Annotated in this window: 51 protein-coding genes (1 of these 51 only partly in view); 22 read left to right on the top strand and 29 right to left on the bottom strand. The window is 66.8% G+C overall.

The window, feature by feature from the left end; translation table 11 throughout:
* The 6 genes from mdcE to ACQG3P_RS03065 all read left to right on the top strand — a co-directional run.
* Positions 1-607 carry the 3' portion of a biotin-independent malonate decarboxylase subunit gamma gene (gene mdcE, locus ACQG3P_RS03090; RefSeq protein ID WP_426804169.1) on the top strand. Its footprint begins 104 nt before the window's first position, so 607 of the gene's 711 nt are visible here — the last part of the coding sequence; its start codon lies off the left edge, out of view; it ends in the stop codon at positions 605-607.
* Positions 600-1,271 (top strand): malonate decarboxylase holo-[acyl-carrier-protein] synthase, encoded by a 672-nt coding sequence (mdcG, locus tag ACQG3P_RS03085; protein WP_426804168.1) that lies wholly within the window; start codon positions 600-602, stop codon positions 1,269-1,271. Before mdcE ends, mdcG begins: the two co-directional genes overlap by 8 nt.
* The gene (mdcB, locus tag ACQG3P_RS03080) at positions 1,268-2,113 is read left to right on the top strand and encodes a triphosphoribosyl-dephospho-CoA synthase MdcB (protein WP_426804167.1); all 846 of its coding nucleotides are present in this window, start codon (positions 1,268-1,270) and stop codon (positions 2,111-2,113) included. Before mdcG ends, mdcB begins: the two co-directional genes overlap by 4 nt.
* Positions 2,110-3,030: a malonate decarboxylase subunit epsilon gene (mdcH, locus tag ACQG3P_RS03075; protein ID WP_426804166.1), complete on the top strand. Its 921-nt coding sequence runs from the start codon at positions 2,110-2,112 to the stop codon at positions 3,028-3,030. Before mdcB ends, mdcH begins: the two co-directional genes overlap by 4 nt.
* A gap of 88 nt (positions 3,031-3,118) precedes the next feature.
* Positions 3,119-4,474: an SLC13 family permease gene (locus ACQG3P_RS03070; RefSeq protein WP_306989482.1), complete on the top strand. Its 1,356-nt coding sequence runs from the start codon at positions 3,119-3,121 to the stop codon at positions 4,472-4,474.
* 204 nt (positions 4,475-4,678) lie between these two features.
* Positions 4,679-5,398 carry a GntR family transcriptional regulator gene (locus tag ACQG3P_RS03065; protein ID WP_217536911.1) on the top strand — a complete coding sequence of 240 codons (720 nt, stop codon included), beginning with the start codon at positions 4,679-4,681 and terminating at the stop codon, positions 5,396-5,398.
* A 42-nt stretch (positions 5,399-5,440) separates the two neighbouring features.
* Here ACQG3P_RS03065 and ACQG3P_RS03060 read toward each other — a convergent pair whose 3' ends face one another.
* The 9 genes from ACQG3P_RS03060 to ACQG3P_RS03020 form a co-directional block, all read right to left on the bottom strand.
* A complete protein-coding gene (locus ACQG3P_RS03060; RefSeq protein WP_426804165.1) occupies positions 5,441-6,703 on the bottom strand; it encodes an MFS transporter in 1,263 nt (420 codons plus the stop codon).
* A 65-nt stretch (positions 6,704-6,768) separates the two neighbouring features.
* Positions 6,769-7,425 carry a class I SAM-dependent methyltransferase gene (locus tag ACQG3P_RS03055; protein WP_426804164.1) on the bottom strand — a complete coding sequence of 219 codons (657 nt, stop codon included), beginning with the start codon at positions 7,423-7,425 and terminating at the stop codon, positions 6,769-6,771.
* A 151-nt stretch (positions 7,426-7,576) separates the two neighbouring features.
* The gene (locus ACQG3P_RS03050) at positions 7,577-8,305 is read right to left on the bottom strand and encodes a DNA-formamidopyrimidine glycosylase family protein (RefSeq protein ID WP_426804163.1); all 729 of its coding nucleotides are present in this window, start codon (positions 8,303-8,305) and stop codon (positions 7,577-7,579) included.
* On the bottom strand, positions 8,298-9,026 hold the full coding sequence (locus ACQG3P_RS03045; protein WP_426804162.1) for a DUF72 domain-containing protein: 729 nt from the start codon (positions 9,024-9,026) through the stop codon (positions 8,298-8,300). The genes ACQG3P_RS03050 and ACQG3P_RS03045 overlap by 8 nt, the downstream gene beginning before the upstream one ends.
* A 12-nt stretch (positions 9,027-9,038) precedes the next feature.
* Positions 9,039-9,473: a pyridoxamine 5'-phosphate oxidase family protein gene (locus tag ACQG3P_RS03040; protein ID WP_426804161.1), complete on the bottom strand. Its 435-nt coding sequence runs from the start codon at positions 9,471-9,473 to the stop codon at positions 9,039-9,041.
* Between the two features lie 82 nt (positions 9,474-9,555).
* Positions 9,556-10,935, bottom strand: coding sequence for a hypothetical protein (locus ACQG3P_RS03035; RefSeq protein ID WP_426804160.1), 1,380 nt, complete (start codon positions 10,933-10,935; stop codon positions 9,556-9,558).
* A 2-nt stretch (positions 10,936-10,937) separates the two neighbouring features.
* Entirely contained in the window at positions 10,938-13,997 is a 3,060-nt protein-coding gene (locus ACQG3P_RS03030; RefSeq protein ID WP_426804159.1) for a TonB-dependent receptor, read from the bottom strand.
* Positions 13,998-14,068: 71 nt separating this feature from the next.
* On the bottom strand, positions 14,069-15,130 hold the full coding sequence (locus ACQG3P_RS03025) for a FecR family protein (RefSeq protein WP_426804158.1): 1,062 nt from the start codon (positions 15,128-15,130) through the stop codon (positions 14,069-14,071).
* Entirely contained in the window at positions 15,127-15,618 is a 492-nt protein-coding gene (locus ACQG3P_RS03020; RefSeq protein WP_426804239.1) for an RNA polymerase sigma factor, read from the bottom strand. The genes ACQG3P_RS03025 and ACQG3P_RS03020 overlap by 4 nt, the downstream gene beginning before the upstream one ends.
* A 173-nt stretch (positions 15,619-15,791) precedes the next feature.
* Here ACQG3P_RS03020 and ACQG3P_RS03015 point away from each other — a divergent pair, with 173 nt between their 5' ends.
* Together ACQG3P_RS03015 and ACQG3P_RS03010 are read left to right on the top strand one after the other, a co-directional pair.
* The gene (locus ACQG3P_RS03015; protein WP_068850041.1) at positions 15,792-16,112 is read left to right on the top strand and encodes a metalloregulator ArsR/SmtB family transcription factor; all 321 of its coding nucleotides are present in this window, start codon (positions 15,792-15,794) and stop codon (positions 16,110-16,112) included.
* A gap of 22 nt (positions 16,113-16,134) precedes the next feature.
* The gene (locus tag ACQG3P_RS03010; protein ID WP_426804157.1) at positions 16,135-17,583 is read left to right on the top strand and encodes a DUF2867 domain-containing protein; all 1,449 of its coding nucleotides are present in this window, start codon (positions 16,135-16,137) and stop codon (positions 17,581-17,583) included.
* Here ACQG3P_RS03010 and ACQG3P_RS03005 read toward each other — a convergent pair.
* From ACQG3P_RS03005 to ACQG3P_RS02995, 3 genes are all read right to left on the bottom strand, one after another.
* Positions 17,555-18,679 carry a metallophosphoesterase gene (locus tag ACQG3P_RS03005; protein WP_426804156.1) on the bottom strand — a complete coding sequence of 375 codons (1,125 nt, stop codon included), beginning with the start codon at positions 18,677-18,679 and terminating at the stop codon, positions 17,555-17,557. The two genes, ACQG3P_RS03010 and ACQG3P_RS03005, sit on opposite strands and share 29 nt — an antisense overlap.
* Positions 18,680-18,798: 119 nt before the next feature.
* Positions 18,799-19,242, bottom strand: a complete 444-nt coding sequence (locus tag ACQG3P_RS03000; protein WP_426804155.1) for a DUF1801 domain-containing protein — start codon at positions 19,240-19,242, stop codon at positions 18,799-18,801.
* Between the two features lie 37 nt (positions 19,243-19,279).
* Positions 19,280-19,738, bottom strand: coding sequence for a DUF1801 domain-containing protein (locus ACQG3P_RS02995; RefSeq protein WP_217536748.1), 459 nt, complete (start codon positions 19,736-19,738; stop codon positions 19,280-19,282).
* 182 nt (positions 19,739-19,920) lie between these two features.
* On the opposite strand from ACQG3P_RS02995, the gene ACQG3P_RS02990 reads away from it, so the two are divergent.
* Together ACQG3P_RS02990 and ACQG3P_RS02985 are read left to right on the top strand one after the other, a co-directional pair.
* Entirely contained in the window at positions 19,921-20,490 is a 570-nt protein-coding gene (locus ACQG3P_RS02990; RefSeq protein ID WP_068850026.1) for a TetR/AcrR family transcriptional regulator, read from the top strand.
* A 58-nt stretch (positions 20,491-20,548) separates the two neighbouring features.
* Positions 20,549-21,664 (top strand): MBL fold metallo-hydrolase, encoded by a 1,116-nt coding sequence (locus ACQG3P_RS02985; RefSeq protein WP_426804154.1) that lies wholly within the window; start codon positions 20,549-20,551, stop codon positions 21,662-21,664.
* A 45-nt stretch (positions 21,665-21,709) separates the two neighbouring features.
* On the opposite strand, the gene ACQG3P_RS02980 is transcribed toward ACQG3P_RS02985, so the two are convergent.
* On the bottom strand, positions 21,710-22,315 hold the full coding sequence (locus ACQG3P_RS02980) for a hypothetical protein (RefSeq protein ID WP_426804153.1): 606 nt from the start codon (positions 22,313-22,315) through the stop codon (positions 21,710-21,712).
* A gap of 94 nt (positions 22,316-22,409) precedes the next feature.
* Between ACQG3P_RS02980 and ACQG3P_RS02975 the strand changes: the two genes are divergently transcribed.
* Positions 22,410-22,847, top strand: coding sequence for a hypothetical protein (locus ACQG3P_RS02975; RefSeq protein ID WP_426804152.1), 438 nt, complete (start codon positions 22,410-22,412; stop codon positions 22,845-22,847).
* Positions 22,848-23,119: 272 nt separating this feature from the next.
* Here the strand turns inward: ACQG3P_RS02975 and ACQG3P_RS02970 are convergent, their stop codons facing one another.
* The gene (locus tag ACQG3P_RS02970) at positions 23,120-24,121 is read right to left on the bottom strand and encodes a LacI family DNA-binding transcriptional regulator (RefSeq protein ID WP_426804151.1); all 1,002 of its coding nucleotides are present in this window, start codon (positions 24,119-24,121) and stop codon (positions 23,120-23,122) included.
* A gap of 96 nt (positions 24,122-24,217) precedes the next feature.
* Between ACQG3P_RS02970 and ACQG3P_RS02965 the strand changes: the two genes are divergently transcribed.
* From ACQG3P_RS02965 to ACQG3P_RS02945, 5 genes are read left to right on the top strand one after another with little or no spacing between them, the layout of a single operon-like run.
* Positions 24,218-25,270, top strand: a complete 1,053-nt coding sequence (locus ACQG3P_RS02965) for a sugar phosphate isomerase/epimerase family protein (protein ID WP_426804150.1) — start codon at positions 24,218-24,220, stop codon at positions 25,268-25,270.
* 26 nt (positions 25,271-25,296) lie between these two features.
* Entirely contained in the window at positions 25,297-26,514 is a 1,218-nt protein-coding gene (locus ACQG3P_RS02960; protein ID WP_426804149.1) for a nucleoside permease, read from the top strand.
* Positions 26,515-26,526: 12 nt separating this feature from the next.
* On the top strand, positions 26,527-27,651 hold the full coding sequence (locus tag ACQG3P_RS02955; RefSeq protein ID WP_426804148.1) for a Gfo/Idh/MocA family protein: 1,125 nt from the start codon (positions 26,527-26,529) through the stop codon (positions 27,649-27,651).
* Positions 27,652-27,670: 19 nt separating this feature from the next.
* Positions 27,671-28,537: a sugar phosphate isomerase/epimerase family protein gene (locus ACQG3P_RS02950; RefSeq protein WP_426804147.1), complete on the top strand. Its 867-nt coding sequence runs from the start codon at positions 27,671-27,673 to the stop codon at positions 28,535-28,537.
* An 18-nt stretch (positions 28,538-28,555) separates the two neighbouring features.
* Entirely contained in the window at positions 28,556-28,852 is a 297-nt protein-coding gene (locus ACQG3P_RS02945) for a c-type cytochrome (protein ID WP_426804146.1), read from the top strand.
* 7 nt (positions 28,853-28,859) lie between these two features.
* On the opposite strand, the gene ACQG3P_RS02940 is transcribed toward ACQG3P_RS02945, so the two are convergent.
* The 4 genes from ACQG3P_RS02940 to ACQG3P_RS02925 are packed head-to-tail and all read right to left on the bottom strand — an operon-like array spanning position 28,860 to position 32,800.
* Positions 28,860-29,600, bottom strand: coding sequence for a 3-keto-disaccharide hydrolase (locus ACQG3P_RS02940; protein ID WP_426804145.1), 741 nt, complete (start codon positions 29,598-29,600; stop codon positions 28,860-28,862).
* A gap of 11 nt (positions 29,601-29,611) precedes the next feature.
* Positions 29,612-30,187 carry a gluconate 2-dehydrogenase subunit 3 family protein gene (locus tag ACQG3P_RS02935; protein ID WP_307107304.1) on the bottom strand — a complete coding sequence of 192 codons (576 nt, stop codon included), beginning with the start codon at positions 30,185-30,187 and terminating at the stop codon, positions 29,612-29,614.
* Positions 30,187-31,872 (bottom strand): GMC oxidoreductase, encoded by a 1,686-nt coding sequence (locus tag ACQG3P_RS02930; RefSeq protein ID WP_210131721.1) that lies wholly within the window; start codon positions 31,870-31,872, stop codon positions 30,187-30,189. The genes ACQG3P_RS02935 and ACQG3P_RS02930 overlap by 1 nt, the downstream gene beginning before the upstream one ends.
* A gap of 31 nt (positions 31,873-31,903) precedes the next feature.
* Positions 31,904-32,800: a hydroxypyruvate isomerase family protein gene (locus ACQG3P_RS02925; RefSeq protein ID WP_426804144.1), complete on the bottom strand. Its 897-nt coding sequence runs from the start codon at positions 32,798-32,800 to the stop codon at positions 31,904-31,906.
* A gap of 375 nt (positions 32,801-33,175) precedes the next feature.
* Here ACQG3P_RS02925 and ACQG3P_RS02920 point away from each other — a divergent pair, with 375 nt between their 5' ends.
* Positions 33,176-33,691 (top strand): hypothetical protein, encoded by a 516-nt coding sequence (locus ACQG3P_RS02920; protein WP_426804143.1) that lies wholly within the window; start codon positions 33,176-33,178, stop codon positions 33,689-33,691.
* Positions 33,692-33,738: 47 nt separating this feature from the next.
* On the opposite strand, the gene ACQG3P_RS02915 is transcribed toward ACQG3P_RS02920, so the two are convergent.
* From ACQG3P_RS02915 to ACQG3P_RS02905, 3 genes are all read right to left on the bottom strand, one after another.
* A complete protein-coding gene (locus tag ACQG3P_RS02915) occupies positions 33,739-33,975 on the bottom strand; it encodes a helix-turn-helix domain-containing protein (protein ID WP_426804142.1) in 237 nt (78 codons plus the stop codon).
* Between the two features lie 230 nt (positions 33,976-34,205).
* The gene (locus ACQG3P_RS02910) at positions 34,206-34,772 is read right to left on the bottom strand and encodes a single-stranded DNA-binding protein (protein ID WP_426804141.1); all 567 of its coding nucleotides are present in this window, start codon (positions 34,770-34,772) and stop codon (positions 34,206-34,208) included.
* A gap of 259 nt (positions 34,773-35,031) precedes the next feature.
* On the bottom strand, positions 35,032-35,535 hold the full coding sequence (locus ACQG3P_RS02905) for a hypothetical protein (RefSeq protein WP_426804140.1): 504 nt from the start codon (positions 35,533-35,535) through the stop codon (positions 35,032-35,034).
* 129 nt (positions 35,536-35,664) lie between these two features.
* On the opposite strand from ACQG3P_RS02905, the gene ACQG3P_RS02900 reads away from it, so the two are divergent.
* Positions 35,665-36,153, top strand: coding sequence for a hypothetical protein (locus ACQG3P_RS02900; protein WP_426804139.1), 489 nt, complete (start codon positions 35,665-35,667; stop codon positions 36,151-36,153).
* 57 nt (positions 36,154-36,210) lie between these two features.
* Positions 36,211-37,245 (top strand): LacI family DNA-binding transcriptional regulator, encoded by a 1,035-nt coding sequence (locus tag ACQG3P_RS02895; protein ID WP_426804238.1) that lies wholly within the window; start codon positions 36,211-36,213, stop codon positions 37,243-37,245.
* Between the two features lie 5 nt (positions 37,246-37,250).
* Here ACQG3P_RS02895 and ACQG3P_RS02890 read toward each other — a convergent pair whose 3' ends face one another.
* From ACQG3P_RS02890 to ACQG3P_RS02860, 7 genes are all read right to left on the bottom strand, one after another.
* Entirely contained in the window at positions 37,251-38,303 is a 1,053-nt protein-coding gene (locus ACQG3P_RS02890; RefSeq protein ID WP_426804138.1) for a DUF5694 domain-containing protein, read from the bottom strand.
* Positions 38,304-38,395: 92 nt separating this feature from the next.
* Positions 38,396-40,126: an ATP-binding protein gene (locus ACQG3P_RS02885; RefSeq protein WP_210131737.1), complete on the bottom strand. Its 1,731-nt coding sequence runs from the start codon at positions 40,124-40,126 to the stop codon at positions 38,396-38,398.
* Complete coding sequence (locus tag ACQG3P_RS02880) at positions 40,116-41,615, bottom strand: ATPase domain-containing protein (protein WP_095364655.1); 1,500 nt, start codon at positions 41,613-41,615, stop codon at positions 40,116-40,118. The genes ACQG3P_RS02885 and ACQG3P_RS02880 overlap by 11 nt, the downstream gene beginning before the upstream one ends.
* A gap of 128 nt (positions 41,616-41,743) precedes the next feature.
* The gene (locus ACQG3P_RS02875; RefSeq protein ID WP_068849964.1) at positions 41,744-42,124 is read right to left on the bottom strand and encodes an SseB family protein; all 381 of its coding nucleotides are present in this window, start codon (positions 42,122-42,124) and stop codon (positions 41,744-41,746) included.
* 73 nt (positions 42,125-42,197) lie between these two features.
* Complete coding sequence (locus ACQG3P_RS02870; protein ID WP_426804137.1) at positions 42,198-43,919, bottom strand: alpha-amylase family glycosyl hydrolase; 1,722 nt, start codon at positions 43,917-43,919, stop codon at positions 42,198-42,200.
* Positions 43,919-45,406, bottom strand: coding sequence for an MFS transporter (locus ACQG3P_RS02865; protein WP_426804136.1), 1,488 nt, complete (start codon positions 45,404-45,406; stop codon positions 43,919-43,921). The genes ACQG3P_RS02870 and ACQG3P_RS02865 overlap by 1 nt, the downstream gene beginning before the upstream one ends.
* Positions 45,403-47,604, bottom strand: a complete 2,202-nt coding sequence (locus ACQG3P_RS02860) for a Six-hairpin glycosidase-like protein (RefSeq protein ID WP_426804135.1) — start codon at positions 47,602-47,604, stop codon at positions 45,403-45,405. Before ACQG3P_RS02860 ends, ACQG3P_RS02865 begins: the two co-directional genes overlap by 4 nt.
* 256 nt (positions 47,605-47,860) lie before the next feature.
* Here ACQG3P_RS02860 and ACQG3P_RS02855 point away from each other — a divergent pair, with 256 nt between their 5' ends.
* Both ACQG3P_RS02855 and ACQG3P_RS02850 read left to right on the top strand, forming a co-directional pair.
* Positions 47,861-49,927 (top strand): glycoside hydrolase family 97 protein, encoded by a 2,067-nt coding sequence (locus ACQG3P_RS02855; RefSeq protein ID WP_426804134.1) that lies wholly within the window; start codon positions 47,861-47,863, stop codon positions 49,925-49,927.
* A gap of 254 nt (positions 49,928-50,181) precedes the next feature.
* Entirely contained in the window at positions 50,182-52,932 is a 2,751-nt protein-coding gene (locus tag ACQG3P_RS02850; protein ID WP_217536616.1) for a TonB-dependent receptor, read from the top strand.
* A gap of 165 nt (positions 52,933-53,097) precedes the next feature.
* On the opposite strand, the gene ACQG3P_RS02845 is transcribed toward ACQG3P_RS02850, so the two are convergent.
* The gene (locus tag ACQG3P_RS02845; protein WP_426804133.1) at positions 53,098-54,711 is read right to left on the bottom strand and encodes an alpha-glucosidase family protein; all 1,614 of its coding nucleotides are present in this window, start codon (positions 54,709-54,711) and stop codon (positions 53,098-53,100) included.
* A 194-nt stretch (positions 54,712-54,905) separates the two neighbouring features.
* Between ACQG3P_RS02845 and ACQG3P_RS02840 the strand changes: the two genes are divergently transcribed.
* Positions 54,906-55,841 (top strand): polyprenyl synthetase family protein (locus tag ACQG3P_RS02840; protein WP_426804132.1); only part of this gene is annotated, 936 nt, incomplete at its 3' end.

The raw sequence follows: 55,841 nt of genomic DNA, 5'->3' as shown, positions 1-55,841 counted from the left end.
CAGGGTGACCGTGATCGGCACCACCGACAAGATCGAAGTGGGCGTGGATCACGCGCTGGTGCTGGCCGAAACGGTATTGGCGAGCACCGCCGCGTTCCCGCAGCGCCCGATCGTGATGCTGGTCGATACCGCCGGCCAACGACTGGCGCGCCGCGATGAACTGCTGGGCATCAATGGCTACTTCGCGCACCTGGCGCAGACGTTGGACCTGGCCCGTCGCCGCGGCGCGCGCCTGGTCACCCTGGTGTACGGCGAATCGGTCAGCGGTGGCTTCCTGTCGTTCGGGCTGATGGCTGACCACATCCACGCCCTGGCCGATGCGCAGGTGCGGGTGATGGACCTGCGCGCGATGGCACGGGTGACCAAGCAGCCGCTGGAGAAACTGCAGGCGCTGAGCCAGAGCTCGCCGGTGTTCGCGCCGGGCGTTGAGAACTACGTTGCGATGGGCGCGGTGGAGTCGGTATGGCACGGCGATCTGGCGCAGGCTTTGCTGGACGCGCTGCGCACGCCGGCAGAAGGTGACCGCCGCGCGCAACGCGGTGCCGAGCGTGGTGGCCGTACCCTGGCCGCGCGCGTGGCTGCACAGGTGGCCGCTGGCGATGCCTGACCGGCCTGCCCGCCACACCCTGGTCTGGCTGTCGGCGCACGCCGATTGGCGGGCTGACGTGGCCGCGCATGACGCGCGCCTGGCGGCGTGGTTTGCCCAGGGCTGGCCCGCCGTGGCGGCGCGCCGCGCTGCCGATGATCCCGATCCCCGCGTGCGCCTCGGCATTCCCCTCCCCCCCGCCGAGGGCAAGCAGCGATTGGGTCTGCGGGTGCCGCTGGGCGACATCGTGCGCCAGCAGGCGCCGCTGGAACTGGCCGGGGTGCGGGTGCACGCGCGCACGCCGGAGGACTGGCGCGGACCGCTGCAGGCGTTGGATCGGCTGGCGCCGGCCCGGGTGTTCGGGGCGTTTGCCTGGCAGGCGTTGACCGGGTTGGAGTACGTGCATGCGCGGTCGGATATCGACCTGCTGTGGGACGTCGAAACCGCGCAGGATGCTGACGCGCTGGTCGCTGCCCTGCAGGCATGGGAGCTGCGCTTTGGCCGGCGCGTGGATGGTGAGCTGTGCCTGCCCGATGGTGGGGCGGTGAACTGGCGCGAGTTTGGTGGTGGGTCGCGGCAGGTGTTGGTGAAGCGGGTGGATGGGGCCGGGTTGGAGTTGCGGTCGAACCTGTTCGGGTGTGTGGGGTTGCCACGCAGGGCGTGGCACTACGGGGTCGCCCGATGAACGCCGTTGCCAACGTTCTGCGGCCTTGCGTCGATTCGGCGCGGTTGGGACGGCTGGCGGTGGGCGCGCTGCATGCGGAGCTGGCATTGGCGCCGAAGCCGGGGCTGGTGACGCCGTTCGATCCGGGCAGCCATGACGACATGGATGCCGGCACCTTCCTGCGCAGCCTGTTTGCGTTGCGGCATTACTTCCGCGAAATCGCGCTGGCCGGCGCGGAGGATGCACCGTTCTCCGCGCTGCGCACGCTGGGTATTCAAGCCGAAGCGGCGATGTTGCGCGCCACCGGCGGAATCAATACGCACCGGGGTGCGGTCTTCAGTATCGGACTGCTGGTGGCGGCCGCTGCGCGTTGCCGCAGCATGCGGCAGCCGGTGTCGGGCGAGCAGGTCTGCCTCGGCGTCCAGCACTGGTCGCCTGGGCTGCTGGCCGCGCCGCTGGATCCTGACAGCCCGGGACAGCGTGTGCGCGCCCGGCATTGCATTACCGGTGTGCGCGAACAGGCAGCCGCGGGGTATCCCATGCTGCGCACGTTGGCGCTGCCGATCCTGCGCGATGCGCTGGCGGCAGGTCTTCCGCGCGAGGCCGCGCTGTGCCACACGCTGATGGCACTGGTAGCCGAACTGGACGACATCAACCTGCTGCACCGGGGCGGCGCCGAGGGCCTGCACTGGGCCCGCGCCCAGGCGGCCGCGTTCATGGCCGAGGGCGGTGCCTTCGCCGCCGGTTGGCGCGCGCGCCTACAGCAGCTGGGCGAGGCGTTCGTGGCGCGCCGGCTAAGCCCGGGGGGCAGTGCCGACCTGCTGGCCTGCAGCGTTTTCCTGCTGCAGCAGGAGGCGGTATGAGCCTTGCACTGCTCTGCCCCGGCCAAGGCGCGCAGCACCCGGCGATGTTCGACCGGGTGCGCGACAACGCGGCGGCGCGTGATGTGCTTGACGGGGTGGGTGCGGTGCTGGGCCAGGACGTGTTCGCTGCGGCAGGCGCGGAGGCGCGCTTCGAGAACGCGCTGGCGCAGCCGCTGCTGTGCGCGGCCAGCCTGGCGCACTGGCAGGCGCTTCGCACTGAACTGCCGGTGCCGGGCATGGTGGCGGGTTATAGCATCGGTGAGCTGGCGGCACATGCCGTTGCCGGCACTTTCGATACACCGTCCTGCCTGGCCTTGGCGGCGCAGCGTGCGCGGTACATGGATGCCGCCAGCCCCACCGGCGCGGGCATGCAGGCGTTGCTGGGACTGGATCGCACGCGGGTGCAGTCGCTGTGCGCGGTGCATGGCGCCTATATCGCCATCGTCAATGGCCATGACCATTTCATCGTGGGCGGTGGATTGGCGGGCCTGGAAGCGCTGGCCGGGGACGCGCGTGCGGCCGGTGCGGATATCCGTCCGTTGCCGGTGCACGTGCCTTCGCACACGCCGCTGCTGCAGGCGGCAGTTCCCCGCTTTGCCGCTGCGCTGGAGTCGGTCGCGTGGCAGCAACCGGGCCTGCCGGTGCTGGCCGGCATCGATGCGCGCGTGGTGCGCGACCACGCCGGCAAGGTGCACACGTTGTCGGCGCAGCTGGCGCAGACGATCGAATGGGCGCAGGTGATGCGCCAGCTGTTCGAGCGCGGTGCGCGGGTGTTCCTGCAACTGGGCCCGGGCACCGCGCTGGCGCGCATGGTGGCCAGCGCTTATCCGTGCTGCGAGGTCCGCGCGGTCGAAGAATTCCAGCACCTGGATGGTGCGGTGGACTGGGTGCAACGCGCACTCGTTCGCCTGCAATGAGCGGTTGGCTCCACCTGTAGCACGCCACACCCCGTGGATGGCGGGTTTCCATCCGTGCGGTACGCGAATCACGTGTCTGGGAGGGCGCATGAGTCCACAAATTGCAACGATCATCGGTCTGGTGATCATGTTCATCATCGCCACTGCCCTGCCGATCAACATGGGTGCGGTGGCCTTCGCGCTGGCCTTCATCATCGGCGGCATCTTCGTGGGGATGGAGGGCAAGGAGGTGCTGGGCGGCTTCCCGGGCGATCTGTTCCTGACCCTGGTCGGGATCACGTATCTGTTTGCGATCGCGCAGAAGAACGGCACGATCGATCTGCTGGTGCACTGGGCGGTTCGGGCGGTTCGCGGGCGGATCGTGGCCATTCCGTGGGTGATGTTCGTGGTCACGGCGGTACTGACTGCATTCGGAGCGCTGGGTCCGGCGGCGGTGGCGATCATCGGGCCGGTGGCGCTGCGCTTTGCGAAGCAGTACAAGATCAACCCGCTGATGATGGGCCTGCTGGTGATCCATGGCGCGCAGGCAGGTGGGTTCTCGCCGATCAGTGTGTACGGCAGCATCACCAACGGGGTGGTGCAGAAGGCGGGTCTGGAAGTGACGGAGATGGCGGTGTTCCTGACCAGCCTGGGCTTCAACTTCATGATGGCGACGATCTGTTTCTTCGCGTTCGGCGGGGTGGCGTTGATGCGGCGCGGTGCGGTGGCGATGGGCGGCGGTGAGCTGGCGCTGGCCGGTGGGCCGCAGGCGTCATCGCGGCAGTTCGCGATCGAGGGTCACGGGGCGCTGGTGTCGGCGGGCGGCGGTACGTTGTCGAACGATCCTGACGCGCTGGAAGCGGTGGGCATCACGCGCGAGCGGCTGTTCACGCTGGTGGGATTGATCGGGTTGGGCGTGGCGGCGTTGATCTACAACCTCAACGTGGGACTGGTGTCGATCACGGTGGCGGTGGTGCTGGCGCTGTTGTCGCCGGCCAGCCAGAAGGGTGCGGTGGATGGGATCAGCTGGTCGACGGTGCTGCTGATCTGCGGCGTGGTGACGTATGTGGGGGTGCTGGAGAAGGCCGGTTCGGTGGACTTCATCGGCAACGGGGTGTCGAACATCGGCATTCCGCTGCTGGGGGCGCTTCTGGTCTGTTATGTGGGCGGGATCGTGTCGGCGTTTGCGTCGTCGGCGGCGGTATTGGGCGCGACGATTCCGTTGGCGGTGCCGTTCCTGCTGCAGGGGCATCTGGGCGCGGCAGGCGTGATCTGCGCGCTGGCGGTGTCGTCGACGATCGTGGATGTGAGTCCGTTCTCGACCAACGGTGCGCTGGTGGTGGCATCGGCGGCCAAGGAAGAGCGCGAGTCGCTGTTCCGCCGGTTCCTGGTGTACAGCGGGCTGGTGGTGGTGTTCGGGCCGCTGTTGGCTTGGCTGCTGTTTGTTGTTCCGGGTTGGATGTAAGCCTGCAAGCAACATCAAGAGCAACAGCCCATTGCCAGAGCCTCCGCGGCTTGGCGGGACGGTGCGGGGTTGCGGGGGACGCCGCAAGTACGTCCCTGTAGGCTTGGTCGCCGCATCCATGCGGCTCACACCCCCGCAACCCCGCCCCGACCCACCTTTGACGGTGTGTCGGTGGCCATGGGAAAGAAGGAATACAATTCGTTCATGGCTATTGCCCCTGCCCCGCGTTCCTCTAAAAAGCGCGCGCCTCTTTATGAAGAGGTGGCCGAGCATGTGCGTGAGCGCATCTATGACTACCGCTTGCCGCCTGGGGAGTGGATTGATGAGCCGGGGCTTTGCGAGGAGCTTGGCATCAGCCGTACGCCGTTGCGCGAGGCGCTGAAGCTGCTGGCGGCCGAGGGGCTGGTGCAGATTGATGCGGGACGTGGGGCGCGGGTGACGCGGCTGACGCTGGAGGATCTCAACCAGCTGTTTCCGGTGATGGCGATGCTGGAGGGGCGGTGTGCGCATGAGGCGGTGAAGCACATCGACGATGCGGGGGTAGAGCAGTTGGAAGCGCTGCATGCGGCCATGGAGGCGGCGGCGGCGGAGGGCAATATTGCCGACTACTACCGCAACAACTATCTGATCCATGAGACGGTGCAGCACTACGCCGGTAATCCGTGGTTGATCCGGATCACGCATGATCTGCATCGCATTCTGAAAATGCATCGTGGCCGGCAGCTGTTGACGCCGGGGCGTACGGCGCAGTCGCTGGCGGAACATCGCGAGTTGATGGAGTGTTTCCGCCGGCGCGATGCGGAGGCAGCCGAGCGCACGATGGAACGGCACCTGCTGAGCCAGGGCCAGGCGTTGGCGGCGTATGTGGCAGCCGGTGGATTGTTGAACGTTCCAGCGCCACTACCCACCGAAGGCGGCACGTAACCCCGCGCGCCGTGTAGAGCCACGCCCTGCGTGGCTGCGCAATCAGGTCGGGCGCGTTTCCCTCAGGCCCCACAGAACGGGCAATACCAGCAGCGCGACGGCGGCGATCATCGCCCCGGGCGCTGCCGCCCAGCCGGTGTGGCGCACCAGCAGTTCGGCCAACAACGGGGTGGCGCCGCCGAAGAAGGCGGTGGCCATGGTCACGCCCAGCGCCAGGCCGCTGAGCCGGCCTTCGCCGGGGAACTGTTCGGCGGTGGCCGGCGCGGCGACGGCGCTGACGCCGCCGGCCAGGCAGGCCAGCACCACGGCGGCCAGTGCGATCTGCACCGCGCTGCCGGTGGCCATCACGCCAAACATCGTCAACGGCAGCAGCGCTGACAACAGTGCCAACCCGATCAACACCGGGCGTCGCCCCACCTTGTCGGACAACGCGCCCACCAGCGGGGTCACGCCGATCACGGCGACGGCGGCGATGGTGGACAGCCACAGTGCCTGGGATTCGCCGACGTCACTGGCCGAGCCGAGAAACGCTGGCACGTAGGTGATGCCCACGTAGTAGGTGATCGAACCGAGCGCCGAGATGGCGAAGGTGCGCGCGACCGCGCCGCGATGGTAGCGCCAGGTATCGCGGATCGGCGAGGTCGGTACCGTGCCGGCGGCCACCTGGCGTTCGAATTCGGGCGATTCGTGCATGGTCGAGCGCGCGAGGAGGATCGCGCCGGCCAGGGCCGCACCGATGAAGAAGGGAATGCGCCAGCCCCAGCCATCGAGCTGGGCGCTGCTGAGCAGCGCCACGGTCAGTGCCGAGAGTGCCACGGCGAGCAGGGCACCCACTTCGCTTGCGGCGGAGGCGAGAGAGGTCACCAGCCCGCGCCGGCGGATGGGGGCGCTTTCCAGCAGGTACGCCACGACGCCGGTGTATTCGCCGCCTACCGAGAACGCCATGACGCAGCGGAGCAGCAGCAACAGCACGCCGGCGGTGGCGCCGATGCTGTCGAAGGTCGGCAGCAGCGCGGTGGCCAGCATCGCCAGCGTCATCAGGGCCATGGAGGCCAGCAGCATGTAGCGGCGGCCGAAGCGGTCACCGAAGTGGCCGAAGCAGAGCGCGCCGAGGGGACGCATGAGGTAGCTCACCGCGAAGCCGGCCAGGGTGGTCAGCAGGGCGTTGTCGCCCCCGCCGAAGAACACCCGCGACAGCACCGTGGCCAGGTAGAGGTACAGGGTGAAGTCGTACCACTCCACCACGGTGGACAGACCAGCGACGATCATGGAGCGGGTGGGTGTGGCGGGCGGTGGGTTGGTCATGGGTTCGGAGCCTACGACAAACGATCTGCAGACCATGTCGTCGTAGCGCCACGCCCTGCGTTGCCCTACGCGGTACGGGCGTAACGCAGAAGGCGTCCGCGCCCTGGCGAACTGCTTTCATCCTCGCCGAAGCCCCCCTCTTCGCTCGCTTCATACCCCTGCAGGGCCATGGCGCGCGAGAAGCCGCCGAGGTTGCCGCGGCCGGGATCGGTCAGCAGCAGTTCGGCCGTGGGCTTGGCGTGGCGCTCCATCACCGCGGCGATCTGCACGCCGTGGCCCCGCTCGTACAGCACATCGCTGCCGATGATCAGATCGAACCGACCCAGTGACGTATCTGGCATCTCCCAGGGCAGGTCGCGGTAATGCACGGCCGGCAGGTCGTTGAGCCCGGCGTTGTAGGCCAGGAACGATTCGGCCAGCGGATGGTGGTCACTGGCCACCACGTTGGCGCCACGATGCGCCAGCACCAGGCTGGACAGGCCCAGCCCGCAACCCAGTTCCAGGATGCGTTTGCCGGCCACGTCGTACTGGCTCATGGTCTCGGCCAGCACCCGGCCGGCGGGCCAGACCTGGCCGAACAGGCTCCACAGCGAGGAATGGATACCGACGCGTTCGGCGCGGCCGGTGGGATCGGCGAACTGCTGCAGGTCGCTCAGGGCACGAATACGGAACTCGTGGCCATTGACGGCAACCGTGAGAATGCGGGTGGTATAGCCCGGCATGTGCGCTCCATGAAACACGGAGAGCCGGCCCACCCCGGTGGCGGACGGCTCGAAAGGGGAGCGAAGCGGGCGACCGCAAGTGGCCGCGCAGGACGCGCGAAACGGCGTGGGACGCACCCATCCTACAGGACGGGCGGTTTCCGTCCTTCACTCAGTATCGGATCTGGCAATTGGGGCAGAAGAAAGTGCGCCGACGGCTTTTGCCGGGGTAGGTCTTGGAAACCGGGCCGCCGCAGGTCGGGCAGGTCCGCTTGGTATGGATCTGCCAATGCTTTTTCAGCTCGAAGGCGCGCTTCCATTCCAGGAACAGGAAGCTGTAGGCGCGGGCGTCGGCAATGACCCGGCCGAGTACCCGCGGCGGCAACGCTCCCACCGTGCTTTCCGGGTGCACCCGCTGGCGGAAAAGCACTTCGTTCTTGATGATGTTGCCGACGCCGGCAAACAGCTCCTGGTCCAGCAGTGCATCGCAGACCAGGGTGTCCGGCTGCTGCTTCAGCCGGCGCCGGGCCAGGCGCGGGTCCCACGCATCGTTCATCACGTCGGTGCGCCAATCGTAGGTTTCGTCCAGCTTGCCCTCGATGTACTTCAGCGATGAGGCGTAGATGTTCAGCTCGCCGTTGTCGAACTGCAGCGAAACACGCGGGGGCGATGGCTTGCGTTCGTCGATGCGGTAGCTGCCGAACATCAGCATGTGCACGCGCAGGCTGAAGCCGCTGAACTCGATCAGGAAGTGTTTGCCCCAGCTGCGCAGCGCGATCACGCGCCGCCCCTCCATGCGGGTGAGATCCAGGGAGCTGTTGCCCAGCGCCCGGCGCACGGTCTTGCCACGGAACTTCGCCGCCGCCTCGCGCAGGATGACGATGGAAGGACCTTCAGGCATGCAACCGCTCCTGCAGGCGCGCCGCGTTGGCAACGGCAAAGCCGTGCGCGGTGTTGTCGAAGATGACCCAGCGGGGTCCACGTGCATGGCGCACCTGCGCGGCCAGCGCGTCCAATGCCGCGTCGTCGTAGTCGCTGTAGTACATCCGCGGTGCGCCGTGCCAGCGCCAGTAGCGCCACGTCGGTGCACCGCCCGGTTGGGCCGCCGCCGGCACACGCGCTGGATCGGCCCCCAGCCGCGAGACGCCGTAGCGCAGCAACAACGCGTCGGCTGTGTCGGTGAACCAGCTGGCATGGCGCGGCTCGCACACCAGCGGCACCCCGCTGCGCCGGCGCAGCGCGCGGAAGAAGCTCGAGGCGCGGCGGGTATCCAACCCCAATGAGGGCGGCAACTGTAGCAGCAGGCCACCCAGCTTGGTGCCCAGCGCGCTGGAGTCATCGAGGAAGCGGTCAAGCAACGGCCCCACGCCGACCAACGCCGAATCGTGGGAGATCGTGCGCGGGATCTTGACCGAGAAGCGGAAGCCGGGCGGCACACTGGCCGCCCAACGCTCGTAGGTGCCGGGCTTGTGCGGCCGGTAGAACGAGGAGTTGATCTCCACTACCGGAAACCGGGTGGCGTAGCGCGCGAGCATGCTCTCCCCGGGGCCGAACAGGTCAGCGTAGCGGCCCGGAAGGGACCAGCCTGCGCAGCCGACCCGCGGCCCGGAGGAGGCAGGCATGTCCGACGTTCCTCAGACCTGGATCTCGCCCTGGTCTTCACCGTCCCAGTAATGGATGCGGTGCGCGTGGACGTGGATCAGGACCAGGCCGGGGGTGTCCACCCCCTGTTCGAACCAGCGCTCCAGGCTCTTCTGCCAGTGTTCGCGCATCACTTCCTTGTCGCGGATGATCCGGCCCTTGCCCTGCACGAACACGAACAACGGCGGTTTGCCGAGCAGACCCTTGCTGCCGACGAAGCTCAGCGCGGCCTTGGGCTCGGCCTGCAGCTCGCGCACCATGTCGGTGCTGTCCAGCGAGAAGAACCAGCTGTCACCGTCATAATCGACATCACCGTTGTTGCTCATCGGGCGGCCGGCGATCTCGCCGTTGTCGGCGTAGGTCTGCAGCATGGTGAAGTCAATGCCGGCCATCTTCTTGGCCAGGTCGTGCAGGGTGAGCGTGGTCATGGCGGTATCCGTGCGGGAATCGGGTACTGCCAGACTCGGCGGGGGGCCGTGACCGGATCGTGCAGGTGCCCTGTCGCGGCGTTCACGGCGGTGGGATGTTGCCGATGAACACCGGGTTGGAATGGAACCACAGGTCCTGCCAGGGATCTTCGCCTTTGATGTCGGCCATTGGCGTGGGCTCATCCGTGTTGCTGCCGCGTGCACGTACGAATCCGCCGCTGGGCGGCGCCGGCAGTTCCCACGTCACCTCATACCACGGACCTTCCTGCTTCCACTCCTTGGCGGTAAAGCGCCGGGTCTGCATCCTGGGCGCCTGGCCGGTGCCACTGCCGACGATCAGCTGCAGCTGGCGCAGCGCCGGATGTCGCCCGATCGCATTGGCGCTGTCCGGCGTTCGCACCCGCAACTGCACGCGCATCGGCATACCCGCTGCGACGGTCACGCCCTCGCCCATGCGCCCCACCCTACCGCTGCCATCGGCCGCCTGCACGGTCAGCTCCAATGCGTCGATCAGGTCGCCGGTCACCGCGAACATGCGCCCGGCGCGCACGCCGCCGAGGATGTCATCGGCCTCCGGGCGTGCCCAGACATAGGTCTTGCTGTACTCACCCGGATCGAAGTCGCTGCCCCCGTCGCGCTGGTTCACGTGCGAATCGGAACTGGCGGTGATCCAGAAGCGGCTACCGTCGGCCAGCATCTGGTCCCAGACGCCGCCGACCTGCGTGGTCATCTGGTCGAAGCCGCCGAAGGTCGGCGCTTCCGCATTCCGGTACAGGCCGCGCTCGGAGCGGGTAGCCTGGTGCCCGGGCGCGCCTTCCATGCCGACCAGCACCTGCGGCGCAGCGGCATGCCACGCCTTCAGCTCAGCGGGCTCCACTTCGCCCCACTGCCCCACCCCGGTGGCGGTTCGCGAGGGGTGGTTGATCAGCATCAGCGGCAGCGGACGCAGCCCCCGCATGTGAACCAACGCATCCAGCATGTGCTGGTGGGTATCGCGGCTGCCCTCTTGCAGCGGTTCACCGCGACTGTAGTGGCGTTCGATCGTCACCAGCTGTTCGGCTTCGCCCGTGCCTGGAGCGATGACCAGCGAGGCGTGTTCGCCGGCCGGCACATCGAACTCCATGCCGTTGAACTGGATGACCTCGGGCACGTCCTGCCGGGCCTGCAGCAGCGCAGGATAGGCGTGATCGCGGGTCACCGCCGAGTGGCCGGGGCCGCCGTGGTCGGTATGCACCATCCAGCGCAGCCCGAAGTGCCGCGCGCGTTCGGCGTTGTGGCTGCGGGTGTAGGACGAGTCGCCGCCACGGATCGGCGTGGGCGGCGTGGTGCTGCGGTCCCAGTCCACGCTCCATTCGCTGTGCACGTGGTGGTCACCAGGCTGCCAGTCGCGACCGGCATCAGGATCGGCAGGCGACGCCGTGGTCGGCGCCGCAAGCAGCGCCAGTAGAAGAAGTGTCTGCATGATCAGAAGTCGGCGCGCAGGCCCAGGCTGATGCGGCGGCCCGAGGCTTCGTACATGGTCGGGAAGGACGGATCCATGGTGTAGCCGCTGGTGATCTCGTTGGTCAGGTTGATGCCCTTGAGGCTGACCTTGATGTTGTCGGTGATCCGGTAGCCGATCGACACATCCATCTGGCCATAGGCATCGCGCCAGATCGGGTACATGTCATAGCCGATCGATTCCACGTATTCGTCCTTGTGGTTGTAGGACACGCGCGCGTCGAACCGGTCATTTTCGTAGTACGCAGTAAGGTTCCAGGTCTTCTCGGCCAGGCCCGGCATCGGCGTGCGGATGCCCAGGTCGGACTCACCGGCCAGCGAGCTGTCCAGCACGGTGTAGTTGGCATTCACGCCGAAGCCTTCCAGCATGGGGTGGAACATGCCCAGTGGCAGCTGCGCCACCAGCTCCACGCCGTCCACCTGGTAGGAACCCTTGGCGTTCACCGGCTGGTACACGTCGAAATCGAAGATGCCGTTGAGGGTGCCGTTGGCGTTGTACACGGCCACATCCTCGACCACGCCGGTCAGCGAGTTGATCACCACGCCGTCGATGTTCTTGCGGAAGTAGGAAGCGGCAAACAGCGCGCCGTTGTCCAGGTACTTCTCCAGGCCCACTTCCCACTGCTTGGCGTAGGTGGGCTTCAGTTCCGGGTTGCCATCGGTGAAGCGGTACGAGCTCCAGCTGGCGGTGCGCTTGTAGGCGATGTCGGTCAGCGCCGGGCGCATCATGGTCTTGGACGCGGCCGCACGCAGCAGCAGGCCCTGGGCCAGTTCGGCGGTCATGTTGAAGCTGGGCAGCAGGTCGTCGTAGCTGCCGTCCTTGGACACCGGGGTATCGGTGTAGCCGGTGCTGCCATCGGGCCGCTGGATCGGGTGGTAGCCGAACGAGGTGACGCTGGTATCGACATAGCGCGCGCCGGCGTTGATGTTGACCGGCACCTGGCCGATATCGAAGGCGAAATCCGCCATCGCGTACACGCTCGCCACCTTCTCATCGACCTGGTAGAACTGGCCGGCGTCGAAGGGGGTGTAGAAGCCGTCGTAGCGGAAGGCGCGGCGTGCGTAGTCGTTGGACACCTGCTGCCAGTCCAGGTCCTTGATGGTGTAGTCGCCGCCGGGAACGATGTCGCCGATCCACTGCAGCGGGCTGTCGGCCAGGGTGCGGGTGTTGACCCAGGCGCTGCTGCCGGCGGTCGGCCCGGTGATCTTGAGCTCGCCATACTCGCGCTGCTTGGAGCGGTCGGTGTAGCGCGCCCCGAACTTCAGGTCACGCAAGGCCGGCAGGAAGGCCAGGTCCAGCATGCGGGTCACGTTGACCTGGGCGGCGTACTTGTCGTCGTCCACCTTCTCCAACGTGGTTTCGTAGGCTTCGAACAGGTACTTGTCCGAGGCGTTGTACATGTCGAAGCCGCCCGGCGTGCTGGGGATGGTTTCGCCGCTGCGGCCGGTCCAGCGGGTGCGCGAAGGCGCGTAGGCGACGTGCTTGAGGTTGGAGAAGTCCGAGGTCTTCTCCGCGCCGGAATAGCCGGCCATGGCATCGATGTACCAGTCCTGGCCCTTCCAGTCGAGCGCAACGCTGTACTGGCTGTAATCGGTCTTGTTGATCCGCTCCTTGCTCAGCATCTCGTGCTGGGTGGCGGTGTAGGACACATCGCGCAGCACCACCATGCCGTACTCGGACAGGGTGCTGGCGTCGTATTCGTGGATGGTGTCGAGGGTGCTGCGGCTGGACGCCGAATAGGCCGCCGCGTCGTACTCGTCCTCGGTCGAATCGTAGCCGCCCAGCATCGCGTCGAACGTCAGGCTGAAGCTGCTGCTGGGCTTGTACTGCAGCGACGCGGTGGCGCCCCACTTGTCCTGCTCGTTGAGGTAGACGCGGTCGCCGACCTTGTCCTGGAAGACCACCCGATTGGTTTCATCGGTGTCGGTGCGGTTGGCGATGTTCACCCCGGCGTCGCGGGCCAGCACGGCCTGGGCCTGGGTACCGCGCGTGCCGGACGCCCCCAGGAAACGCGACATCGGGCGGAAGTTGATGCCCGAGGTGGAGTCGGTACGGTTGGTGCGCTTGGACTGCGAGTACGACACCAGGCCGCCCCAGTCGCCCCAGGTATCGGCGGCCAGGAAGGCGAAGCGCGGGTCGACTTCTTCGGAAATGCTGTTGTGTGCGCCTTCGGCCGACAGCACCAGCTTGCGCTCGTTGTAATCGAACGGTCGCGCGGTGGTGATCTTCACCGAGCCGGCGATGCCGCCCTCTTCGTCGGCGGCGGTGGGCGACTTCTGCACCGTGACCTGCTGGATGATCTCCGAGGCGAACATGTCGAATTCCACGTCACGCCCACCACTGCCCGAAGCTGTGGCCAGGTCGTTGATCGATACGTACGTGTATTCCGACGGCAGGCCGCGCACGTTGACCTTGGTGCCCAGGCCCTTGCTGCGCTCGATGGTCACGCCGGGAACGCGCTGCAGCGCTTCGGCCAGGTTCTGTTCCGGAAAGTCGGCCACGTCGGTGGCGACGATGGAATCGGAAAAGCCGATGTTGTTGCGCTTCAGGTCGACCGCCTGTTCCAGGCTGCGGCTGTAGCTTCCGGTCACCTGGATGGTTTCCAGGTTCTGCGCGCCGGGCGCGGCGCCTGCGCCCGCAGAAGCCTGCAGCGGGGCAGCCCCGGCCTCGGCTGCCGCCATCGGCGCGACCACGCCGGAGGTGGGCTCGCTGCCCGCCGTCGCGGCTTCAATGGTAACCGTACCGGCATTGAGGTAGCGGTAGCGCAGCCCGGTGCCGGCCAGCAGGCGGTCAAGCGCCGCCTCCGCGCTCAGGCCCGCCGGCACCGCCGGGGTGCGCGGGTTCCCCGCCACCTGCGCGTTGTAGACGAACTGCAGGCCGGTCTGGCGCGACAGCGCGTTGAGTGCCATGTCCAGCGGCTGCGAGGCGATGGCATCGGCGGCAAGCCGGGTCGGTTCTGCAGCGGTAGCCGTCGCGGTGACCTGCAGGGCAAGGGCGATCGAAAGGAACAGAGTGCAGCGCATCGTGGGATCCAGTGAGGGAATGGCGGTGGCGTTCCCCAACTACGACGCGGCAAGGCGTGGATCGGGCACCGCTAATTCGATGAATTTTTTTTGACAACGCTTTCGGCCACGTCGCGCATGCGTACGTGGATGCCATCGGCACGTTGCTGGATGACCAGCGCCGGCTGCTGGTCCAGGAACGCACGCAGCGAACCCAGGTCATCGGCGCGCAGGTTGCCGGTCAGGCGAAGTGCGCCGGCGTCATCGCTCACGCGCAGGCGCAGGGTGTTGCTGCGGTTGAAGCGGTCGGCCACTTCGCGCAGGGGCTCGTCGCGGAACACGATGCGGCCCTGCCACCACGCGATCATGCTGGCCGCGTCCTCATCGCGCAGCTGCACGCGCTGGTCGCGATAGTCCACCTGGGCCACCTTGCCCGCCGACAGATCGGCCAGCAGGCGTCCGCGGCCGCCATCACCGTGCACCTGTACGCGGCCCTCGCTGACCGCGATCCTCGCCTGCTCGCGCAGCAGCGAGACATCAAAGGTGGTGCCGATGTCGGTCACCTGCAGGCCGCCAGCATGCACGGCGAACGGCCGGCGGTCCGGCGCGACCACGAAGCTGGCCTGGCCTCGCTCCAGTTCAACGCGTCGACCGAGCAGGCTCATCCGCACCGAGACTTCGCTCTCGGCATTGAGATGAAGCACGCTGTGGTCGGACAACTCGATCTGGCGCGGCGTGCCATGGGCGGCCACATAGCGGGTGGTATGCGGCCACGCCAGCGGCGTGCCGACGCCCACCGCCAGCAGCAGTGCGGCTGTGGCAGCGATGCCAGGAAGCCACCGGCGTCGGGCCGGCGCGGGCGCGGCCGCACGCGGCGCGCGAGCCGGCAGCTGCACGACGTTATCGCCCGTACCCTGCGCTGCCGGCGCCGCCAGCAGCGCGTCCAGGTCGATCGGCATCGCGCGCAGCGCCTCCCCCAGCGCGCCCGCGGTTTCGCTGATCACCAGGTACTCGCGCAGGTGCTCGGGCGAGACCAGCAGCCAGTCCATGAAGGCGCGCTGCTGCGCGGGCGTCACATCGCCCTGGCGTTGCAGCGCATGCCAGTGGGCGGCGGTCTGGGTCAACGCGGAGGGGTGCAGCGACGGTGCGCTCATCGCAGCACCTCGCGCTCGGCCATCGCGCGCCGGCACACGGCAAGCCCGCGCACGACGTGCTTCTTCACCATGTGCGGGGAAACACCCAGGCGCTCGGCGATCTGTTTGTAGCTCAGCCCGTCGCGGTACTGCATCACCAGCACGGCGCGGGTGTGCTCGGGCAGCGTGGCCAGCAGCGCCTGCAGGCGCTGGCTGCGTTGTTCGCGTTCGGCGGCATCTTCCACGCATTCCCCGCTGGCCAGGCCCTGGCCCAGCTGTTCGATGTCCTCGATCGGCAGGGTCGACCAGCGCCTGCGGCTGGCCTGCTCACGCGCCAGGTTCAGCGCTACGGTGAACAGATACGCCTCGGGATTGGCGATGGACTCGCCCGGCCCCGCATGCGCACGCAGCAGACGCAGGTACGTCTCCTGCACCAGGTCTTCGGCGTCCTGTCGCGCCCCCCGGCGCACGAAGAACCCCCGAAGCACCGGCGCGTGTTCCACGAACATCCGCGCCAGCCGCCCTCTTGCCTGCTCGGCCACTGTGCCGCCCCAACCCCTGAAGTGCGGCGCAAGGTAAGCGCTGCGTATTACGCGGTGGTGACGGTGCGATGCGGCACCCGGCACTTGACAGACCCAGGGCCACGACGCACGATTAGTTAACGAATTAATTAACTACCGGAATGGACCGCATCTTCGAGGCCTTGGCCTCCACCGCCCGCCGCCAGATCCTGGCCTACCTCAACGGTGGCGAGCTCACTGCGGGCGAATTGGGCGAACGCTTTGATTTCAGCAAGCCGGCGCTGTCCAGCCACCTGCGCATCCTGGAAGATGCCGGCCTGATCGAACGCGAGAAGCGCGGCCAGTTCGTGTATTTCCGCCAGGTGCCCGACCGCCTGACCAACACCCTGTTCGCCTGGGCCGCCGAAGTCTGCCCGGTTGGCGGCCCCTTGCAGCGCGAGAGCCGCGCACGCGCCAAGCGCAAACCCACCCCTTCGACCTGAGCCCTGCCACCAGGAGACCGGCATGCTGGACACCCACCGCGTGAGTCGTTCGTTCCCCAGCATCAGCCTGCCTTCGTACGGGGATGGCAGCCCGGTGGAAGTGGCCTTGATCACCCAGCTCGGGATCGGTGCCGGCGACCAGCTGCTGCGTGATGCCGGGCTTCGCCAGGCCGCGCATCCGGCCTTCGTGGATGCGCTGGACGAGCCCTCCGCACGGCTCGGCGGCATGCACCTGGCCCACGACGATGCGTCGTCGCTGTACTCGTTCTCGGTCGGGCGCCAGGGGCATCCGTTCCACCGCCATGCCGGGCCCCGCATGTTCACCGCCATCGCCGGCAGCGGCGGTGCGCAGCTGCGTTTTTCCACCGCGTCCGATGCCCAGCTGCAGCGTGACCCGGCTGCGTTCCTGCATGCGCTGCGCTGCGTGGACATCCCGCCTGACTGCCTGTTCACGGTGCGCTTCGGCAGCGGCACCTGGCACCAGTTCGTGTCGCGCCACCCACGCCACCCGGCGCTGTTCGCGCTCTCGTGCCATGCCAACGAACGCAGCGGGGCGTTGACCGAGGCGCAGCGCGCGCAGATCGATGCGGACAGCGCCGACATTCCGTCCCTGACCGATACACTGCCGCAGACGCTGCAGTTGTTGCTGGACCAGGCCGACCTGTCGCGCGTTCCGGTGGTGAGCCTGTCGCTGCAGTCGCCGGCCCGTTCGGCGTTGGCCGGCCTGTGCGCGCGCACACGCGACCTGGTCGGCCCACTGCGCGCGTGGCTGGCGCGGCTGCGCCCGGCGCAGGGTTACATCGGCCGCAGCGCTGCGCGGCATCCGGTGCAGGCGCTGCCCGCCCCGCCGGCGGATTCGCTGCTGCACGGGGCGCTCGCCGACCGCGTCGACCACCAGGACTACAACACGCTGGTGCTGCCCGCGCACAGCGTGGCAAGCCGTTCGGCCAGCGTGGTGCTGGAAGCGCTGCTGGAAGGCTTCGTGCTCAATCCACCGCCCAGCGTGGGCCGTTTGATGGCACTGCGAAATGCACTGGTGGCGCCGCTTCATCTGCGCACTTCAGCCTTGGGTTGCCCGGTCTCCTCGCTGCTTTCGACCGACCGCAGCACGCTCTTTGCCGGTCGTTTCCCGGTCCATGCACAGCGCGTGGACGCAACCGACCGCAGCGCCGAAGTGCTGCTGGGTGCGGACGACCGCCACCTTCGCTTCCGTTCCTGCGTTCGGGTGCAGCTGCATGCGGACGGCGCGGCAGTGATTGCACTGGGTACTCGGGTGCGCACCCACAACCGCTTCGGTCGCCTCTACATGGCGGCCATCGACCACGTGCATCGCCGCCACATCAGCCCCGCCATGCTGCGCATGGCCGTAGCCCACGCGCTGGCCCCCGAACTGGCGCAGGCCACCACGCACGCCAGCTGCCGACCGGTGGTCGGCACGCTGTCTACCGCGCCCGCAACGTCACCAGGGTGATCTCCGACGGCACGCCGATGCGCGCGGCGAAGCCCGGCCACAGGCCGGCGCCGTTGCTGACGTACAGGGTCATGCCGTCCACGTCGTAGCGTCCGGAGACGTACCCGCCGTTGGCCCGCTTCACCAGCTGGTCCATGCCGACGATGTGGCCACCGTGGGTGTGCCCGGACAGCTGCAGCTGCACGCCCTGCGCCGCGTTGGCGCGCGCTTCCCCCGGGCGATGGTCGAGCAGGATCACCGGCGCCTCGGAATCGGCGCCCGCCAGTGCTGCCTTCAGGTTCGGCATCGGCAGGCCGTAGCGGGCCGCGACCGGGTCGGTGACGCCGGCAATGGTCAGCACCGCGCCATCACGCTTGACCCGGGTGTGGCTGTTCTCCAGCACCTGCATGCCCAGCGCGCGGAATGCCGGCATCCACTGCGCATACTGGCCGTAATACTCGTGGTTGCCGGTGATCGCGATCACCCCGTCCGGGGCGTGGAGCTGGCCCAGCGCGCGTACATCGTTGGCGCGGGCGGCGACGCTGCCGTCCACCAGGTCGCCGGTGATCACCACCAGGTCCGGCTTCAGCGCGTTGCTTTCTGCCACCACCTTGGCCACCCAGTCGCCGGTGAGCAGGCGGCTGGCGTGGATGTCGGTGAGCTGCAGCACGCGATAGCCATCGAACGCTTGCGGCAGGCCGGCAATGGTCACCTCGATCTGGCGGGTCTGCGGCACGGCAATGCCCTGCTGCACGCCCCAGATGCCCAGCACCAGGGCCAGCCCGCCCGCCGCTGGCCGCAGCCAGCTGCGACGCAGGGCATCGGCAGCGCGCGGCAGCTTCAGCAGGCGCGCGCCCAGCAGCAGGGCGTCCAGCACCAGCAGGAACACCGCCACCAGCAGCAGGGCGGTGAAACCGCTGCCCAGCACCACCAGGGCCGCCTTGGGAATCTCCGGCGAGGCCATCGTGCCGGCAAACCGCGCCACGATCCGGTGGTGCAGCGCCAGCGCCAGCACCAGCAGGCCAAGCGGGCCACGTACCGAGACCGGCACGCGCAGCGGCCAGATCAAGCGCCACACCACATACAACGCAAGCACTACTCCAACAACACTCAGCACAGGCAATTCCAGGTTCCGGGGGGATGCGCGCGCGCCAGCGGCGATCGTGCAGCGCACCATCTTTGCCGATGTTGACGACAGGTGCCACCGCGAGGTGATGGAATTCTGGGTTGCGCGGTTCAGCGAGAGGGGGATTTTTTCGCTTTTGCCTTGGCCGTATTGAAGGCCACCGCCGCCCGGATCAAGGCCTTCAACGCCGCCTCGTTGATCTTCTCGCCTTCATGCACGTCGATGGCTCGGCGGGTGTTGCCCTCCAGGCTGGAATTGAAAAGTCCCTTCGGATCGTCCAGTTTGGCCCCATGGGCGAAGGTCATCTTCACCGCGGCTTTGTAGGTTTCGCCGGTACAGAGGATGCCATCGTGCTCCCAGACCGGCACCCCGCGCCACTTCACGGTCTCCACCACGTCGGGATCGGCCTTGTGGATGATGCTGCGCAGCTGCGCCAGCGTTTTGCCGCGCCAGTCGTCCAGCGCGGCGATCTTTGCATCGATCTGCTGCGCGGCGTCATCCGGTGCCGCGGTGGAGGTGGAAATCGGCTTGCTGCGGGAGCTGGCACGTGGCATGACCGGGTCCTGATCAACGTTGAAAGAAGGGGATTGGTTACATCCTTTCGCCGGGAAGCCGGCTGGCCTGCTTCACCCAGCGGGTGAACTGTTTCGCATCCAGTGGAACGTCCTCGACAACGTGCAGGTAGCGCGTGTCCTGGCTTTTGGATGCCTCCGGCGGCACCGGGTCCAGCGCCTTGCCACGAAAGAACGCCACTTTGATGTAGCGCGCGTAGCAATGCATGCTCAGGAACCAGCCGTCATCGCCGGCGGCATACAGCGGCGAGTTCCATTTCACCGCCTTGCGCACGCCCGGCACCGCTGCCACGACCAGCGCATCGAGCTGCCGGGCCGCTTCGCGCTTCCAGTCGGGTATAGCCGCTATCCACGCCTGCACGGGGGCATCGCCCTCGCCCTTCGGAATCTGCGGATTGCCACCGGCCAGCAGGCGCGGCGTGCCGGTGGATGGGTCGGGAACTGCTTTGCGTCGGGTGGTCGCCACGTCGATGCCCATGCAGGTGCCTGACCGCCTTATAGACCGCCCTCCCATCAATTTCAACGCGCGCGTGCCGAGTCAGCAGCGTGCCGAGCACGGCGATGGGGCGAGCTGAACGGCCGCCCCATCCTGACCGGCAGCCCCTTGCATCCTTGCGTCCCGCGCCCTATAAATGAGTGATCACTCACTTATAGCCCGTCATGGCCCGCCCCCTCAGCGAAGCGAAACGAGATGCGATCCTGGCTGCTGCCGCCCAACTGGTGGCGGCACAGGGCGTGGGTGCGTCCACCGCGCAGATCGCCAAGGCAGCCAAGGTCGCCGAGGGCACGGTGTTCACTTACTTCGAGACCAAGGACGCGCTGCTCAATGCGCTGTTCGTGCGCCTGGAAGAGCGCTTGGCGCTGGCGGTTGGTGGGACCTTCCCGGCGAATGCCGAGGTCCGCGAACAGTTGCACCATGTATGGAACGCGCTGCTGGTCTGGGGTGCGGCGCATCCGATCGACCGCATGGCACTGCGCCAGTTGAAGGTGTCCGAACGCATCACCGACTGCACCCGCACCCACTGCGCGGGGCTGTTCGGCACCACGCTGCAGACCCTGGAAGCCAGCCTTGCCCGCCATATCGACCCGGAGCGCATTCCGTTCTACCTGGGCCGGGTGCTGATCAGCCTGCTGGAAACCACGCTGGAGGCCATGGCCGCCCAGCCCGAGCAACGCGACACCCTGCAGCAGGCCGGTTTTGACCTGTTCTGGAAGGGCATTCAACGTTGATTTTTTCGCCACCAATGAATGAGTGCCTGCGCACTCATCCACAAGACCAAGGAGACGCATGCGCATCCTGCCTGTACTCGCTGTCGCCTTCGCCCTCACCGTTCTGATCGGGATGACCTTTACCGTGCCTATCGCCTCTTACGACACTTCGCCGCAACGCGCCGATGACCAGTTCACCAACGTGGCCGCCAAACCGAAGGAGTCCTTCGGCGCCACGCTCAAGCTGTTCTGGGAGTTCATGTTCAACCGCCCGCCGGGCACCACCCCGCCCAAGGCGCCGCCGGTGCGCGCGCTTACCGCGCAGGCGCTGGCCGAAGCGCCGGACCGCAGCATGTACCGGCTGGGCCACTCCACCCTGCTGATCAAACTGCGCGGTGGCTGGTGGCTGACCGACCCGGTGTTCTCCGAGCGCGCCTCGCCCGTGCAGTGGATGGGCCCGAAGCGTTTCCACGCCCCGCCGATCGCGCTGCAGGACCTGCCGCCCATCCGTGGCGTGCTGCTCTCGCATGACCATTACGACCACCTGGACCGCGCGACCATCAAGTACCTCGCAACGCGTGCACAGGTGTTCCTGGCTCCGCTGGGCGTGGGCGACCGCCTGATCGACTGGGGCGTGCCGCAGGACCGCGTGGTGCAGTTGGACTGGTGGGAAGAAACCCAGGTCGATGGCGTGCGTTTCGCCGCCACCCCGGCCCAGCATTTTTCCGGCCGCGGGCTGCGCGATGGCAACCGCACGCTGTGGGCCTCGTGGGTGATCCTGGACGATGAGCTGCGCGTGTTCTTCAGTGGCGATACCGGCTATTTCAACGGCTTCAAGCGCATCGGCGAACGTTACGGGCCGTTCGATGTCGCCTTCGTTGAAACCGGTGCGTATGACGCCAAGTGGCCGTTCGTGCACATGCAGCCGGAACAGACCGTGCAGGCACACCAGGACCTGCGCGGCAAGTGGCTGGTGCCCATCCACAACGGCACCTTCGACCTGGCGATGCACCGCTGGGAAGAACCGTTCGAGCGGGTCAGCGCGCTGGCCGCGCAGCGGGGCATCGCGCTGTCCACGCCGGAAATGGGCGAACGCCTGGATCTTTCCGCGCCGCATGCCGGCACGCCGTGGTGGCGTGCACTGGCCGCGACGGAAAGCGAAGGCAGCGGCGTGGCGGCAGGCAGCACGCGCTGAGTGGAGCCTGCCCATCAACGGGCAGGCTGGCGATGACCCGGGGCATTACCGATCAACAGCGTCGGCGCGCTCCAGGGTCAGCTCGGTATGCTCGGCCGAGGTCTTTGCCAGCCAGCTGGCCCAGCCCAGCTCACGGGCCTTTGCCAGCTGCGGAAGGGCCCTCGCCGGCATCGGCGGCTCGCTGCCCAATGCCTCCACGCGCCGGCTCTGCCGGACCCAGTTGATGAAATCCGGGTTGTCCATGCTGTAGTCGCTGTCCCCATCACGCCGGATCGGCCGAAGCTGGTAGCCATTGCCATACACGGGACGGACCAGTACGTAGTAGCGCCGGCCGGCCTCCAGGTCGGCGTCCATGAAATGCACGCGCATGCCGTCGTTGGAGACGAACATCTTCCTGCCGGGGGCCGTGGAATACACCACCTTGTCTTTTCCACCGATGGCCGAGATGAAACGGTCACCCTCGGGGGTTACTTCACTCAACATGGTGTACATGCCGCCGAACAGCGAGGACGGGCGCAGGAAGATCAGCTGCGCCTTGTCGGGCTCCGGGAGAGCGACCGACTGCGTGGCACTCTTCTTGACGAAATCCCGGGCCCCGACGGGGGCAACGAACGCAAACAGCGAAAGCACGCACAAGACGAATCGCATCATGGTGGATTCCAGAGGTTGGCAGGAGGAACTGCGAACGAGGTACCCCAGCACAGGGGCGCGGTATCATCGCGCGTTCCCGCCATGGAGTCACCGCATGCCCAACCTTTCGACCCGCTGGACCGGCCGCGCGGCGGCGGTACTCCTGCTGCTGGCGCTGGGCCCGGTGGTGGCTGCCGCCGATGACACGACCGCCGCGCCCAGCGCCCGCGACCGCGCGGTGGCCGATGCGGACCAGATTGCCCGGCAGCTGCTCCAGGTGCGCGATGGCGAGAACGAACTGAACTGCGCCAAGGCCGTCAAGAACGCGCGGTACGGCGTGGAAACCATGCTGGAAGTGGGCGAAAAAAACGTCCGCGGCGGTTACCTCGAGCCGGAGCAGTTCAATGCCTCCGCGGCCCCATTGCGTGCGTTGCTGCCGCAGCTCACCACGGCCGACTGCGAAGCGGCCGACGGCAACAAGCGCGCCTTCTACCAATGCATGTCCAGCGACTACAACCACGTGCTGGCCTGCGGGAAAGCGCATCCTTACTGAGCCGCGTTGCGGATTGGAAGCCGCAGGTCAACCGCGCCAGCACCTAGCCTACGTACTACCCCGGCAGGCTGGCACTGCCCGACGCGGCATGCCTGCCGATGCTCAAATCGAGGAAGTGAGCGTGGAAGTGTTTCCGAAGAAACCGGCGTAGCCAAGGCGGCACGCACCGACCGTCGCAACGCGCGCCTGCCGAATCTCTCGGCGCCCCGTAGAGCCACGCCCTGCGTGGCTGCTCTCCGATCAGGCACCACGAAGCCACGCTGGGCGTGGCTCTACATCGGTGCTGCGGTCGAACCCCGCACCATCAAGCGGAACTCAAGCGTCTGCTGCAGCGGTACATCCACGCCTTCGATGATGGCGAGCAGCAGGTTGACCGCGCGCTCGCCGATCTCCCGCATGGGCTGGCGGACAGTAGTCAATGCAGGCGTGAGGTAGCTGGACGATGCCAGATCGTCGAACCCGACGATGGACAGCGCATCGGGCACGCGGATGCCCAGGTCTCGGCACGCCGCCAGCACACCCAGCGCCATCTGGTCGCTGAAGCAGAAGATCGCGCTCGGCACGGTCGCGCCCGCCAGCAGCGCCATGGCTGCCGCATGGCCGGATTCCACGGAGAAATCCCCCGGCACCACGCTCAGGTGGCGCAGGCGACCGCGTGCCTTGCTGGCGGCCCGCACCCCTTCGAGACGCTGCTGGTGCAGGGGATTGTCGGGCGGCCCGCCCACTACGGCGATCCGCTCGTGGCCCAGACCGTACAGGTGGTCCATCACCGCCCGCGCGGCGGCGGCGTTATCGATGTGCACGCTGGGGATGCCCAGTGCGGGATCGAACTCGCAGCCATTGACCACCGGCGCGTTGGTGCCCTGCTGCTGCACGATCGCGCGTGCGGTCGGCGGCAGGCGATGGCCCAGCACGATCATGCCGTCGGCTTCGTTGCGGCGGAGCATCTGCGCGTAGCGTTCTTCGCGCTCGGGTCGATGCTGGGTATCGCCGAGCAGCACGGCATACCCGACCGCCTGCGCCGCTTCCTCCGCGCCCTGCAGGATCTGGGCGAAGAAGGGATTGGCGATGTCCGGCACGGTCACCAGGATCTTGCCGCTGCGCTGGGTCTTGAGCGTCCGGGCCACCGTGTTGGGCACATAGCCCAGCGCGGCGGCGGCCTGCTCGATGCGCGTGCGCGTGGCCGGCAGGACTTTGTCCGGCCGCGAAAGCGCCCGCGACACCGTGCCTGCGGAAACGCCGACGTGCTTTGCGATGTCGTAGATGGTTGCCATGGATGTTGGGTTCTTCGTGTCGCTGTGCAGTGCACAACAGGTTTTGCGGAACGTCCTGCTAGGGTAATGCAATCGATTGCATCGGGGTGAATCACGTTGAAGACGCTCAAGGGTCCGGCGCTGTTCCTGGCACAGTTCATCGGCGACACACCGCCCTTCAACCGGCTGGACACGCTGGCCGGGTGGGCGGCCGGCCTGGGCTATTCTGGCGTACAGGTCCCCACCAGCGCGCCGCACCTGTTTGATCTGGCCGAGGCTGCACGCAGCCAAGCCTACTGCGACGATATCGCCGGCATGCTGGCCGGGCATGGCGTGCAGATCACCGAGCTGTCCACTCACCTGCAGGGGCAGCTGGTAGCCGTCCACCCCGCCTACGACAGCCTGTTCGACGGCTTCGCGCCAGCGGACAAGCGCGGCAATCCGGCCGCCCGCCAGGCCTGGGCCGTGGAGCAGCTGCTGATGGCCGCCAAGGCCAGCGAGCGACTGGGGCTGACCGCTCATGCCACCTTCTCCGGCGCGCTTGCCTGGCCTTATTTCTACCCTTGGCCGCAGCGCCCGCCGGGTCTGGTGGAAGAGGCCTTCGCCGAACTTGGCCGGCGCTGGCGCCCGATCCTCGATGCCTTCGACGCCTGCGGCGTGGACCTGTGCTTTGAGATCCACCCGGGCGAGGACCTGCACGACGGCGCGACCTTCGAGCGCTTCCTCGACGTGGTGGACCACCATCCCCGCGCGAAGATGCTGTACGACCCGAGCCACCTGCTGCTGCAGCACATCGACTACCTGGGCTTCATCGACCGCTACCATCCGCGCATCGGCATCTTCCACGTCAAGGACGCGGAGTTCCGCGCCAGTGCGAGCAGTGGCGTGTATGGCGGCTACCAGGACTGGATCGATCGTCCGGGGCGGTTCCGTTCGCTCGGGGACGGCCAGATCGACGTCAAGGCGATCTTTTCCAAGTTCGCGCAGTACGATTTCCCGGGCTGGGCGGTGCTGGAGTGGGAGTGCTGCCTGAAGCACCCGGAAGACGGCGCACGTGAGGGCGCCGCCATCATCCGCGACCACATCATCCGCGTGACCGAGCGTTCCTTCGACGACTTTGCCGACAGCGGTGCGGATCCTGCATCGCTGCGCCGCATGCTGGGTATCTGAGCCATAACCGCCTGGGAGGGCAAGCCATGAGGCACGCCATGTCGCGCTTGGGCGCGATGATGTTTCTGCAGTTCTTTATCTGGGGCGCATGGTTCGTGACCCTGGGCACGTACCTGGTGCAGGGCCCGCTCCAGGCCAGCGCCAGCCAGGTGGCCACGGCCTTCCTCAGCCAGTCCATCAGCGCCATCGTGGCGCCGTTCCTGGTCGGGCTGATCGCGGACCGCTACTTCGCGGCGCAGCGCATTCTCGGGGTCCTGCACCTGGCCGGTGCGGTGCTGATGTGGCTGGCGTCCACGGCGACGGACTTCAACACGTTCTTCGGCTTCGTGATGGGCTACATGCTGCTGTTCATGCCGACGCTGGCGCTGGCCAACAGCGTGGCGATGCGGCACATGCAGTCGCCGGAGAAGCAGTTCCCGCCCGTGCGCGTGGCCGGCAGCGTCGGCTGGATCGTGGCCGGCGTGCTGATCGGCTGGCTGGGCTGGGAACAGGCGCATACGCTTGAACTGACCTTCCGGATGGCGGCGATGGCATCGCTGGCGTTGGGCCTGTATGCGTTCACCCTGCCGCACACGCCGCCGCTGGCGCAGCAGCGCGACGCTGGGCTGGGCCAGGTGCTGGGGCTGGATTCGCTGCGGCTGCTGAAGTCGCGCTCCTACCTGGTGTTCTTCCTGGCCTCCATCGCCATCTGCATTCCGCTGGCGTTCTACTACAACTTCACCAACCCCTATCTCAACGACCTGGGCGTGCGCGGCGCGGCCGGGCTGCAATCGCTGGGCCAGGTGTCCGAAGTGTTGCTGATGCTGGCCATGCCGTTCCTGTTCGTGCGGCTGGGGGTCAAGACCATGCTGGCGGTGGGCATGGCGGCGTGGGTGGTGCGCTACGTGATGTTCGCCTTCGGCGATGCGGGCGGCGGCTTCTCCCTGCTGGTGATCGGCATCGTGCTGCACGGCATCTGTTACGACTTCTTCTTCGTTACCGGCCAGATCTACACCGATGCGCATGCCGGCCCCGCCGCGCGCAGCAGCGCGCAGGGCTTCATCACCCTGGCCACCTACGGCGTGGGCATGTTGATCGGCACGTTCCTGTCCGGCGCGGTGGTGGAACACTACACCACGGCGGCGGGCCCGGACTGGCAGCGGATCTGGCTGTTCCCGACCGGCGTGGCGCTGGTGGTGCTGGTCGCCTTCCTGTTGTTGTTCCGCGACCGGCCGGCGCTTGCCGCCGCGCCCAGCACGCACTGAGGAGCCGACACGATGCGCAAGCTTGGAATCGCCATTGTGGGCACCGGCATGATCGCCGCCGTGCATCGTCGCGCGGCGCTGCTGGCCGGTGCCGAGGTCCGCGGCGTGGTCGCCTCATCGCCGCAGCGCGCAGAGGAAGTGGCGCGCTCATGGAATGTTCCGCGCGGCTATCGTGACATCGAAGAGGTGGTCGCCGATCCGCAGGTACAGGTGGTGCACGTGTGCACGCCCAACCACCTGCACCGCGCCATGGCGCAGGCGGCACTGGAAGCCGGCAAGCACGTGATCTGCGAGAAACCGCTGGCCACCACGCTGGAAGACGCCCAGGCCCTGGCGGCATTGGCTGCCTCGACCGGGCTGGTCGCCACGGTGCCGTTCGTCTACCGCTACCACCCGGTGGTGCGCGAGGCACGCGCGCGCATCGCGCAGGGCGAGCTGGGGCCGCTGCACCTGATCCACGGCAGCTACCTGCAGGATTGGCTGCTGGACCCGGCCAGCAACAACTGGCGCGTGGACCCGGCGCTGGGCGGCGCCTCACGCGTGTTCGCCGACATCGGCTCGCACTGGTGCGACCTGGTGGAATGGGTCAGCGGCGAGCGCTTCGTTGATGTCAGCGCCGCGTTCGCCACCGTGGTGGCCGAGCGGGGTGCGGTGGGCGGGCAGAGCTTCACCACGCCAGCGGCGGGCGGCGCGATGCAGGCGGTAACCAGTGAGGACGTGGCGGCGGCGATGTTCAAGACCGGCGCAGGCACGCTCGCCTCGTTGACGGTCAGCCAGGTCTCGGCGGGCCGCCACAACCGCCTCTGGTTCGAGATCGACGGCGCCACGGCCAGCGTGGCGTTCAACCAGGAAGACCCGGAGCGGCTGTGGATCGGCCGGCCCGACCAGCGCGAAGAAACCTTCGTGCGCGGCCCTGGCGCCGGCAGTGCCGAACAACGCCGGCTGGCGGTGCTGCCACCCGGCCACGCGCAGGGCTATGCCCAGTGCTTCGAGGCGTTCGTCGCCGACACCTATCACGCCATCGACGGCGAGCGGCCGCAGGGCCTGCCTACCTTCGAGGACGGCCTGCGTTCGGCGCTGATCGTCGACCGCGTCATTGCGTCGGCCAGGTCGCGCGCCTGGACCGCCATCGGTTGAACTCCACGAGGATTTCTTGATGAAGACTGCTGCACGCCGGACCACCACCCTCGCATTGCTGCTGCTCGCCGCCCTGCCCGCCTTCGCCGGGGACGCGGCCGGTCCACAGCAGCCCATCGCGGTGCAGATGTACACGCTGCGCAACGCCGGCACGCTCGACCAGCAGTTGAAGATCGTGCACGACGCGGGCGTGGGCGCGGTGGAAACGGTCGGCACCCAGAACGTCAGTGCCGCCGAACTCAAGCAGCTGCTGGACCGCTATTCGATCAGGGCGATTTCCTCCCACGTGCAGCTGGCCGATCTGCGCAAGGACCTGGTTGGCGTGGTGGCCTTCAACCGCGCGATCGGCAACACCACGCTGGTGGTGCCGTACCTGGACAAGAAGGATCGGCCGACCGATGCCGCCGGCTGGACCGCCCTGGGCCAGGAGCTGGGCCGGATCGCGGCGCAGGTGAAAGCCCAGGGCATGCACCTGGCCTACCACAACCATGACTTCGAGCTGGTCGACTTCGGCGGCAAGACCGGCCTGGAACTGCTGTTCGCCGCAGCCGGCCCCGACCTGCAGACCGAGCTGGACCTGGCCTGGGTGGCGCGTGCCGGCCATGACCCGGTGGTGATGCTGGGCAAGTTCCGCGGCCACGTGTTCGCGGTGCACGCCAAGGACAATGCCCCCAAGGGCCAGGCCGAAGACGAGGGCGGCTTTGCCGCCGTCGGCCAGGGCGTGCTGGACTGGAACGCGATCCTGCCTGCCGCCGCCGCTGCCGGGGTGCAGTGGTACATCGTCGAACACGACCAGCCGCGCGATCCGGCCACCGTCATCAAGACCGGCGCAGACTACCTGCGCCGCCACCTCACCGCCCGCCTGCCCGCCAGCGCACAGCGCTAGCCAGCCAAGGAGCCCTGCTTGAAAACGATCCTGACAATGGCCGTGGTTCTGTGTGGAGCCACGTTTGCAACTGCCGCGTGGTCCAAGGACGATCCCGCCGCCGGCGCGCAGCTCTACGCGACGCACTGCATTGCCTGCCACGGTGCGAACCGGGCCGGCGTTCCGCCGACATTCCCCGCGCTCACCGATGTCGCCAAGCGGCTGGACGCGGCTCAGATCAAGGACAAGATCAAGAAGGGCGGCGGCTTGATGCCGCCCTTCTCCCAACTCTCCGAACAGGACATCGGCAACCTCGCCAGCTACCTGGCGAAGTAGCTTCCCACTACAGCTTCCGCACCCAGATGTTGCGGTAGCTGACCTTGGAATCGTGCTCCTGCAGGTACAGCGGCGCGCATCCATGCGGTGCATACGAGGGCGCGCCGATGTACTCGGTCTTGCCCGACAGCACGGTGTCGTCCTGTACCAGCACGCCGTTGTGCAGCACGGTGATGCGCGCCGGTGACGTGAGTCCACCGCCCGGCGAGAAGCGCGGCGCCTTCCAGATGATGTCGTAGGCCTGCCATTCGCCCGGCTTGCGCGAGGCGTTCACCAGCGGCATGGCCTGCTTGTAGAGCGAGCCGGCCTGGCCGTTTGCATAGGTGGGGTTGTTGTAACTGTCGAGCACCTGCAGCTCATACAGTTCCTGCAGAAAGACGCCGCTGTTGCCGCGATGCTGGCCGTCGAAGCCTTTGGTCGCAGTGGGCGCGCGCCACTCGACGTGCAGCTGGATGTCGCAGAAATCCTGTCTGGTGCGAATGCCCTTGCTGCCCGGCACCACGGTCAGCGCGCCGTTGGCAACGCTCCAGGGCACGGGTCCGCCCGTCTCCGACTCCCACGCGGAGACATCCTTGCCGTTGAACAGCACGATCGCATCGGACGGCGCGGCGTTCATGGGGGTGGCCACGGTCGCGGGCACCGGCTTCCACACCTCGGTCCTGGTCGGATCGCGCGCGGGGTCATCGGCCTGCGCGAATGCAGGCGTTGCAGCCAGCACGCAGACGGCCATCAGCAGGGGCTTGCTCATCGGGTTCCTCATCAGCTGGTGCCCCACGCGGGGGTACCGGGGACATAGGCCAGGTCGCCGTCGTAGCGACCCGGCACGGCGACGTACTGCAGCGTTTCGGTTGCCCCCACCTTCGAGGTGAAGAAACCGAAGATGGCCAGCTGCTTAATCATCGTGAAGTAGTGCGGCGTCGCTTCACCGCCTTCGGCGGTACCGGTCTCGCTCACCTCGGTGGCGCGTTTCCGGGCCTGCGCATCCAGCGTGCGCAGCAACTCGGTGCGGGCCTGCGGTGCGAGCGCCACGAAGCGTCCACCTGCACGTTTGTCGATGTCGGCCAGGCCGGCATGGAATGCCGCCTGCTGCTGGGCGGTGTAGCAGTCGGTGACGAACCGCGCCATGAACGCACCCGCGCCGGCGTCCTTGGCCCCCGGCGTCTTCGTGCGCGGCAGGATGGTTTCTGCGATCTCGTCCAGCGTGGCGATATCGGCGGCGGAGAAGGCGGTCTTCGCCCCCGCCACCGGCGCCTGGCCACTGGCGAGCGCGGGCAGGCCGACCAGGGCTGCGCCCGTGGCGGCGACGATCATCTTCAACAGGTCGCGACGTTCCATTACAGGTTCCCCGCTTTCAGCTCACGCACCGCATGGTCGGCCGCGCGTGCGGTCAGGGCCATGTAGGTCAGCGAGGGATTCACGCAGGCGCTGGAGGTCATGCAGGCACCGTCGGTCACGTACACGTTGGGCGCATCCCAGACCTGGTTGTGCTGGTTCAGCACGGAGTTCTTCCGGTCACGGCCCATGCGTGCGGTGCCCATTTCGTGGATGCCCTTGCCCGGCGCGTAGTCGTTGTCGTGCATCTCCACGTCCTTGACCCCGGCGGCCTCCAGCATCTCGGCGGCATCGGCGGCCATGTCCTTGCGCATGGCCTTCTCGTTCGCGCGCATGGAAACGTCCATCGCCAACACCGGCAGCCCCCACTTGTCCTTGCGGTCAGGGTCGAGGCGGATCGTGTTGTCGTGGTGCGGCAGCATTTCGCCGAAGCCGGTCATGCCGATGCGCCAGTCGCCCGGCACGGTCAGCGCCTCCTTCAGGTCGGCGCCGATGTTGAGTTCGGCGATCTCGCGCGACCAGCCGTTGCGGCTGGCGCCGCCCTGGTAGCCGAACCCGCGCGTGTAGCCGCGCCTGTCGCCGCCCACGTTGCGGAAACGCGGAATGTAGAAGCCACAGGGGCGCCGGCCGAAGTAGTACTTGTCATCGTACCCTTCGACCCGGCCGGAGGCACCGGCGCCGAAATGATGGTCCATCACGTTGTGGCCCAGCTCGCCGGACGACGAGCCCAGCCCGCCTTCCCACACGTCGGTGGCCGAGTTCATCAGCAGCCAGGTCGAGTTGAAGGAGGAGGCGTTGAGGAAGATCACCTTGGCTGTGTACGTGTAGGTCTGCCCGGTCTCGGCATCGATCACCTCCACGCCGCGTGCGCGCTTGCGGTCCTTGTCGTAGAGCACTTCCTTGACGATCGAGAACGGTCGCAGGGTGAGGTTGCCGGTCTTCATGGCCGCAGGCAGCGTTGCCGACTGGGTCGAGAAGTAGGCGCCGAACGGACAGCCCAGGATGCACTTGTTGCGGTACTGGCAGTTGACGCGGCCCTGCTCGGGCTTGGGCTGGGTGATGTTGGCGGTGCGCGAATGGATCATGTGCCGGGTGCCACCGAAGGCCTGCTTGATTCGCGCGGCCACGTCCTTCTCGACGATGTTCAGCGGGACCGGCGGCAGGAATTCGCCGTCCGGCAATACGTCCAGCCCTTCGCGCGTACCGGCGATGCCGGCGAACTTCTCCACGTGGTCGTACCAGGGCGCGATGTCGGCGTAACGGATCGGCCAATCGGTGGCGATGCCATCCTTCAGGTTTGCCTGGAAATCCAGGTCCGACAAACGATAGCTCTGCCGCCCCCACATCAACGAGCGTCCGCCGACGTGATACCCACGGAACCAGTCGAAGCGCTTGGTCTCGATGTAGGGCGAGTCCTGTTCGTCGGCCCACATTCCTTCAAGGTTCTCGGCCAGCGCGTAGTCGCGCATCAGTACCGGAAACGCAGCCTTCATCGCCTGGGTTGGCCGGTTGCGGTGCGGGAAGTCCCACGGTTCCTTCATCGCATTAACGTAGTCCTTCACGTGCTCGATGTTGCGCCCGCGTTCCAGCATGAGGACCTTGAGGCCTTTCTCGGTCAGTTCCTTCGCCGCCCAACCGCCACTGATGCCGGAGCCGACGACGATTGCGTCGTAATGATTGTCTGCCATGGGTTCTACTTCACCTGGGTGGATATCAATTTCAGACGTCGCAGAGGCGGATCGCCTCGCGCAGCGAACCGATGGGATCGGGTGCCGCAGGCATGAACTCCTGCGCCAGATACCCATCGAAACCGGTGTCGCGGATCGCGCGACAGATGGCGGGATACTGGAGCTCCTGCTGGTCTCCGATCTCGTGCCGGCCCGGCACGCCCGCGGTGTGGTAATGCTTGAAATGCGCGTGATGCCGGCCGATGGTGGCGATGATGTCGCCCTCCATGATCTGCATGTGGTAGATGTCGTACAGCAGGCCGAAGTGATCCGAGCCGAGCCGTTGGCACAGTTCGACGCCCCATGCGGAGTGATCGCACAGGTAGTCCGGGTGATCGACCCGGGAGTTCAGCAGCTCCATCACCAGCACCACGCCGCGCTTCTCGGCATGCCCGAGGATGCGCTTGAGTCCGGCTTCGGCATTGGCCATTCCCTCCTGCGGGTCCATGCCGTTGCGGTTGCCGGAAAAACAGATGAGATTGCGATAGCCGGCATCGGCGACCAGGTCGATGTGCCGGGTGTAGCGTTCCACCAATTGGTCGTGGAACTCGCGGCCGGCAAAGCCCTTGGTCAGGCCCAGCTCCGCGCCGTTGCACATCGAGCTGTACACCCCATGGGACTTCAGCGTGGGCCAGTCCTCCGGCCCCACCAGGTCGATGGCGGCGAACCCGATGCCCTTTACCGTCTGGCAGAGCTGGGCCACCGACAACTGGGGGAAGGTCCAGCGGGCGACCGAATGCTTCAGGTTGCCCTTGAGCGGCGCGGTGGCGGCCATCGCGGGCGTCACGGTTACGGTTGCCAGGCCAACGCTTCCGGCGACCGCAATGCGCAGCGCATCGCGCCGAGTAAGGCGCGCGCCTTGGATCGATCCAATCGAATGGTCGGGCATCCGCTTTCCGGCCTCCCAACCGGTATCAAACGCAACTATTCACCGCAATGCAATCGATTGCACCATAGAGGAGTAGTTCGTTTTTTTGCAAGACGCACTGCACGAAAATTAATGCTGCACGGCACAACGTCAAATACCGCACGTTGCTCATTTACCCTTCCGCTGAGATGGGGGTTTGGAGCCGGTCGAGTCCTACCGGGATGAGGACCGTGCAAAAAAATCAGGCGATACAGCAGACACGGCGGGAATGATGGGTTCAGCGCTGTGCGCCTGAAGCTGGCTGATCGCCGGCAAGTTTTCCAAGGTCATCCTCGCCATCTGTTACCAGAAGAAAGCGGACCCGCCCACGTCGATCACCTACGGGAAAGTAAGCGCATGACCATCAGAACCTACACACTGGCGCTGGCTCTTCTGACAATGTTCGTTTGTGCTGACGCTTCGGAAGCTGGGGATACGAGCTCACCGGTAAGTGCCGCCTACAAGTGCGGGAGCGAAGGGGGCATGACCGTCATCGCAGCGACAGTCGATTTCTCCACGTCCGCACCGGGACCGGACAAAGACGGCTATCAGCGCGCGCGAACAGGCGGGCAGACCTTCCGATGCGAGGGTGGGCCAAGCGTTTCGGTCGTGGTGTTGCCACCGCAGGCAACCGGAGAATGCGGCGCTGATGGACGGGTGGTCATCACCGACATCACACCTCCCGGTGGGCGCAAGGGCACCGAGCTGATCGAGTTCAACAGACGGTGTTTCTTCAATGATTACATTACGACAATACGCATTTTCAAGCAGGATTCGCACTACTCGATAGAGCGTTGTTCGGAGACGAACAGTTTCAACAAACAGGCATTCGTCGGTTGCACGACCGCGCCCATCGCTCCTGAAAGAACGTAATCACTTCCGGCCCGAAATGCACGAAGCCCCAGTGATAACTCATGCATTCAGTGACCGATCAAAACATCCAGCCCTTCCCGAGCCATGCGGAACTTGATGGCCTCAATCGGATCGGGGGCCTCGAGGCGGAAATGGGTGCTTTCGTAGTTGGCGACCAGTATCAGCAGGACTTCAAACAGATCACCTTGCTCGGTACCCGGCTCAGGCAGGGCATCGAACCAGGCGGCAAGCTTCTGCTTGGCCTCGTGATAGTCGTGCTCGGAATGGAGAGGTCGAATGTTCATCAGGATTGGTCCACCTTGGCGGCGTCGATCTTGTCGTACTCTGCGTGAGTACCTACTCCTAGTCCCATCTTGGAACCTTGTCAATCATGCTGCCCGCCGCTGGTGTCGGCTGGCGGATGCATGACATTTAGGGGACGCATGACACGCGTGGCGTGTCACTACGTAGTGGCAGGGAAAGCAAAAGGCCCGCTATCGGCGGGCCTTTTGGTCGTGCAGGAAACAACCTGCGCTTAGAACGGAATGTCGTCGTCCGCGAAGTCGTCCATCGGCGGAGCCGACTGCTGCGGCTGCTGCTGCGGGCGCTGCTGCTGGCCGTAGCCACCACCGCCACCACCGCGCTGACCGCCGCCACCACCACCGCCGTATTCCTGGCGCGGGGCCTGCTGGCGCTGCGGACGCTCGCCGCCGCCGTAATTGCCACCACCACCACCACCGCCGCCGCCGCCACCGCCGCCGCCTTCACCGCGGCCGCCCAGCATCTGCATTTCGTCGGCGATGATGTCGGTGGAGTACTTCTCCACGCCATCCTGGCCGGTGTACTTGTCGTAGCGAAGGCTGCCTTCAACGTAGACCGAGCTGCCCTTGCGCAGGTATTCGCCGGCAATTTCGCCAAGCTTGCCGAAGAACACCACGCGGTGCCATTCGGTGCGCTCCTGCTGGTTGCCATCCTTGTCCTTGCGGACGCTGGTGGTGGCCAGGCTGATGCGGGTGATCGCCATGCCGCCTTGGGTGTACTTCACGTCCGGGTCGTTGCCGAGGTTGCCGACCAGGATGACTTTATTGATGCCGCGCGCCATAGGGTTTGCTCTTCCGTTGTCCGAGGGCAGGCCCGACAGATATCACACTCTGTTCGGTGCCGATACGGGGGCTGCCCTGCGTGTGATCTGGGTAGGATTGCAGAACGGCGCATTCTACCATCCCTGCTCGCTCCGCCCCTGTCAGGATCGCCCCCGCTGGAGGTCGGATTCCTGCCAAACCCTTGTCAGGATTGGGCCTGCACCCAGTTGCGCCGCCGGCTGAGGCAACCTCGGAGGGGGGTCCAGCCGGTCCCCGGGCTTACCGCGTGCCTGGATTCCCTTCAGGCATCACGATCAGCAGAGGGACGGGAGAAACAGGTGTCCACGCGCCGTCCGGCGCTTCATCGCTGCGATAGCCGACGGGGAGACGCAAGGCGACCCTGTAGCCCGCTCCTGGCGCGAGGCGATAGCTCTTGTCCAGCGCGACTTCCACGCTGAACGTGCCACCAGCAGGCAGGGGGAGAAGAGTTGGGACGGCTGGCAACCTGTCCATGAGGATTCCGACGTACTCGGCTTCAGCTCCATCCGGCAGCGTCACCACGAAGAAATCGTCCAACAGCATTCCGCGCGCATTCGGCTGCGGAAGAGAGGGACCCCACACCACTGAAGCCCGGTCACCCACATTGACAAGTTTCAGTTCGATCGACGCTCCGCGCCCACCGCTCACCGGGAGGATCTCGGCCTGCAGGCGGGCGCCGGCGACTGCATCGGCGCTGCACCCCAATGCGACCACCAGCAGCGTTACCCTGATCGGCAGATTCATGCCATCTCCCTTGTTCGTCCGTGAGCACCGATGAACCAATTACCACGAACCCCACCGCGCGCCAACAGGCAGGAAATCTACGTCAGTACCGATGTGGAGGCCGATGGCCCCATTCCCGGGCCGCATTCCATGCTGAGCTTCGGGTCGGCGGCATATCTGGCCGACAAGACCCTGCTCACGACCTTTTCGGCCAATATGGACACCCTCCCGGAGGCGCAGGGCCATCCCGAGACCATGGCGTGGTGGGCGACTCAACCGGTGGCGTGGGCGGCCTGCCGGCGCGATTGCGAGGCGCCGGAGGCGGCGATGCACCGCTACGTCGCGTGGCTGAAGGCGTTGCCGGGCAAGCCGGTGTTCGTGGGGTATCCGGCCGGGTACGACTTCCTGTTCGTGTACTGGTACCTGATGCGGTTTGCCGGGGAGAGCCCGTTTTCGCATTCAGCGCTGGATATCAAGACCTTTGCCATGGCGATGCTGAAGAAGGACTACCGCAGCGTCACCAAGCGGAGCATGCCCAAGCGCTGGTTCGACCGGCTGCCGCATACCCACGTGGCGCTGGATGATGCGATTGAACAGGGTGCGCTGTTCTGCAACATGCTGGCCGAAAACCGGGGGTAAAACCACGGTCCCACGTCCCGTGGCATCATGGCTTCCGTCGTCCCAGCCCTGCCCTTCATGACCATCCGCGGCAAAGCCACTTCCCTGGATATCGCCCACCTGGCCGGGGTTTCCCAGCCCACGGTGTCGCGGGCGCTGCGTGGCAGCCCGATGGTGAACCAGGAAACCCGCGAGCGGATCCTTAAGATCGCCCGGGAGCTGAACTACAAGGTGGACAAGAACGCCTCCAGCCTGCGCCTTCGCAATGCCGGCACGCTGGCGCTGCTGTTCTTCGAGGATCCCACCAACGACGATTCCCTGATCAACCCGTTCTTCCACGCCATGCTGGGCTCGATCACCCGCGCCTGCGCGCTGCGCGGCTACGACCTGCTGGTGTCGTTCCAGCAGCTGTCCACCGACTGGCAGGCCGATTACGAAGACAGCAACAAGGCTGATGGCATCATCCTGCTCGGCTATGGTGACTACCACGAGTCACGCGAGCGGCTGCAGCGGCTGGTGGAACAAGGCACCCATTTCGTGCGCTGGGGTGCAGCCCTGCCGGACCAACCCGGGGTGTCGATCGGCTGCGATAACTTCCAGGGCGGCTTCGACATCACCACCCACCTGCTTGACCAGGGCTGCCGGCGCATCGCCTTTGTTGGCCATGCGTCCAGCCACTACCCCGAGTTCGAGGAACGTTACCGCGGCTATGTGGCCGCGATGACCGAACGCGGCGTGCCGGTGGACACGGCATTGCAGTTCGATGCGATCACGACCGAGCTTTCCGGCTACGACGCCTGCCAGGCGCTGCTGGCCGATGGACAGGCCATCGATGCGGTGTTCGCGGCCAGCGACCTGATCGCCATCGGCGCGATGCGGGCATTGCGTGAGCATGGCCTGCGTATTCCGCAGGATGTGGCGCTGGCCGGGTTCGACGATATTCCGCTGGCAGCGTCGGTATCACCCACCCTGTCCACTGTGCAGCAGGACACCAAGCAGGCCGGCCAGCTGCTGGTGGAACGCCTGCTCGCGCTGATCCAGGGCGAGCCGGTGGAAAGCCAGACCATTCCGGTGAAGCTGGTGCTGCGGGAATCGTCGCTGGCCGGGCGCTGAGCCTGTTACCGGAGCACCTGCTCCGCATCCACGATGTCCACTCCCTGCATCTGGCCCAGCCACTGGTCGAACCACGGCTTGTGCGAGGCACCGACCACCGACAGCACGCGCACGCCCGGGCGTTCGCGGAACGTCTGCTGGATGTTGGCCACCATGCGCAGGTTGCGGATCTCCCAGCCGCTGACCCATATCTGCGGGTAATGCTCGGCTGATGTTGCACGCAGGGTGGCGCCGACGTTGACATCGGTCAGTACATTGAGCCGTTCGGGCGCATTGATGAAGCGGTACAGCGGCAGCAGGTCGCGCGCTTTCGCCAGCCTGTCCTCGATGGCGGTGTTCTTGTCCAGCTCTACCTTGCCAGCGTTCCACGCCTGTTCCAGCGAGGTGCCGAACGCCTTGGGATCCTTGACCTGGATGTTGTCGCCGGTGTGGTCGTCGATGGCGTACACGCGCGGCAGGCCCAGTCGCGCGGCCAGCTGCGCGGCGATCAGGTAGCTCTCGTTCTGGCGGGTGCCGATGGTGTTCAGCAGGGCAACCAGCGCGGCATCCAATCCATCGCCAGCGCGGCGCTCCGCCGGTGGCAGCTGCAGCCATTGGGTGTAGGCCGAGGCCCGTTCGTTGGCGGCCAGCATCCATGCGGCCAACTGGCGGCGCTGGGCTGGCGTGGGTGCCTTCGGCCACGTGTCGAGGGCGGCGTTGATCTTCTCAATCGCGGCCGGGATCTGCAGGCCGGTGGCCGTGCGCGCCACGTCGGTGCTGGCGCAGTAGTCCGTTCCATAGACGCTGGCATGGCGCTCGGCAAGATCGCACTGCTCACCGCTGATGGCTTCCACGGTGATGATGTCCGGCTTGTAGACGGCCAACTTGTCCAGCAGGGGACCGAGGGCACCGGGCTGGATGCCGCCTTCCACCTCGCTCAGGTGCACACTGCCCAGCACCAGCACCTGGGTGCGCGGGCCGGTCATTTCCCGGTCGAGCGTCGCCAGATCGACCGGCGCGGCGGCCAGCGATGGAAAGGCGGAAACCAACAGCGTTGCGATCCATAACCTGCGTTGCATGCCACTACCCTCAATCCATCGATGCAGACAGTGTGGGTCACCATGGACCCTGCCGACGCGTGACGGTGGTCAGGGTGCCGTTGGTCAGGGTCTCAGGCGCTGGCGTCGCTGACGGCATCGGCCAGCGCGCTGCGCACCGCGTCGCTGAAGGCCTCGAGCAGGAACGGTTTGGCGATCATGCTCATGCCGGGCTCGAGGAAGGCCGAGCGCTCCTGTGCCTTCTCGGCATAGCCGGTCATGAACAGCACCGGCAGCTCGCTCCGCGACTGGCGGGCGATCTCGGCCAGCTGGCGGCCGTTCATACCCGGCAGGCCGACGTCGGTGACCAGCAGGTCCAGCCGCCGCGTTGACGCCAGCACCGGCAGCGCGCCGTCGGCATCGCCCACCACCTCCACCGTGTAACCCAGGTCTTCCAGCACCACCGTCACCAGCATCCGTACCTGCGGATCGTCTTCGACCACCAGGATCGACTGTCCCGCACCCAGTGCCACCGGTGCCGCGTCTGCGGCCGGCTCCGGCTCGGCGTCGGCTTCCACCTGCGGAATGAACAACGAGATCGTGGTGCCCTGCCCTGGCGTTGAATCGATGGCGATATGGCCGCCGGACTGCTGCATGAAGCCATACACCATGGACATGCCCAGGCCGGTGCCCTTGCCGATCGGCTTGGTGGTGAAGAACGGCTCGAAGGCGCGCTCCACCACTTCCGGCGGCATGCCGGTGCCGGTATCGGAAACCGCCACTACGGCGTAATCGCCTGCGGGCACGCTGGCGCGCTCGCCATCGGCCAGCCGCAGCGGGAAGGTACGCAGCGCCAGCTCACCGCCGTTGGGCATCGCATCGCGTGCGTTGATGGCCAGGTTCAACAGCGCGCTTTCGAACTGGTTGGTGTCCAGCGCCGCGTGCAGCGGTGCCGGCGCTTCTTCGGTACGGATACGAACACTCTCGCCCAGCGTGCTGCGCAGCAGGTGCTGCATCGCGCCGACCAGTGCGTTGAGTTCGACCGGCCGCGCGTCCAGCGACTGCCGGCGCGAGAATGCCAGCAGGCGCTGGGTCAAGGCGGCGGCGCGCTGGCTGGAGGTGGTGGCCGCATCCAGGAAGCGCTCCAGATCATCCGTGCGCCCCAGCTCCAACCGCATCCGCACGATATCCAGCGCCGACAGGATGCCGGTCAGCATGTTGTTGAAGTCATGCGCGATGCCGCCGGTCAGCTGGCCGATCGCCTCCATCTTCTGCGACTGCCGCAGCGCCGCTTCGCTCGCTTCACGCGCGGCCATCTGTGCTTCGAGCTCACGGGTACGCTCGGCGACTACCGTTTCCAGCTCCAGTGCATGCTGGCGGCTGGCTTCCAGTGCCGCTTTCGCGCTGCGCTCCAGCGCACTGCGGCTGTCGGCCAGCGCACGCATCTGGTCGCGCACCAGGAACTGCTTCTCGCGCGCACGCAGCGCGCCCTGCACGGCGCTGAGCAGCGACATGCCGCCCAGCGGCCGATCCAGTTCCACCACGTTGACCGTGCGCGGAAGCAGGCTATCGAACGGCGAACGACGGTGCGCACGCGGGGAGCGCAGCAGGATGACGGGCAGGTCCGACCAGGCAGGCTGGGCGGAGAGGCGTTGCAGCAGGCAATCGGTACCACGGGCGATGGCTTCTTCGGTGATCAGCACCACGCCGGCCTGGTCATCGAGCGCAGCGGCCAGGTCGTCCAGGGTATCGGCCGGCCGGGTGGCCAGCCCTGCGCCATCCAGCACCGACGCAATGCTGGCCGCATCGCGGCCGAACGGGGCGACGATATGGACAACGCCGCCGCGCCCGGGGTCATCCTGCATAGGGATGGGCCAGCAGGGATGCCGTATCGCCCACGAACTCCGGCGTGCCGGTGAGGATGCCCTTGAATTCGTTCAGCGGCGCACTGAGTGCCAGGCCCTTGCCGTTGATCTTGAGCTCGCGGATGGTGTCTTCGTGGGCGCCGCCGCGGTTCTTGATCACCGAGATTGCCTTGCGGATGCGCCCCTGTGCTTCGAAGAAGCGGAACAGGATCACCGCATCGGCGATGTAGGACACGTTGAGGTTGCCGGTGGACATCGTACCCACCAGGCCGTGCTGCGGGTTGATCAGGAACGTGGCCACGCCCTTCTGGTTGAGGTAGGACAGCATTTCATGCAGCTGCAGCATCAGCTGCTTTTCCTGCGGCATGGCGGCCACGTAGCCGTTGAGGCTGTCGATCACCAGCACGCTGCAGCCGCGCTGCTCCACGGCCTTGCGCACGTTCCAAGAAAACTCACCGGGCGAGATCTCGGCCGGGTCGATCTGCACTATCTCCAACAAGCCCGAGGCCAGGTGCGACCCCAGGTCGATATCCAGCGCCTTGGCGCGGGCCAGCAACGTGCCCACCCGCTCGTCGAATTCGAAGATGCAGCACCTCTCGCCGCGCTCGCAGGCGGCCCACACATACTGCAGCGCCACGTTGGTCTTGCCGCTGCCGGCCGGACCGGTCAACAGGGTGCTGGTGCCGCGCAACGGGCCGCCGCCGAGCAGGTTGTCGATTTCCGCCACGCCGCTGCCGAGGGTCTCCCCGCCGAAGTCGTCATGGTGGTGCGAAGCAATCAGCCGCGGAAACACTTCCAGCCCGCCGGTGCGGATGGCAATGTCATGGTAGCCGGCCACGAAATCCACGCCGCGCAGCTTCTGCACCTGCATCCGGCGCCTCGCTGCGCCAAAGTCCAAGGTCAGCCGTTCCAGCGAAATCACGCCGTGGCAGAGGCTGTGCAGCTGCCCGTCGCGATCATCGGCGCCCGAGGTCAGGTCGTCCACCAGGAGCACGGTGGCGCTCTTGGGCGCAAAGAACTGCTTCAGGGCCAGGATCTGGCGGCGGTAGCGCAGCGAGTCCTGGGCCAGCAGGCGCAGCTCGGACAGCGAATCGAACACCACCCGGTTGGGCCGGATTCGATCCACTTCGCCGAGGACCAGCTTTACCGTTTCATCCAGCTCGACTTCCCACGAATGCAGGACCGACTGCAGCCGGCCATTGCCCAGCGCATCTTCGGCCGAGCCGAGCTCGAACAGGTGCAGGCCGTCCAGCGACCAGCCATGCGCACTGGCCACCTCGCGCAGCTCCTCCGCCGTTTCCGAGAGGGTCACGTACAGGCAGCGTTCGCCCTGTTTCAGGCCCTGCAGCAGGAACTGCAGGGAGAGCGTGGTCTTGCCCGAGCCGGGCGGGCCTTCCAACAGGTAGAGGCGCCCCTGCGGCAAGCCGCCACTGAGGATGGTATCCAGGCCCTGTACACCGGTGGTGACGCGCGACGACTCTGTCTGCATGAAAGACCCCTGTTTTGCGGCGGAGTCTAGCAACCAGCACTGTGTAGAGATTGTGTGATCGACATCTCTACATTAAGTCCACTTCAGCAATGTGCAAACCGCGTGGAGCGGGAACTGCAGGCCATCCCTCAGGCGAAATCCTTCAGGATCTCGCCGATGCCTGCCGGGGACAGTTCCAAGCCGAGCGAGGTGCCCGGATTGACCACCACGCCATAGCCGCCGGGTACGCGCTTGAGCACCTCCAGCATCTGCATGCGGATCGTGTGCGGCGCCTGCTGGCTGTGGAAGCCGACCCGCTCCATGTGGGTGAACACCGCCACGTGCAGGGTGCCCTGCTTGTCGAACAGCAGCGGGTCGAAGCCGCTGCCGTCGGGGGTGACCAGGCTGCCGGTGAGCAGCACCACGTCCGAGGCGACGAAGGCCTTCATGAAAGCGCCGATCGGGGTCTTCCCGTCCATGGCGGATTGCAGAAGGGCTTCGATCGGGGTCAGTGGGGTGAGGTCGTTCATGGGGCGATTCTACCCGGTCGGCAGCCACCGACCGTTGGTCGGTGGTCAGGGCGTACCCACCAACGGTGGGTACCTACCGGGACAGGCGCGTGGTCCTCGCCTGCTGGTCCGCCACCGCCTTCGCCAGCTCGGCCTGCAGTTCCTTCTGGTTCACCGCCGCTTCCAGCAGGTACACCTTCACCCCGTGCGCGGGGACGTCGGCCTTCAGGCTGCGCTTGACCGCCTGGCTGCCGCCGCCCAGCGCATCACGCCAGGTGCCCGGCTGCAGGTAGCGGCTGACCTCGAACGTGCTGGCGGTGTCGCCCTTGTTGAGCAGCACCAGCGCGGTCTGCGCGGTATCGCCGTGCTGCAGTACGCGGTAGAACACCGCCTGGTCGCCCTGCAGGCGTTCGTTGACCTGCAGCCCGCGCTGCAGGGCCGGGGTGGCCTCGCGCAGCTTGGCGATCCGCTGCAGGGGCCCGAAGATCGGGCTCTGCGGGGCGGCATCCACCCGCGGCTGGCCGAAGTACGCACGGTTGCCCGCGTGTTCGGCACGGCTGCGCATGAAGCCGGTTTCCGAGCCGTAATACAGCACCGGAATGCCGCGCGCGGTGAACAGCCAGTTGTGCGCGTCGATGAAGCCGTTGTCGGTGGCATCCAGCCGCGCCATGTCGTGGTTGTCGTAGAAGCTCATCAGCTCGTACGGGTTGGCGTACGGCCCACCCACCAGGTGCAGCGGCTCGGCCAGCGCTTCGAAGCCCTTCTGCTCCTTGCCGAACACGCTGGACATCGCGCCACGCAGCGGGAAGTCGAGCACGCTCACGTTGGCGTTGGTCGGCCAGGTGTGCTCGGCGATCTTGCCGGCGTCATAGTCGAACGCCTCCCCGAACATGAACATGTCCGGATGCTTGGCGCGGATCCGGTTGACGAACTCATGCCACCACGGGTGCGGCAGCCAGCCGATGGTATCGATGCGCAGCGCATCCACACCCTGCGCGGTCCATTGCAGGTAGGCGCCCACCAGGTACTCCATCACTGCCGGATTGTCCTGGTTGAAGTCGCCCAGCTCGGCCAGGTTGCCGTCGAAGATCGAGCCCTTGTCCGCGTCGACCGGGCCGATGTTGTTGTAGAACGCGTGCAGCGGGTTGTGCTTGGGGTCCAGCTGCTGCGGCGGCAGGTTCTGGTGGTCGGCGATGAGCTTGCCGTCCTTGTCGAAGATCTGGCCGAACTGCGGCTGCTTCACCGGCATGGTCCAGGCCGGCGAACCGTGATTGCCGACGATGTCCAGCACGACCTTCAGCTTGGCGTCGTGCAGGCCACGGGTGAGCCCGGCGAAATCCAGGTCCGCGCTGGGCAGGTGCTCGTCGAGCTTGTAGAAGTTGATGCCCCAGTAGCCGTGGTACCCGGTCTTGCCGCGGTCGGTCAGGGTGCTGGTGCAGCTGATCGGCTTGCTGCCAGTGAAGGCCTCATCCGGGTTGTCGATGATCGGGGTGATCCACACCGCACCGAAACCGAGGTTGCGGATGTAGTCGGCATTGTCGAGCACGCCCTTGAAGTCGCCGCCGAGATAGCCGATGTTGCCGTCGACCTTGTCCGGGCACGGCACCGGGATGTCGAAGGTGCGGTGCTTGCCGCCCTGGTCGCGGTGGTCGTTGGTCGGGTCACCGTTGACGAAGCGGTCGGTGACCACGAAGTACACCGCATCGCTGGCGAACGGCTCCAACGTGCCCACGTACTCGGGGCGCGGGGCCGCAACGGCATGGCCGGCCAGCAGCGCGAACGAAAGGCCCAGCGACAAACGCGAACGAGACAGCATCAGACAACCTCCTGGTGGGACGGCACCCGCAGCACGCACAACCCGGCGATCAACAGGCTGACGCCACCCAGCGCCAGCACGTGCATCGGGTTGCCGCCCAGCCACAGGCGCAGCATGAAGCCCAGCGCGCTGGCCGCGACCAGCTGCGGGATGACGATGAAGAAATTGAACAGGCCCATGTACACGCCCATCTTGGCCGCCGGCACGCTGTCAGACAGCAGTGCATACGGCAGCGACAGGATCGAGGCCCAGGCGAAACCAACCCCGACCATCGACAGCAGCAGCCACTTCGGGTCGTCGATCAGCATCAGCGAGATCAACCCGAGGCCGCCCAACCACAGGTTGACCAGGTGGCTCAGGCGCAGGCCCATCAGCCGCACCATCAGCGGAATCAACAGGGCGGCGAGTGCGGCAAAGCCGTTGTACGCGCCGAACAGCACGCCCACCCAGTTGGCACCCTCGTTATAGGCGGCCGACGCCGGATCGGTAGAGCCGAAATGGGTACCGGCCACCGCGGCAGTGGTGTAGATCCACATCGCGAAGAGCGCGAACCACGAGAAGAACTGCACCCACGCCAGGCGGCGCATGGTGCGCGGCATGCTGCGCAGGTCATCGACGATGACGGCCAGCATTTGCGGGCCCGGCAGCAGCCGCGCCACGCCAAGCAGCAGGCCGTAGGCGATGCACAGCCCGGCCAGCACGTAGAGCATCTTGTCGCCGTTGCGCCAGGCGATCGCCGCAGCCAGCGCCAGGCCGAGCGCGATCCAGCCGCCGATCTGCAGCATCGGCGGCGGCCCGGCGACAGGCGCGGACTGGTGCACGGCCGGCGGCTCGGCATCATCGAAGCTGGCCAGCTCGGTCGGGGAGTATTCGCGCGTGCTGAACACCGTCCAGGCGATCGAGGCCAGCAGCACCACCGCGCCGAAGTAGAACGCATAGCGCACGGTCGGCGGCACTTCGCCGGCGGCAGCGGTATTGGCCACGCCGAAGTGCGCCAGGATGAACGGCAGGAAGCTGGCCACGATGGCGCCTACGCCAATGAAGAAGCTCTGCATTGCGTAGCCGGTCGGGCGCTGGCGCGGGGCCAGCTTGTCGCCGACGAACGCGCGGAACGGCTCCATCGAGACGTTGATCGAGGCATCCAGCACCCACAGCGTGCCCGCCGCGATCCACAGCGTGGGCGAGTTCGGCATCACCAGCAGGGCCAGCGTGGTGAACACCGCGCCGATCATGAAGTACGGGCGGCGGCGACCCCAGCGGGTCCAGGTGCGGTCGGACAGGTAGCCGATGATCGGCTGCACCAGCAGCCCGGTCAGCGGTGCGGCGATCCACAGCCCGGGCACGGCGTCCATCGGCGCGCCCAGCGTTTCGAAGATGCGGCTGGCGTTGGCGTTCTGCAGGGCAAACCCGAACTGGATGCCGAGGAAGCCGAAGCACATGTTCCAGATCTGCCAGAACGACAGGGTCGGCTTGGCGGTGCGGCTCATCGGGTGGCCTCCGCCTCGCCGGCCACCGGTGCGATCAGCAACGCTTGCACGTTGGCCGCGTTGAGCACGCCGTCGCGGCCGCCCTTGCCACCGTTGTACTGGGCGAAGTGTTCCAGTGCGCTCATGTTGAACCCGGGTTCCAGGGTGAAACGGCAGCTGCCCTTGGGCAGGTCGAATTCGGCGGCGGTGGAATCCTGCGGGCCGATGCTGTGCGGCATCACGATCGTGGCGCGCTGGACCGGTTGCCCCGCGCAGTGCACGGCCAGCTGCTTCACGGCAGCGGTGACGCCGGTGTTGATCGGGCCGTTGGGGTTGTCGTAGTGGAGGCGGATGCGGACACGGGTGGGCTTTGCGGCGGTCCAGGCCCACTGGGTTGCGCCGGGCAGGCGTTGCTGCGGACCGATGCAGGTCATCGGGCTGTGCAGCGACTCGAGGTCGCCTTCGCGACGGGTGAGGCTCAGGCAGTGCTGGTGGCCGTCGTTGGTGACGGTGTGGGTGGCCGAGCTGCCCACCGCGATGCCGTCCTGCCAGAGCTGGTGGTGGGCGGGGATGGCGATGGTCCAGGTGTTGCCGCGCTTCTGCGCTGCCGGGGCGGCGGGGGTGGCCGGGGCGAAGGCGTTGGGGTTTGCCGGGTCTGCGCGGAAAGCGGACACGCGTGGCGTGTCCCTGCGCGGTTCGAGGCGGACGGTTACGGTGTTGCCCTTGCGCTGGATCTTTTCTGCTACGAGCAGGTCGCCGTCGAGGGTGCGGGGGCGCTTGAGGATGTAGCGGGTGCTGCCGGTGTCGAGCTCGATGCTGTCGCGCTTGCCGAACAATTGCGGCACCAGGGCCACCGGGAGTTTGGGGGCGACGCTGCCGTCGGCTTCCACGCCGAACACGCCTTCGAGCACCATCGAGAGGTAGCCGGCCACCGACCACAGCTGGCGCGGTGAGTTGACCACCGGGCCGCTCAAGGGGCCTTCGTTGACGTGCACGGCGAGCGTGCGCATCTCATGATTTTCCATGTTCGAACCGGCCAGCGCGCTGCCGCGCATCAGCGATTCGATCTCGCGCTGGATGCGGGTGGCATCATCCACCTTGCGTGCCGCACGCAGCGAGTAGGCGCTGACGAACGGCCACACCGCCCGGTTGTGGTAGATCGGCTGCTGCGCTTCCTGCGGCCACACCACCGGGCTGCCGCCTTCCACGTACGGGTAGTTGGCCAGCGAGCGGCGGGCACGCTCGGCCGGGAACACCTCGGCCAGCACGCCCAGCGAGATGCCCAGCAGGTCGTACTTGGCATACGGCACCGGGTGTGCGGCTTCGCCGATGTAGCTCATGTACATGCCGGCGTCTTCGCGCCAGAAGCGCGCGTCGATCTGCGTGGCCAGCGCGTCGGCCCAGGCCGCGTACTCGCTGGCGCGGGCGTCGCCGAGTTCACGGGCGTACTTCTCGGCCAGGCGCAGCGCCTGGTAGTGCAGCACGTTGGTGGACAGCGCGAAGGAGTCGCCAATGAAGCGCACGTCGTTGCGGGTCCAGTCCGGGTAGGTCTGCTCGCGCCAGTCCAGGAACGAGGTCTCGCCGCGGTACAGCCCCGTGCGCGCATCGAACACCATCGCGCGGTCCTGCGCCAGGGTGGCCTGCAGGGCCTGCCAGGTCTCGGTCATGAAGCTGGAATTGTCGTGCAGGTCGCGTGCGGCCAGGAACCACACCACGCGGTCGCTGCTGATCGGCCAGCTGCCGCCGGAGCCGGTGTCCTGGGCCACGAACAGGCTGGGGATGACGCCGTCGCGCGCCTTGGACAGCTTGAACTGCAGGGACTGGCGGGTGCGGATCGGCTCCAGCCGGGCCAGCGCCAGGTCGGCGGCGAAACTCACATCCCGCGTCCACACGTACGGCCAGCGCTCGCCGGTCTGGAAGCACTCGCAGTCCACCGGGTTGCCGAAATTGAAGGCCGGGTCGCGGATCGCGTCCACGCGGTCGGCGGCCATGTCCTGCTGGGCCAGCGCGAACAGCGCATCGAACATCACGCTGTCGGTGCGGCTGCGCATCGGCTGGGCGGCAATCGCCACCGGCTTGCCATCGGCCAGCAACTGGAAGCTGCCGTCGGCAGCGGCGTTGGCGCGCGCGGTGCGGCCATCGAAAGTCAGGTCCGCCGCCGTAGCGGTGGACACCAGCGCCGCCCCGAGGGCAGCGGTCAGGCAGATCGTTTTCAGCATCGAAAAGCGGCGGACCGGCTTGCGCCCGTCGGCCTTCCTCCCTTCTTGCACGCGGTATGGTTCGCCAGCGCCGGGGCGCTGTCGTCGCGGCCCCCTCCCAGGGTGCCTGCCTGCATGGTAGGCGACGACCGTCGCCCGTCGCACTGCACAGGCGATATACGTGCCCGCTTGCATACGTATTCATGGCGTGCCGCGGTGAGGCCGCGGCAGGCGTGGCTATAGTCCGGGGCAGATATGCGCTGCCCTGGGAGGGGAAATGCCACTGGAGTTGCCGTTGTTGCGCGCTGTTGCCGCGCCCCGCCCGCTGGCCTGGCTGGCACTGTCGTTGCTGGTCTGCACCACCGCCGCACACGCTGAACCGGTCACGGTGGCCAGCGCCAAGTCACCGGGCGACATTCTGAAGGTGTCGCTGCAGCTGGATGGCGGCAACCCGAGTTACCGGGTCGAGCGCCTCGGCCAGACCGTGGTGGCCGAATCAAAACTGGGCTTCCAGCTGCGCGACGGCCGCCTGGACCGCGACCTGGCGGTGCTCGGGCAGGAAACGCGCCGTGTCGATGACACTTGGGAACAGCCCTGGGGCGAGCGCCGCAGCGTGCGCAACCACTACAACGAAGTCACTGTGCACCTGGGCGAGCGCAGCGGTGCCAAGCGCCGGCTGGACGTGGTGTTCCGCGTCTACGACGACGGCCTGGGCTTCCGCTACCACTTCCCGCTGCAGCCGGGCCTGCGCGAGGCGATCATCGATGACGAGCTGACCGAGTTCGCGATCGCCCCGCCATCCACCGCCTGGTGGATCCCCGCTGGCGAGCCCATCCATTACGAGTACCTGTACCAGCGCACGCCGTTGGACCAGGTGCCGCTGGCCCATACCCCGCTCACCCTGCGCAGCCACGACGGCCTGCACGTGGCGATCCACGAGGCGGCGCTGGTCGACTACGCCGGCATGTGGCTGCGGCGCACCGAGGGCCAGCGCCTGCGCGCCCAGTTGTCGCCGTCGGCCGAAGGCTGGAAGGTGCGTCGCACCCTGCCCTTCGATACGCCCTGGCGCACGCTGCAGATCAGCGACACCGCCGGCGGGCTGGTGGAATCCAACTTGATCCTCAACCTCAACGAACCCAACGCACTGGGCGATGTGAGCTGGGTGAAGCCGTCCAAATACCTGGGCGTGTGGTGGTCGATGCACCTGGACCAGGAAAGCTGGGCGACCGGGCCGAAGCATGCGGCGACCACGGCGAAGACGAAGAAAGTGATCGACTTCGCCGCCAGACACGGTTTCCGCGGCGTGCTGGTGGAAGGCTGGAACCCGGGCTGGGATGGCAACTGGGTCGGCAACGGCTACGACTTCGATTTCACCCGCGCCACCCCGGACTTCGACATCGAGGCGCTGTCGGCCTACGGCGCGAAGAAAGGCGTGCACCTGATCGGCCACCACGAAACCGGCTGCGCGATCGAGCACTATGAAGACCAGCTGGGCGCGGCCCTGGACCTGTATGCGCGGCTGGGCGTGGATTCGTTCAAGAGCGGCTATGTCTGCGACGACGGCCAGGTGGATCGGCGTAATCCGACCGGCGGCCCGCTGTGGCGCGAGTGGCACGACGGCCAGTTCATGGCCCGCCATCACCTGAAGGTGGTGCAGGAAGCAGCCAAGCGCCACATCGCGGTGAATCCGCACGAGCCGATCAAGGACACCGGGCTGCGCCGCACCTATCCGAACTGGATCTCGCGCGAAGGCGCACGCGGCATGGAGTACAACGCCTGGGGCCAGCCGCCGAACCCGCCCGAACACGAGGTCAACCTGGTGTTCACCCGGCTGCTGTCCGGGCCGATGGATTACACCCCGGGCATCCTCAGCCTGAAGGGCCGCCACGGCCAGCCCATTCCCAGCACGCTGGCCCGCCAGCTGGCGCTGTACGTGGTGATCTACAGCCCGATCCAGATGGCCGCCGACCTGCCCGAGCATTATGAACAGCACCGCGAGGCATTCCGCTTCATCGAGGATGTGGCCGTGGACTGGGACGACACCCGCGTGCTGGATGGTGAGGTGGGCGACTACGTGACCATCGCGCGCAAGGATCGCCACAGCCGCGACTGGTTCCTGGGCAGCATCACCGATGAGCATGGGCGTTCGCTGCCGGTACCGCTGTCGTTCCTGGAGCCCGGCGTGCGCTACCGCGCCGAGATATACCGCGATGGGGAGGGTGCGGATTATCAGTCCAATCCGTTCGCGTTCACGCGCGAAACCCGCCAGGTCACCGGCGCTGACACCCTGACTATCGTGCTGGCGCCCGGTGGCGGCCAAGCCATCCGGTTTACCCCGTTGTGAAGCCGTAACGACCAGCGGCCGTTACCTACCGCGGGCGTCGAATGCCCCGGTAGGGCACGACCGTTGGTCGTGCCGCCGGTGAAACCGGTTCCATAATCCCGCATTTTCATTGAATACGTATGCAGGGTGATTCACGCCGAAGGCGCGCTGCCTACCATAGCCACGCAGTCAACGGCCATCGCGCCATGACACCTGCGGCAACGCATCGCCGTTGATCACAACATGAGTTTGGCAACATTGCCTGGGAGGGGAAAATGTTGAATCGCAAGCGCAGCGCGCTGAGTATCGCGCTGGCCGTCGCCCTGACGCCGTCATTGGCGTTGGCGCAGTCCACCACCACCGCACCGCCGGCCGGTAACGCCGCCACCGACCTGGATACCGTCCAGGTCACCGGCATCCGCCGCGGCATCGAAAACGCCATTGCGATCAAACAGGACGCCACCTCGGTGGTCGAGGTGATCTCGGCCGAAGACATCGGCAAGCTCCCGGATGTGAGCATCGCCGAATCGCTGGCCCGCCTGCCCGGCCTGGCCGCCCAGCGCGTGGCCGGCCGTGCCCAGGTGATCAGCGTACGCGGCCTGTCGCCCGACTTCGCCACCACCCTGCTCAACGGGCGTGAAGTGGTCAGCACCGGCGACAACCGCAGCGTGGAGTTCGACCAGTACCCGTCCGAACTGGTCAACGGCGTGACCGTGTACAAGACCCCGGATGCGGCGCTGGTCGGCCAGGGCCTGTCGGGCACCATCGACATGCAGACCGTGCGCCCGCTGGCGTTCGGCGAGCGCGTGATCGCGCTCAGCGGCCGCTATTCGAAGAACTCGCTGGGCAAGGCCGCCAACGTGGACGCGTTCGGCAACCGCTTCAGCGCCAGCTACATCGACCAGTTCGCCGAAGACACCTGGGGCATCGCACTGGGCTACGCGCACAGCGACAACCCGATCCAGGAAAACCAGGTGGGCCTGTACGAGCCGTGGACCACCGAGCAGACCGACCAGGGCAACCGCCCCGGCGTGGCGCCGGGCACCGCGTTCTCCGACGGCATCAAGGCGCTGCGCCGTACCGGCAACGCCAAGCGTGACGGCTACATGGCCACCGTGCAGTTCCGCCCGTCGAACGTGTGGACCAGCACCCTGGACATGTTCCACACCAAAGCCGAGCAGATCGACACCGCCAACCAGTTCGAGGTCAACCTCAGCAACTACAACGGCGGCTACACCCCGGGCCTGTTGATCACCAATCCACAGGTGAACGGCAACGGCACCTTCACCGGCGGCACCGCCAGCGGCGTGTACCCGCTGGTGCGCGGCATGTACAACAAGCGCGAAGACAAGATCGACGCGTTCGGCTGGAACAACGAGCTGACCTTCGACAGCTTCAAGCTCACCGCCGATGTGAACTACTCCAAGGCCACGCGCGATGAGCTGAACCTGGAGAACAACCTGCAGCTCACCCCGATGCCGCAGCTGGACACCATCGGGCTGACCATCAACCCGGATGGCTTCTCGCAGATCCGCCCGGGCCTGGACTACTCCAACCCCGAAGCGCTGTACCTGACCAACACCATCTATGGCTCCGGCTACGGCAAGGTGCCGCAGGTGGAAGACCGCCTGAAGGGCGCGCGCCTGCAGGGCACGTTCAACATGCCCGAAGCGCTGTCGTGGTTCCAGGACGTGGACGTGGGCGTCAACTACGCCGACCGCCGCAAGGAAAAGACCCAGGCCGAAGGCAACATCCTGCTAGGCGCGCAGGGCGACGCCAACGTCGCCGGCGACCTGCAGTACGCCCCGGTCAACCTGGGCTTTGCCGGCATCGGCTACATCCCGGCGTGGAACGTGCCGGCGGCCGTCGACCGCTACATGACGTTCAACCCGGTCACCAACCTGGATTACCTGATTCCCAAGTCGTGGGTGGTGCAGGAAAAGACCACCACGGCCTGGGTGCGCGCCAATATCAACACCGACATCGGTGACGTGGGCGTGCGCGGCAACATCGGTGTGCAGATGATCACCACCGACCAGAGCTCGCAGTCGAACTACTTCGACCGCTCGCGCCCGGCCGGCCAGGAAGTGCTGCCGATCGATGAAGGCAAAAAGTACACCGACTGGCTGCCGAGCCTGAACCTGGCCTTCCTGTTCCCGCACCAGCAGACCCTGCGCTTCGCCGTGGCCAAGCAGGTCGCGCGCCCGCGCGTTGACCAGATGCGCGCCGGCCTGGAGTTCGGCGTGGATACGGCCACCGGCAAGCCGGGCGGCAGCGGCGGCAACCCGTTGCTGGATCCGTGGCGTGCGAATGCCATCGACCTGTCGTACGAGAAGTACTTCGGTGAGAAGGCATATGTGGCGGCGGCGATCTTCTACAAGGACCTGAAGAGCTACGTCTACACCCAGTCGGTGGACGACTACGACTTCAGCGACCTGCTGGCCAGCTACGTCATCCCGCCGGGCATGACCGCCCCGCTGCAGACCACGGGCACCTTCTCCGCACCGCAGAACGGCGAAGGCGGCACCCTGCGTGGCCTGGAGCTGACTGCTTCGTTCCCGCTGGAAATGCTGGCCGATCCGCTGCGTGGCTTCGGCGTGCAGGCCAGCGCGACCTTCAATGACAGCGACATCAAGATCCTGGACCCGGAAAGCGCGTCCAGCGTGGGCACCGATCCGATCAGCCTGCCGGGCCTGTCCGAGCGCGTGTACAACTTCACCGCGTACTACGAGCGCAACGGCTTTGAAGCGCGCGTGAGCCAGCGTCGTCGTTCGGACTTCATCGGTGAAATCGGCAACTTCAACGGCAACCGCACGCTGCGTTACGTGGTGGGCGAGAACGTGACCGACGCGCAGATCAGCTACACCTTCGCCGATGACAGCGCGCTGCACGGGCTGACCCTGCTGCTGCAGGGAAGCAACCTGACCAACGAGCCGTACCGCACGTATGCCGGCACCAAGGATCGCCCGCTGGAGTACATCGAGTGGGGCCGTACCTACATGCTGGGTGTGAACTACAAGTTCTGATCCCGGCGTAGAAGCACGAACGAAGAACCCGCTGCGCGAGCAGCGGGTTTTTTCGTGCCGCAAGCCGAGCCCCGTCGCGGCCCTCAACGCTCGCGATGAACCTGATCGAAGAAAAAAGGGCGGAGCCTTTCGGCTCCGCCCATCAATACCACCGGAAATCGTGAATCAGACGCGGCGCGCGCAGTACATTGCCTGTGCCGGCAGGTTCAGCGTTGCCCCATTGGCCTGCCCTGCATCCGGGCCGGGCACGTGCAGCGCGTGCCACTCGCCTTCGGGCAGCGCCACCTGGGTCGCTTCTGCCGACAGGTTGAACGCCAGCAACAGCGTCTCATCGCCATGGCGTCGCTCGAACATCAGCACCGGTTCGGCCGTCTCCAGGAACCGGATGTCGCCCAGCAGCAGCGTCGGCATGGTGCGGCGCCACGCCAGGAACTGGCGGAACGCGTTCAACACCGAGTGCGGATCGTGCTCCTGCACCGCCACTGCACTGGCCTGGTGCTCCTGCGGGATCGGCAGCCACGGCGCACCGCTGGTGAACCCGGCCAGCGGCGCATCCAGCCACGGCATCGGCGTGCGGCACCCGTCGCGGCCCTTGAAGTTCGGCCAGAAGGTGATGCCATACGGATCCTGCAGCGCCTCGAACGGCACGTCCGCTTCGCCCAGGCCCAGTTCCTCGCCTTGGTACAGACAGATCGAACCGCGCAGCGAACACAGCACCGCCACCAGCAGCCGCGCCAGCCGCGGCTGCGCCGGGTGCCCGCCCCAACGGGTCACCGCGCGCTCCACGTCGTGGTTGGAGATCGCCCAGCACGGCCAGCCTTCGGTCATGGTCGCTTCCAGCCGCGACACCGTGTCGCGGATGTAGGCCGCGCTGTAATCCTTGACCAGCAGTTCGAAGCTGTAGCCCATGTGCAGGCGACCCGGCGCGGTGTACTCGGCCGTGGTTGCCAGCGAATCCTCGGCGGAGATCTCGCCCAGGCTGACCGCGCCCGGGTACTCGTCCAGCAGCCCGCGCAGGCGCTCGATGAACGGCAGGTTCTCCGGTTGGGTGTTGTTGTAGTAGTGGTACTGGTAGGCGTACGGGTTGTCGGTGCTGAAGCCCCGGCCCAGGCGCTTTTCCAGCGGCTTGGCCGGGTTGTCGCGCAGCTGCTTGTCGTGGAAGCAGAAGTTGATCGAATCCAGGCGGAAGCCATCCACGCCGCGGTCCAGCCAGAACCGCACGTAGTCCAGGGTGGCCTGCTGCACGGCCGGATTGTGGAAATCCAGGTCCGGCTGGTCGGCCAGGAAATTGTGCAGGAAGTACTGCTCGCGGCGCGGCTCCCACTGCCAGGCCACGCCACCGAAGATGGACATCCAGTTGTTGGGCGGGGTGCCGTCCTCGCGCGGGTCGGCCCACACGTACCAGTCCGCCTTGGGATTGGTGCGGTCCTGGCGGCTCTCGCGGAACCAGGCGTGCTCGATCGAGGTGTGGCTGAACACCTGGTCGATCATCACCTTCAGGCCCAGCGCGTGCGCCTTGGCCAGCAACCGATCGAAATCGGCCAGGGTGCCGAACAGCGGATCCACATCGCGATGGTCGGCGATGTCGTAACCGAAGTCGGCCATGGGCGAGGTGAAGAACGGCGAAATCCAGATCGCGTCCACCCCCAGCGAGGCCACGTAGTCCAGCCGTTCGATGATGCCGGGCAGGTCGCCCACGCCATCACCGTTGGCATCCAGGAAACTGCGCGGGTAAATCTGATAAATGACGGCACCGCGCCACCATGGAGTCTGCGTCATCGAGGGCCCCCCTCCGGGCTTCCAGGGCGCCCTCCCACGGGCGCCAGAACGTACCCGACAAGCTTAGCGGCGCACCCTCGGCGGTGGCGCCGCTTGCATACGTATTCACGCCCTGCCCGGCCCCCGGAACGCCTTCGCGGGCGGAATACGTCCGCACCGCCTATAATTCCGCCCAAGCCTGAAAGTCAGACCGCATGACCATCACCGAAGACACCCGCCCCGCGCTTGGCCTGCCCCAGATCCAGTCGCTCGCCGCGCCCGACATGGCCGCCGTGGATGCGCTGATTCGCCGCCGACTGTCCTCGGATGTCGTGCTGATCAACCAGATCGCCGACCACATCATATCTGCCGGCGGCAAGCGCCTGCGGCCGATGCTGGTCATGCTGGCCGGCCACGCGGTCGGCCAGGCCGGCCCGGAGCACCACCAGCTGGCGGCGATCATCGAGTTCATCCACACCTCGACCCTGCTGCACGACGACGTGGTGGACGAATCCAGCCTGCGGCGCGGCCGCAGCACCGCCAATGCACTGTGGGGCAACGCCCCGAGCGTGCTGGTCGGCGACTTCCTGTACTCGCGCAGCTTCCAGCTGATGGTCGAACTGGACCGCATGCCGGTCATGCAGATCCTGGCCGATACCACCAACCGCATCGCCGAAGGCGAAGTGCTGCAGCTGCTGCACGTGCATAACCCGGATACCGACGAAGCGGCCTACCTGCGCGTGATCGAGCGTAAGACCGCGGTGCTGTTCGCTGCCGGTACCCGGCTGGGGGCACTGGCCAGCGGCGTGGACGCGGCCACCCAGCAGGCGCTGTACGACTACGGCATGCACCTGGGCTACGCCTTCCAGATCGCCGACGACGTGCTGGATTACTCGGCCAATGCGGACGAGCTGGGCAAGAACCTGGGCGACGACCTGGCCGAAGGCAAGGCGACCCTGCCGCTGATCCACGCCATGGCCCATTCCGACGCCACCACCCGCGAGCGTCTGCGCGCCATCGTGCAGAACGGCGATGCGGATGCGATGCCGGAGGTGCTGGCCGCCATTCACGCCACCGGCGGGCTGGAATACAGCCGCCGCCGCGCCGAGGAATACGCCGACGCCGCCGAGCGCGCGCTCGACGGCCTGGCA

This window comes from Stenotrophomonas sp. SrG, from assembly GCF_050031795.1.
GTDB classification, from domain to species: Bacteria; Pseudomonadota; Gammaproteobacteria; order Xanthomonadales; family Xanthomonadaceae; genus Stenotrophomonas; species Stenotrophomonas rhizophila_A.
Note: the sequence above shows the minus strand (reverse complement) of the source record. Positions and strands in the feature narration are given on the sequence as shown.

Excerpts from the sequence above, each read along its gene's own strand:
- mdcG (WP_426804168.1), top strand. The coding sequence starts at position 600 with ATGCCTGACCGGCCTGCCCGCCACACCCTGGTCTGGCTGTCGGCGCAC.
- mdcB (WP_426804167.1), top strand. The coding sequence starts at position 1,268 with ATGAACGCCGTTGCCAACGTTCTGCGGCCTTGCGTCGATTCGGCGCGG.
- mdcH (WP_426804166.1), top strand. The coding sequence starts at position 2,110 with ATGAGCCTTGCACTGCTCTGCCCCGGCCAAGGCGCGCAGCACCCGGCG.
- ACQG3P_RS03070 (WP_306989482.1), top strand. The coding sequence starts at position 3,119 with ATGAGTCCACAAATTGCAACGATCATCGGTCTGGTGATCATGTTCATC.
- ACQG3P_RS03065 (WP_217536911.1), top strand. The coding sequence starts at position 4,679 with ATGGCTATTGCCCCTGCCCCGCGTTCCTCTAAAAAGCGCGCGCCTCTT.
- ACQG3P_RS03060 (WP_426804165.1), bottom strand. The coding sequence starts at position 6,703 with ATGACCAACCCACCGCCCGCCACACCCACCCGCTCCATGATCGTCGCT.
- ACQG3P_RS03055 (WP_426804164.1), bottom strand. The coding sequence starts at position 7,425 with ATGCCGGGCTATACCACCCGCATTCTCACGGTTGCCGTCAATGGCCAC.
- ACQG3P_RS03050 (WP_426804163.1), bottom strand. The coding sequence starts at position 8,305 with ATGCCTGAAGGTCCTTCCATCGTCATCCTGCGCGAGGCGGCGGCGAAG.
- ACQG3P_RS03045 (WP_426804162.1), bottom strand. The coding sequence starts at position 9,026 with ATGCCTGCCTCCTCCGGGCCGCGGGTCGGCTGCGCAGGCTGGTCCCTT.
- ACQG3P_RS03040 (WP_426804161.1), bottom strand. The coding sequence starts at position 9,473 with ATGACCACGCTCACCCTGCACGACCTGGCCAAGAAGATGGCCGGCATT.
- ACQG3P_RS03035 (WP_426804160.1), bottom strand. The coding sequence starts at position 10,935 with ATGCAGACACTTCTTCTACTGGCGCTGCTTGCGGCGCCGACCACGGCG.
- ACQG3P_RS03030 (WP_426804159.1), bottom strand. The coding sequence starts at position 13,997 with ATGCGCTGCACTCTGTTCCTTTCGATCGCCCTTGCCCTGCAGGTCACC.
- ACQG3P_RS03025 (WP_426804158.1), bottom strand. The coding sequence starts at position 15,130 with ATGAGCGCACCGTCGCTGCACCCCTCCGCGTTGACCCAGACCGCCGCC.
- ACQG3P_RS03020 (WP_426804239.1), bottom strand. The coding sequence starts at position 15,618 with ATGTTCGTGGAACACGCGCCGGTGCTTCGGGGGTTCTTCGTGCGCCGG.
- ACQG3P_RS03015 (WP_068850041.1), top strand. The coding sequence starts at position 15,792 with ATGGACCGCATCTTCGAGGCCTTGGCCTCCACCGCCCGCCGCCAGATC.
- ACQG3P_RS03010 (WP_426804157.1), top strand. The coding sequence starts at position 16,135 with ATGCTGGACACCCACCGCGTGAGTCGTTCGTTCCCCAGCATCAGCCTG.
- ACQG3P_RS03000 (WP_426804155.1), bottom strand. The coding sequence starts at position 19,242 with ATGCCACGTGCCAGCTCCCGCAGCAAGCCGATTTCCACCTCCACCGCG.
- ACQG3P_RS02995 (WP_217536748.1), bottom strand. The coding sequence starts at position 19,738 with ATGGGCATCGACGTGGCGACCACCCGACGCAAAGCAGTTCCCGACCCA.
- ACQG3P_RS02990 (WP_068850026.1), top strand. The coding sequence starts at position 19,921 with ATGGCCCGCCCCCTCAGCGAAGCGAAACGAGATGCGATCCTGGCTGCT.
- ACQG3P_RS02985 (WP_426804154.1), top strand. The coding sequence starts at position 20,549 with ATGCGCATCCTGCCTGTACTCGCTGTCGCCTTCGCCCTCACCGTTCTG.
- ACQG3P_RS02980 (WP_426804153.1), bottom strand. The coding sequence starts at position 22,315 with ATGATGCGATTCGTCTTGTGCGTGCTTTCGCTGTTTGCGTTCGTTGCC.
- ACQG3P_RS02975 (WP_426804152.1), top strand. The coding sequence starts at position 22,410 with ATGCCCAACCTTTCGACCCGCTGGACCGGCCGCGCGGCGGCGGTACTC.
- ACQG3P_RS02970 (WP_426804151.1), bottom strand. The coding sequence starts at position 24,121 with ATGGCAACCATCTACGACATCGCAAAGCACGTCGGCGTTTCCGCAGGC.
- ACQG3P_RS02960 (WP_426804149.1), top strand. The coding sequence starts at position 25,297 with ATGAGGCACGCCATGTCGCGCTTGGGCGCGATGATGTTTCTGCAGTTC.
- ACQG3P_RS02955 (WP_426804148.1), top strand. The coding sequence starts at position 26,527 with ATGCGCAAGCTTGGAATCGCCATTGTGGGCACCGGCATGATCGCCGCC.
- ACQG3P_RS02950 (WP_426804147.1), top strand. The coding sequence starts at position 27,671 with ATGAAGACTGCTGCACGCCGGACCACCACCCTCGCATTGCTGCTGCTC.
- ACQG3P_RS02940 (WP_426804145.1), bottom strand. The coding sequence starts at position 29,600 with ATGAGCAAGCCCCTGCTGATGGCCGTCTGCGTGCTGGCTGCAACGCCT.
- ACQG3P_RS02935 (WP_307107304.1), bottom strand. The coding sequence starts at position 30,187 with ATGGAACGTCGCGACCTGTTGAAGATGATCGTCGCCGCCACGGGCGCA.
- ACQG3P_RS02930 (WP_210131721.1), bottom strand. The coding sequence starts at position 31,872 with ATGGCAGACAATCATTACGACGCAATCGTCGTCGGCTCCGGCATCAGT.
- ACQG3P_RS02925 (WP_426804144.1), bottom strand. The coding sequence starts at position 32,800 with ATGCCCGACCATTCGATTGGATCGATCCAAGGCGCGCGCCTTACTCGG.
- ACQG3P_RS02920 (WP_426804143.1), top strand. The coding sequence starts at position 33,176 with ATGACCATCAGAACCTACACACTGGCGCTGGCTCTTCTGACAATGTTC.
- ACQG3P_RS02915 (WP_426804142.1), bottom strand. The coding sequence starts at position 33,975 with ATGAACATTCGACCTCTCCATTCCGAGCACGACTATCACGAGGCCAAG.
- ACQG3P_RS02910 (WP_426804141.1), bottom strand. The coding sequence starts at position 34,772 with ATGGCGCGCGGCATCAATAAAGTCATCCTGGTCGGCAACCTCGGCAAC.
- ACQG3P_RS02905 (WP_426804140.1), bottom strand. The coding sequence starts at position 35,535 with ATGAATCTGCCGATCAGGGTAACGCTGCTGGTGGTCGCATTGGGGTGC.
- ACQG3P_RS02900 (WP_426804139.1), top strand. The coding sequence starts at position 35,665 with ATGCTGAGCTTCGGGTCGGCGGCATATCTGGCCGACAAGACCCTGCTC.
- ACQG3P_RS02895 (WP_426804238.1), top strand. The coding sequence starts at position 36,211 with ATGACCATCCGCGGCAAAGCCACTTCCCTGGATATCGCCCACCTGGCC.
- ACQG3P_RS02890 (WP_426804138.1), bottom strand. The coding sequence starts at position 38,303 with ATGCAACGCAGGTTATGGATCGCAACGCTGTTGGTTTCCGCCTTTCCA.
- ACQG3P_RS02885 (WP_210131737.1), bottom strand. The coding sequence starts at position 40,126 with ATGCAGGATGACCCCGGGCGCGGCGGCGTTGTCCATATCGTCGCCCCG.
- ACQG3P_RS02880 (WP_095364655.1), bottom strand. The coding sequence starts at position 41,615 with ATGCAGACAGAGTCGTCGCGCGTCACCACCGGTGTACAGGGCCTGGAT.
- ACQG3P_RS02875 (WP_068849964.1), bottom strand. The coding sequence starts at position 42,124 with ATGAACGACCTCACCCCACTGACCCCGATCGAAGCCCTTCTGCAATCC.
- ACQG3P_RS02870 (WP_426804137.1), bottom strand. The coding sequence starts at position 43,919 with ATGCTGTCTCGTTCGCGTTTGTCGCTGGGCCTTTCGTTCGCGCTGCTG.
- ACQG3P_RS02865 (WP_426804136.1), bottom strand. The coding sequence starts at position 45,406 with ATGAGCCGCACCGCCAAGCCGACCCTGTCGTTCTGGCAGATCTGGAAC.
- ACQG3P_RS02860 (WP_426804135.1), bottom strand. The coding sequence starts at position 47,604 with ATGCTGAAAACGATCTGCCTGACCGCTGCCCTCGGGGCGGCGCTGGTG.
- ACQG3P_RS02855 (WP_426804134.1), top strand. The coding sequence starts at position 47,861 with ATGCCACTGGAGTTGCCGTTGTTGCGCGCTGTTGCCGCGCCCCGCCCG.
- ACQG3P_RS02850 (WP_217536616.1), top strand. The coding sequence starts at position 50,182 with ATGTTGAATCGCAAGCGCAGCGCGCTGAGTATCGCGCTGGCCGTCGCC.
- ACQG3P_RS02845 (WP_426804133.1), bottom strand. The coding sequence starts at position 54,711 with ATGACGCAGACTCCATGGTGGCGCGGTGCCGTCATTTATCAGATTTAC.